Origin of the sequence: Delftia sp. Cs1-4 (assembly GCF_000214395.1) — a bacterium.
In the GTDB taxonomy this organism is placed as follows: Bacteria; Pseudomonadota; Gammaproteobacteria; order Burkholderiales; family Burkholderiaceae_C; genus Comamonas; species Comamonas acidovorans.
Window position 1 is genome coordinate 3,836,079 of the sequence record NC_015563.1, and the last position, 57,453, is coordinate 3,893,531.

Genomic DNA, 57,453 nt, shown 5'->3' on the forward strand with positions numbered 1-57,453 from the left:
TTTTGCTTGAAGGGCAGGTAGATGTCCTCCAGCTCCTGCTTGGTCGGCGCATTGGCAATGGCCAGGCGCAGCGCATCGGTCAGCTTGCCCTGCTCGTCGATGGCCTTGAGCACCGTGCCCCGGCGGTCTTCCAGCTCGCGCAGATAGCCCAGGCGTTCGTCGAGCTGGCGCAATTGCGCGTCGTCCAGGCCGCCGGTCACTTCCTTGCGGTAGCGGGCGACGAACGGAACCGTGGCTCCGCCATCAAGCAATTCGACCGCAGCACCCACTTGCTGCGGCTTGACATTCAGTTCTGCGGCGATTTGGCCAATGATTTTTTGCATTCGAGAGGCGCCCCGTGGCGTGGAATCCGGAAAGCGGCCAAGTGTGCCACACGCGATTCGGGCCGGGCCGCTCACGGCCCGCCCGCAAATGCAAGCATTTCTTGCAGTCCAATGAATTCAAGGGCTTGCAGCATGAAGCCGGAAGGGCACGGGAATGGCCGATAGGACAAGCCCGGCTTTCAGGGCCGCACATCCACGATCTGCATCATTCCCAGGTCCTCATGGTCCAGCGCATGGCAATGCCAGACGAACTTGCCGTGGAAATCCGCGAACCGCATGCGAAAGGTGATGCTGCCCTTGGTGACCCCCGCCGCCCCGCTGCTGCCCGTGCCCGGCGGCACGGGCAGGGTGTCGGCCCAGAACGGCGTCACCGGCGCGCCGTTGACCCTGACCACATAGCAGTCGTTGACGTGGATGTGAAAGGGATGCGGGTAGCCGTTGTAGTTGTAGACCGTCCACTCCTCCACCGCATTGAAGGGCACGGTCTGCACAGGCGTGAGGCTGGAATGGATGGGCGACATGCCCAGCGGCATGGCCTCGGTGCCCACCGCAAACACCGATCGGTTGCCGCCCACCTTCAGCACCCAGCTCTCGCCGGCCGGCATGGGCGCCAGGGCCGGGTCGCGCACGCCCTTGTCCGCGTCGTCGGCCAGCACGGCCAGGCGCAGGACGCGCTGCACGCCACCATGGCTGGCCAGTTCGGCATCGGTGATGGGCGTGTAGTCGCCGGGCCGGCGCAGCAGGGCCGGGTCGGGCACGCGGGCCTGCACGGGCTCGCCCTGCACCACCACCCGGGCCAGCACCTCCTCGAAGGGCTCGTTGCCGCTTGGCCGGTGAAAGGACGGGCACGCGGCCGCGCGCAGGAAATACTCGCCCGGCGCCATCGATGCCTGCACCACCATGGACAGGCGCCCGCCCGGGTAGATGTAGTTGCCGGGCCAGTCGCGCATGTCCAGCGGCTGCCCGGCCGTCTGCCGGCTCAGCGGCCGGTAGATGCCGCCGTAATGGTTGCCGTCGCGGCCATAGACATTCATCACATGCCCGTCGAGCACGGGATGCAGCGGGTAGAACGACGAAGGATTGACGATGTGCCAGTGCTGCACCTCGCCGGGCCGCATCACGATGGTGGGCTGGTAGGCGCCGTTGAGCAAAAAGGCGCCGGCCGGATTCTCCATCGAGTCTTCCAGCGTATCGGTGCGGCCCTTGGCGTTGACGGTGAGCTTGTGGGCGAACAGCACGCGCTCGCGCATGTTCACGCTGGCACGGAACGGGTCCTGCGCATCGGCCACGATGATGGCGCCGAACATGCCGCTGGAGACCTGGGCATTGGTGGCGCCGTGCAGATGCGGGTGGTACCAGTAGATGCCGCAACTGTGGTCGTCGGGCAGATGGATCTCGTGGTAGCGCGTGGCGCCGGGTGCGATGCCGGCATCCGGCCCGTCCACCACGTAGTCGCCAAACACGCCGGGCCGTATCTCGCGCGGGTCCACGTGCAGGCCGTGGAAATGCATGTTGGTGCTGTTCTGGTGGTTGAGCAGCGCCCAGTCCGAGCCCTGGGGCGAGGCCGGCAGCTGGTTGTGCACCCACATCTTCAGCGTGTCGCCGGGGCGCAGCCACAGCGTGGGCGCCGTGTATCGCCCATTGAAGCTGCGCAGCTCCAGACGCCGCCCGGGCTGCCGATCGGCCGGATAGCGGGCCCAGCGCGCGATGTCGCTGTCCGGCAGGTCCATGTCCATGGACGCATAGCCCACGTTCAGGTGCAGCTCCAGCACGCCGTTGACGGAGCGCAGCGCCTGCGGCTCGGGCAGATCGTCGCGCGGCCCGCCTCCACCGCCGCAGCCGGGCAGCACGGCGCCCGCCGTCAGCAAGGCGCCCCATTGCAGCAGTGCCCTGCGGTTCAGGCCCGGGGCAGGCATTGAATGCTCCTGGTGCAGATGCTTCACAGGGCCTCCTTTGCCGTGCCGGCGAATGCGTTGGTTTCGGTCAGGTCATTGAGGGCGTGCAAGGCCAGCGCATGGGGGCGGGACTGGGCCTGGGCCCCGTCCTCGCCCTGGCAGGCGCCATGGCGGTTGTCGCCCCAGGCCCAGCAGCGCCCGCCGTGCTCCAGCGCCAGCACATGCGTGCCGCCCACGCTGATCTGCTGCACCGCCGCCAGGCCGGGCACGGTGCGAAAGCCCCCGCGGGGTGCCGCATCGCCCTGGCCCAGCTGGCCCAGGCCATTCCAGCCCCAGGCCAGCACCTGCCCGCCCTGCGTGGTCGCCGCCGAAAAATGCAGGCCCGCCGCCAGACTGCTGAGGCGCCCAGGCACGGCAATGCGCACGGGGCCGGGACTGTAGGCCGCCTGCAGCCCCTGGTCCAGCTGGCCCTGGTGGTTGGAGCCCCAGCCCCACAGCCGCCCCTTCTCATCCAGCGCCAGGCTGTGCGTGGCCCCTGCCGCCACCGCCACCACGGCCGCAGCGCCCTGCGGCAGCACCACGCGCTGCGCACGGCTGCGCTGCACCAGATCGCCCTGCCCCAGTTGGCCGGCCGCATTGGCGCCCCAGGACCAGACCTGCCCCCTGGCATCCAGCGCCAGCGCATGGCCCATGCCCACGGACACGCTGCGCACGGAGGGCAGGCCCTGCACGCGCTGCGCACCGGGCATGGCATCCGACCATCCCCAGAGTGCGCCTTCGCGGTCCTGCACATAGGCCTGCTGCTCACCCGCCCAGATGCGCCGCACCCCGGCATCCTGCCGGCCCAAGGCCAAAGGCCTGGGCACGGCGCCCGCGGCATCGCGGACCTGGGGCGCAACGGCATAGGCCTGGCCATCCGCCCAGGCCAGCAGCGAATGGCCCGCATCCACCAGCCCCTCCCAACGCGTACCAAGGGGGCTCAGGCGCTGGGGCACGGGCTGGGAAAAGCTGCGGTGGCCGATGCGCGTGGCATCGGGCGCACAGACCTCGGCAGCATCCACGCCTTCGGGCAGGGTGCGCAACACCTCCAGATTGCCCCAGGCGAATACGCCCTCCGATGTGATGAGCACGGACCGCTGCGGGCCCGCCACTACCTGTTCTATGGTCAGCATCACCCTCTCCTTTGCGTGTTTTGCGTGTTTCGCGTGTCTTGGGGCACCCCGACACGGCGGTACAGCTGCCCGTGAGGTGTCAGTGCGGATTGTTCAAAGGAAGCGGGTGGGTGGCAATCACTGAAAACTGTGATTCCTCAAGAGCGCCTTAGGCTCCGTCAATCGATCCCGCCCCAGGCCTGCGACGCGGCATTGGCCTCCAGGCACATCGCCATCGCGGCCGGGGCCTGCGTGGCCTGAGTGCCTACGCGGGCTGCGCTGGCGCAGCGGCATCATGGACAATCCATGCTCCAGCCCATGCAAGACGATCTGTTTGGCGCGCTGCCCTCACCGCCGCCCTCCCCACCCTCTTCAGCCCCGGTCCCGCCTGCCGCCAGCGCGGCGCCTGGCGGCCGCAAGCCGGCATCCCGCAAGGCCGTCGGCGCCGTGCAGCTGGCGCCCCAGGCCCTGCAATGGCAGGCGCTGGCGGACCAGCTTCCGCAGGGCTTGCGCATGGGGGTCTCCACTTGGTCCTATCCGGGCTGGGAAGGTTTGATCTGGGATGGCGCCTATGACAAAAGCGTGCTCGCCAAGAAGGGGCTGGAGGCCTATGGCCGGCATCCGCTGATGCGAACGGTGTGCGTGGACCGCAGCTTCTGGAGGCCGTTGACGGCCAGCCAGTACTTGGCCTTCGCGGGCCAGGTGCCGGCCGATTTCCGCTTCGTGGTCAAGTGCCCTTCGGTGGTCACCGATGCGCAGGTCCGCGACGAGGATGGCAAGGGCATGTCGCTGAACCCCGTGTTCCTTCAACCCGATCTGGCCGTGACCAGCTTCGTCGAGCCCACGCTCGAAGGGCTGGGCGATCAGCTCGGCGTGCTGGTGTTCCAGCTCAGTCCCATGACCTGGGGCCTGCTGAGCCGTCCCACCGAACTGCTGGCGCGGCTGCAGGCCATGCTGGACGCGGTGCGAGCGGCGCTGGCCGCCCATCCGCTGGGCGCGCAGATCATCGTCGCGGTGGAAGTGCGCGACCCGGAGCTTTTGACGCCCGAGCTGGCGGACACGCTGCGCGCTGCGGGCGCCACCTTCTGCCTGGGGCTGCACGGCAAGATGCCGCCCATCGAAGAGCAATTGGTTTTTCTGCGGCGGCTGTGGCCCAGCCCCCTGGTCTGCCGCTGGAACCTGAACCGCGAGTTCGGGGCCTACGGCTACCCCGATGCGCAAACCAAGCACGATCCCTTTGACGAGATCCGCACGCCCGATGTGCACACGCGCGCCATCCTCGCCAAGACCATCGATGGCATCACCATCCGCGGGCTGCCCGCCTTTGTGACGGTGAGCAACGATGCCGAAGGCTGCGCGCCGCGCTCCATCGCGCTGCTGGCCGAGGCCGTGGTGCAAGCGCAGGCGGCCCGGATTCAGCGCTTGCCGTAGGCGCGCTCCACGCGGGCCACGCGCAACTCATAGTGCTCGTACCAGGCGTCCTTGCCCAGTTGCTGGGCGACCAGGTGCTCGGCATCCTGCTTCCAGCGCGCAATGGATTCGGCCGTGGACCAGTACGACACGGTGATGCCGAAACCGTCCTCGCCGCGCGTGCTTTCCGCACCCAGAAATCCGTGCTGCTGCGCGGCCAGGTCCACCATGCGCTGGGCCATGAGGCCGTAGCCATCATCGTCGTCCGGCGTCCTGCGCGACGAGAAGATGACGGCGTAGTAAGGCGGCTCGGGGGTGTTGGCAAAGGGGCTCATCGTGGTCGGGGCGGCATGTTCTGCGGGACCGCGCAATACACCGCCGACGCTCAGGAATTCGCCGGTGCCGAGGCGGACGACGCCTGCACCTGCTCGCCGCCCAGCACCTTCCACAGCGTGACGCGGTTGAGCTGCTCGGACAGGCGCAGGCCGATCAGGGTCTGCTGGGCCGTGTAGAGGCTGCGCTGCGCATCCAGCACGGTCAGGTAGTTGTCCACGCCGGCCTTGAAGCGGGCCTCCGACAGGTCGAAGGCCTTTTGCGTGGCGGCGACCATGCTGGTCTGGGCGGCCAGGCGCTCGTCCCACTGCGCGCGGTCGGCCAGCACGTCGGCGGTTTCGCGGAAGGCCGTCTGCACGGCCTTCTCGTACTGGGCGATGGCGATGCGCTGGTTGGCCTCGGCCACCTGCACGCTCGCACGGTTGCGGCCACCGTCGAAGATGGGCAGGCGCACCAGGGGGATGAAGCTCCAGGTGCTGCTGCTGCCGCCAAAGAGGCCATCGAGCTCGCGGCTGCCCGATCCCACGCTGGCCGTGAGGCTGATGGTGGGGAACATGGCAGCGCGTGCGGCGCCGATGTTGGCCTCCATGGCGCGCAGGTTGTTCTCGGCGGCCTGGATGTCGGGGCGCACCAGCAGCACGCTGGAGGGCAAGGGCGCCGGCACGGGCTGCAGCGCGGCCGCGGGCCGGGCATCGGCGCGCAGCGTGGCGGCGCCGGGCAGCAGGGCCTCGGGCAGCGGTCCGCCCACCAGCAATTGCAGGGCATTGCGGTCACGCTCCACCTGGGAGGTGAAGCTGGCCACGTCGCCGCGCGCCGTGTCCACCGTGGTCTGGTTCTGGGCCAGCACCAGGCCCGATGTGGAGCCAATCTCGTGCATGCGCCGTGTCAGCTCGTAGGCCTTCTCGCGGCTGGCCAGGGTCTCGCGCGCCAGTTGCAGGCGGGCCTGGTCGGCCGCCAGCGTGAGCCAGCCGTTGGCCACGTCGGCCACCAGGCCGATCTGCACATTGCGCCGGTTCTGCTCGCTTTGCAGGAACTGCTGCAGCGCCGCCTCGCTGAGGTTGCGCACGCGGCCCCACAGGTCGATCTCATAGCTGGCAAAGCCCAGCTGGGCCGTGTACTGGGTGCTGACCGAGGCCGCCTGGGTGGCGCTGGTCATGCCGGCGGCCGTGCGCGCACGGCTGGCCTGGGCCTGGGCGGTGACGCTGGGCAGCAGGTCGGCGCGCGTGATGCCGTACTGGGCGCGCGCGCGTTCGATGCTTTCCACGGCCACGCGCAGGTCGCGGTTGTTGGCCAGGGCCAGCGCAATGACCTCGCGCAGCTGCTGGGACTGCACCCAGCCCAGCGCGGCAGCGGCCTGCAGGCTGGCCTCGTCGGCCTGGGCCGGAGTTGCGGCCGTGCTGCCGACAGTGTCGGGCACGGGCATGTCGGGCGTGCGGTGCTGCGGCGCGAGGTTGCAGCCGGTCAGCAGCGCCGCCAGCGCCGCCGCTGCGGCCAGTGCGGAGACATTCGTTGGGCGCCTCATGCTGCGCTCTCCTTTGCGGTATGCGGTGAATCAGGTGATCCGGCAGTCGGCTGGGGCGCGTCGTCCTCGGTGCGCGAATGGCTCTTGAACCAGCTGCGGATCAGCAGGAAGAACACCGGCACCAGGAAGATGCCCAGCACCGTGGAGGCCAGCATGCCGCCGAGCACGGCCGTGCCGATGGCATTGCGCCCGCCCGCGCCGGCCCCCGTGCCGATGGCCAGCGGAATGACGCCGAAGCCGAAGGCCAGCGAGGTCATCAAGATGGGACGCAGGCGCAGGCGCACGGCCGAGACCACGGCGTCGAAGATGCTCTTGCCCTGCTCCTGCAGCTGCACCGCGAATTCCACGATCAGGATGGCGTTCTTGGACGCCAGGCCCACCGTGGTCAGCAGGCCCACCTGGAAGTACACGTCGTTGGTCAGCCCGCGCGTGTAGGTGGCGGCCAGCGCGCCCACCACGCCCAGCGGCACGGCCAGCATCACCGACAGCGGCACGGTCCAGCTTTCGTACAGCGCCGCCAGGCACAGGAACACGAAGAGGATGGAGATGGCGTACAGCAGCGGCGCCTGGGCGCCGGACTGGCGCTCCTGCAGCGAAGCGCCGGTCCACTCGTAGCCTATGCCGGCCGGCAGGGTGCGCAGGATGTCCTCCACGATCTGCATGGCCGTGCCCGAGCTGACGCCGGAGGCGGCGCGGCCTTCCATTTCGTAGGCCGGGTTGCCGTTGTAGCGCATGAGCTGGGGCGAGCCGTAGGCCCAGTAGCTGCTGGAGAACGAACTGAAAGGCACCATCTCGCCCTTGGCGTTGCGTACCGTCCATTTGGCGATGTCCTGGGGCAGCATGCGGTGCGGCGCATCGCCCTGGATGTAGACGCGCTTGACGCGCTCGTTGTTCAGGAAGTCGTTGACATAGGTGCCGCCCATGGCGCTGGACAGCACGCTGTTGATGTCGGTGTACGACAGGCCGAGCGCGGCGGCCTTGCGGTCGTCGATGTCCAGGCGCAGCTCGCTGGCGTCTTCCAGGTTGGTCATGCGCAGATTGGTGAGCTCGGGTCGCTTGCGGGCCTCGGTCAGGAATTTCTCCTTGGCCTCCAGCAGCGCCTGGTGGCCCAGGCCGTTCATGTCCTTGATCATGAAGTTGAAGCCCGAGCTGGAGCCCAGGCCGCGCACGGCCGGCGGCAGCACGACCAGCACGCGCGCATCGCGGATGGCGGACAGGTCCCTGGTCGCGCGGTGCGCGATCTCGGAGGCCGACTGGCCGGGCAGCGGCCGTTCCTCCCAGGTCTTCAGCCGCACGAAGGCGCGTGCCGAGGCCTGGTCGCCGTTCAGGCCCGAGACCTGGTAGAAGCTCACCACGTCGGGCTGCTTGGCAAAGTAGTCGCGCACCTCGTCGAGCACGCCCTGCAGCCGCGTATCGGCCGCGCCCGAAGGCAGGTTGATGTTGACGAAGACGAAGCCCTGGTCCTCGTCCGGCAGGAAGGAAGTGGGCAGGCGCGCCATCAGCAGCCAGACCACGCCGCAGACGGCCAGGAAGATCAGCATCATGCGCTTGGCGCGGCGCAGCGAGTAGGCCACCGTGCCCTGGTAGCGCGCGGCCGTGGCGTCGAAATGGTGGTTGAACCAGCGGAAGAACCGGTCATTCACCCCCAGGATGCCGCTGCGGATGGGGCGGTCATGCCCTGCCCCGCCCGCTGCGGGCGGCTTGAGCAGGGTGGCGCACAGCGCCGGCGTCAGCGTCAGCGCCACGAACACCGACAGCGCCATGGCCGCGACGATGGTGATGGAGAACTGCCGGTAGATCACGCCCGTGGAGCCGCCGAAGAAGGCCATGGGCACGAACACGGCCGACAGCGTCACGCCGATGCCCACCAGGGCCGGCGTGATCTCGCGCATGGACTGGCGCGTGGCCTGCTTGGGCGACATGCCCGTCTCGTGCATCACGCGCTCGACGTTCTCCACCACGACGATGGCATCGTCCACCAGAAGGCCGATGGCCAGCACCATGGCGAACATGGTCAGCGTATTGATCGAGTACCCGGCCAGCGACAGCACGCCGAAGGTGCCCAGCAGCACCACGGGCACGGCGATGGCGGGGATCATCGTGGCGCGGAAGTTCTGCAGGAAGATGAACATCACGATGACCACGAGGATCATGGCCTCGCCCAGCGCGCTGACCACTTCCTTGATGGAGGCGCGCACGAAGGGCGTGGAGTCCGAGCTGACGAAGTAGTCGATCTCGTTGGGGAAGAACGGCTTGAGCTCGGCCAGCTTGGCGGCGATGGTGTCGGCCACCTGCATGGCATTGGCGCCATCGGCCAGCACGATGCCCATGCCCGCGCCGGGCAGTCCGTTGAGCTTGGCCTTGATGGTCAGGTTGTCGGCGCCCAGCTCCACGCGGGCCACGTCCTTCATGAGCACCACCGAGCCGTCCAGCGAGGACTTGAGCACGATATCTTCGAACTGCTCCACCGTCTTGAGCTTGGTGCGCGCCGTGATGGTGGCGTTGAGCTGCTGGTCGGAGACGGCGGGCAGCGCGCCCAGCTGGCCGGCCGAGACCTGGGCGTTCTGCGAGTTCAGCGCATTGACCAGGTCCGACGGCATCAGCGCGTACTTCTCCATCTTGGCCGGGTCCATCCAGATGCGCATCGCATAGTTGGTGCCGAAGACGTTGACATCGCCCACGCCATCGAGGCGGCCGATCACATCGACCAGGTTGCTGGTCAGGTAGTCGCCGATGTCGACCGCGGTCATGGCCGGGTCCTTGGAGAAGAAGCTGTAGGTGACCAGGAAGTCCTGGCCGCCCTTGTTCACGAACACGCCCCGGCTCTTGACCGCGTCGGGCAGGCGGTTCACGGCGGACTGCAGCTTGTTTTGCACCTGCACCTGGGCCACGTCGATGTTGGTGCCCGGCGCAAAGGTCAGCGTGGTGCGCGCGCGGCCCGAGGCGTCGGACGTGGAGCTCATGTAGAGCATGTTGTCGATGCCCTTGAGCTGCTGCTCGATGATCTGGGTCACCGAGTTCTCGACCGTCTCGGCCGAGGCGCCCGTGTACTGCGCGCCGATGGTCACGCGCGGCGGCGCGATGTCGGGGTATTGCTCCAGCGGCAGCGTGAAGATGGACAGTGCGCCGCCCAGCATGATGACGATGGCGATGACCCACGCGAAGATGGGCCGGTTGATGAAGAACTGAGCCATGTGACGGGTTCCTGCGGCTTAGCCGGCGGCCGGAGCAGGAGCCGCTGCCGGTGCTGGTGCAGGAGCTGTAGCAGGCGCCTTGTCCGCAGCGCCAGGTGCTGCCGGCCCTTCGGCCGGCTTGCCCTTGCGGGCCTGAGCCTTGGCGCGCAGGTCCACCTCCACGGCGCGCACCTTGTCGCCGGGCTTGATGCGCTGGAAGCCATCGACCACGACGCGTTCGCCGGCCGACAGGCCGTCCTGCAGCAGCCACATGTTGCCCACGGCGCGGTCGATGTTCACGGGCCGGCGCTCGATCACGTCGTCGGCCTTGGCCACCAGCACGCTGGCCTTGCCGGTCAGGTCGCGCGTCACCGACTGCTGGGGCACCAGCAGCGCCTCGGGCGCCAGGCCCGTGGGCAGCAGAGCCTGCACATACATGCCGGGCATGAGAACGCCCTGCGGGTTGGGCACCACGGCGCGCAGCGTCACGCTGCCCGTGGTGGCATTGACGATCACGCCGGCAAACTGCAGCTTGCCCTGGTGGCTGTAGTCCGTGCCATCGTCCAGGCGGATGCGCACGGCCACCTTGTCGCCCTCCACCTTCTGGAAGCGGCCGGCATCCCAGTCGCGCTTGAGCTGCAGCAGCTCGCTGGTGGACTGGGTGAAGTCCACATACATGGGGTCCAGCTGCACGATGGAGGTCAGCGCCTCGGTCTGGTTGGCGGTGACCAGCGCGCCCGGAGTCACGGTGGACAGGCTGATGCGCCCGCTGATGGGCGCCTCGATGCGGCTGTACTTGAGGTTGATGCGCGCGGTCTCCAGATTGGCCTTGGCCACAGCCACGTCAGAGCGCGACTGAGCGGCAGCGGCCTGGCTTTCTTCAAACGCCTGCTGGCTGATGGCATCGATCTTGACCAGCTCGGCATTGCGCCGCGCTGTGGCCTCCAGCGTGCGGGCGCTGGCCTCGGACTTGGCCACGGCCGCCTGGGCGCTGGCCTCGGTGGCGCGCAGCGAGGCCGCGTCGATCTGGTAGAGCTGCTGGCCCTGGCGCACCAGGGCGCCCTCGGTGAACAAGCGCTTTTGCACGATGCCCGATACCTGGGGCCGCACCTCGGCGGTCAGCGAGGCGCGCGTGCGGCCCGGCAGCGTGGCGTCCAGCTGCTGGCTCTGCTTTTGCAGCGTGACCACGCCCACCTCGGTCGCGGCCTTGGCCGTGGCGGCAGGTGCGGCATCCTTCTTGGAGCAGGCCGCAAGGCTTGCGGCCAGCGCCAGTGCGCACAGCACGGCGGTGCCGATGCGCCGGCCGCCGGCCGGCGAGGCGGAAGCTTGTACGTGCCCTGCGCCGGGCTGGGAATCGGAAGGCGCCGCAAGGCGCGGGCTCGGCGAAAAGGGCACGTCAAAAATCATGGGAGCAGCGAAGTCGTTGGGGGCATCGCACGATTGTGCAGTGCCCATATTTCTTGTTTGTAAAGCGGATGGCATGCCACCGAAATCTCCTGGCAAGTCCATCCAGGATGATGCATGTGTCGGAGCACGCCGACACATGCAAGTTCAATGCCATTTACGGGCCTGTTCAGTGCTTAGGCACAGGTGCCGTGCGCACGCGCAGCAGGCTGAACACGCCCGCCATGGCCGCAAAGCAGCCCGCCACGGCCAGGGCCACGATTTCGGCATGGCCACCATGCCCGCCCGCGAAGGTGAAGATGGTGGCCAGCACCACGGCGCCCAGGGTCTGCCCCGTGAGCCGCGCCGAACTCAGCATGCCGCCGGCCGCGCCGCTGCGCGCCAGAGGCGCCGTGGTCACGATGGTGTGGTTGTTGGGCGACTGGTACAGCGCAAAGCCGCTGCCCGCCAGCAGCATGCGCCAGACCATGTCCAAGGTCGAAGGCGCATCGGGCATGGCCGCCAGCGCCCACAGCCCGCAGGCGAACATGGCCATGCCGATGCCGCCCAGCAGCCCGTCTGCATAGCGGCCGATGAGCCGGCCCGCGATGGGCGCCGTCAGCACCGTGGCCAGCGGCCAGGCCGTGATCAGCAGCCCGGCCTCGATGGGCGACATGCCGTGCGACTCCAGCAGCAGGAACGGCAGCGCCAGGTAGGCCAGCATCTGCGCGCAAAAGGCGCTGACCGATCCGCACATGGACAGCGCAAACACCGGAATGCGCAGCAGGTCCACCGGCAGCAGCGGCGCGGGCAGGCGCCACTGGCGGCGCACATACCAGGCGCCCACCAGCAGGCCCGCGCCCAGCAGCCACCAGCCCGAAGGCAGGGAAGAATCGGCACCGCCGGCGCGCACGCCCAGCTGCTCGCCGCCCAGGAAGATCAGGCTGAACATGAGGATGTTGAGCAGCACATCCAGCGGCGACAGCCGCGCCCCTGCATGGCCGGCCACGGCATTGGCAGGCAGCGCGCGGCGCCCCAGCCACAGCGTGAACAGGCCCAGCGGCAGATTGGCCGCAAACAGCCAGGGCCAGCTGGCCACCGACAGAATCGCCGCCGCCACCGAGGGCCCGGCCATGGATGCCGTCGCCACCACCAGCGAATTCACGGCCATGCCCCGCCCCAGCAGGGCACGCGGATAGATCAGCCGCACCAGGGCGGCGTTGACGCTCATCACACCCGCAGCGCCCAGGCCCTGCAGCGCACGCGCCGCCACCAGCGTGGGCAGCGACGTGGCCAGCATGGCCGCCAGCGAGGCCACGGAAAACACCAGCATGCCCACCAGATACACACGGCGGTAGCCCAGGCGTTCGCCCAGGGCCGCCAGCGGCAGCAGCAACACCAGGCTGGCAAGCTGGTAGGAATTGACCACCCACAGCGTATGGGCCGAGCTGGCCTGCAGCTCGCGCGCCATGGCCGGCAGTGCCAGATTGACCAGGGTGCTGTCCAGCACCGACAGCGTCAGCCCCAGGATGATGACCAGCATCGCCTGGCCGCGAGGGCCTGACGGAAGTCCATCGTGGACAGGCGCAGCCTCTGCCGCGGGTGCCAGGCTCATGAATGGTCCTTTGCGCCCACGCGATGGGCACGCGCACCGCCCAGCGTGATCCAGGCCAGGGCCACACCGATCAGCGCGCCCGTTGCCATGCCCACCACCATGGGCAGGGGCTTGCCCGTGGAAAACAGGCCCACGATCTGCATGGCCGCGGCGCCCGACAGCATCTGCAGCGTGCCCAGCAGCGCCGAGGCCGTGCCGGCAATGGCGCCGTGCTCCTCCAGCGCCAGCACCGAGGTCGTCGGAATCACCAGCCCCATCAGCGCGCTGGCCACGAAGTACAGGCCGATCAGCACGGCCAGCCGCTCACCGCCCAGCAGGTAGTACGACAGCAGCGACAGCATCACCAGGCCCGAGCCGGTGGCCGCCACCTTGACCACGCGCACCAGCCCGAAGCGCTGGCCCAGCCAGCCCGTGAACTGCGCCGCGCCGATGAAGGCGATGGCGTTCAGCCCGAAGGCCAGGCTGTACTGGGTGGAGCTCAGTCCGTAGTAATTGATCAGCACAAAGGGGGAGCCAGCCAGGTAGACGAAAAAGCCAGCCATGGCGCAGCCGCCGATGAAGACCAGGCCCAGGTAATGCCAGTCGCGCAGCAGCACGCCGTAGGCGCGCAGTGCGCCGGCCACGCTGCTGTCCAGCCGCGCGGCGGCCCCGCGCGTTTCCTTCAGGCCCATGAACACGGCCACCAGGCCGATCACGGCCGCCACGGCCACGGCCCAGAACACGCCGCGCCAGCTGCTGACGGCGATCACGCCGCTGCCGGCCAGCGGCGCCAGGATGGGAGAGACGCTGAACACCAGCATCAGCAGCGACATCATGCGGGCCGCCGCGTGGCCGGTGTGCAGGTCACGCACCACGGCGCGCGGCACGGCCATGCCGGCGGCCGCGCCCAGGCCCTGGATGAAGCGCAGCACCACCAGCGTCTCGATGCTGGTGGCCATGGCGCAGCCCACGCTGGCCAGCGCGAACACGGTCAGGCCGAAGTACAGCGGCGGCTTGCGCCCCACCATGTCCGAGACCGGCCCGTACAGCAGCTGGCCCACGCCCAGCGAGAGGAAGAAGGCCGTCAGGCTGGCCTGCACCGCGCCCACCTGGGCGCCCAGGCTGCTGCCGATCTGGGGCAGCGCGGGCAGGTACATGTCGATGGCAAACGGACCGATGGCCGAGAGCAGGCCCAGGATCAGCACCAGGCGCAGTGTGTGGGAATCAGGGGAAGCGGGAGAAGAGGAAGGCATAGACGCAGACATAGACGCGCCATTGTGGCGGCAAGCGCGCGGGGCTGCAGGAGGCTGCTCACATTTCCTGGGCATGCAGCCCCGCGCACCTGGCGGTGGCGGCTTGCCGTGGCACAAATTCAGAAGCCCGCAATCCTGTTACGCTCTGAAACGAGATTGCCACCCGAGAGGCCAACCCACCTTTTCATCGCTGCAACTGCCATCGCCATCGCCATCGCCATCGCCATCGCCACTGCAACACACCATGCGCCCATCCCTGCCTTCCCTTCCACCGGCCCTGAATGCATTGCCAGGGCCCCTGCTCGCCGCCCTGCTGCTGGGTGTCTGCACGCTGGGTTCTGCCCAGGCAGCGCAGCGAGAGACACAGCAGGAGGCACAGCGCGGCCCCAGGCCCGGCGCCGCTCCTGTGCTGGAAGTATCCGAAGACGGTCGCGACGTGATCGACCGGCGCGCCCGCCTGCTGTGGCCGCGCTGCGTGGAAGGCATGCAGTGGAATGGCAAGACCTGCACGGGCCTGCCGGAGCTGTTCACGCACAAGCAGGCGCAGGCCCTGGCCGCCGAACGGGCCAAGCAGGACGGCGTGCGCTGGCGCCTGCCGCGCGTCAACGAGATGCGCCGGCTGATCTCGCGCGATATACGGCCGCAAGGCCTGTCGCCCGAGCTGTTTCCGGGCGCGCCGCGCGGCTGGCACTGGACGGGCACGGCAGCGGTCAACGCGCGGCCCGTCAATCCCTACAACTACAGCAACATCTCGGGCAGCGCCGGTACGCAGCTGTCGGCCCAGCAGGCCTGGGCGATTGACCTCGACAGCCTGGAGACGCGGCCCGACATGGGGCGCGGCAACCAGCTCATGGTGCGGCTGGTGCGGCCCCTGCCCTCCGCGCCGCCCGATGAAAAGGCCGAGGCTCCCGCCAAGCCAGCCCCCCACAGGCCGGACCCGGACGAGGAGGACTGACGCTCAGGCCGCGCGCAGCGAGGCCTTCAAGCTGGCGCCCAGTTCGGGCTTGTGCGCGAACGGGTCGGTGGGATTGCGCCCCTGCACCACATCTTCCATGCGGGTCTGGACCGAGCCCAGGGCCTGCGGATGGCTGTAGATGTAGAACTGGTTGGCCGCAATGGCGTCGAAGACCTTCTGCGCCACATCGGGGGCCGTGACCTTGCCCGAGCCCACGGCCTTCTCGCTCATGGCCTGGCCGATCTTCTGGCTGGCCGTCAGCGGCTGGGCGGCCAGATGGCTGGGCCGGTTGCGCTCGCTGTGGCTGATGCCCGTGGGAACGAAGAAGGGGCACAGCACGCTGGCGCTGATCTGGTCGGAGACCAGGGCCAGGTCCTGGTAGAGCGTCTCGGTCAGGCTCACCACGGCATGCTTGCTGACGTTGTAGATGCCCATATTGGGCGGCGCCAGCAGGCCGGCCATGCTGGCCGTGTTGACGATGTGGCCCTCGAAGGACGGGTCGGCCTTGGCCGCCTCCAGCATCATGGGCGTGAACAGCCGCACGCCGTGGATCACGCCCCAGAGGTTGACGCCCAGCACCCACTGCCAATCTTCCAGCGTGTTCTCCCAGACCAGCCCGCCCGCGCCCACGCCTGCGTTGTTGAACACGAAGTGCGGCGCGCCGAACTGCTGGCGCACCTCATCGGCCAGGGCCTGCATCTGGGCTGCGTCGGACACATCCACGCGGCGTGCCAGCACGCGCACGCCCTGCCCTTCGAACTCGGCGGCGGCCCTGTCCAGCGCCTCCTGCTGCACATCGACCAGCACCAGGTTCATGCCCAGCTTCGCGCCAATGCGCGCGCACTCCAGGCCGAAGCCCGAGCCTGCGCCCGTCAGCACCGCCGTCTTGCCCTTGAAGTTCTTGATCATTCCCTTGTCTCCTGGTTTTTGTGGTGGTTCAGATCAATTTGACGAGTTGCTTTCCGAAGTTCTTGCCCTTGAGCAGACCCAGGAAAGCGGAAGGTGCGGAAGCAATGCCTTCGGCAATGCTCTCGCGCGGGCGCAGCTTGCCGGTGCCCACCAGGCGGCCCAGTTCCTGCAGCGCCTCGGGCCAGACTTCCATGTGCTCGCTGACGATGAAGCCTTCTATGCGGATGCGGTTGATCAGGATGAGCGCGGGATTGGTCATGGGCAGCGGCGTGCCGTCGTAGCCGGCGATCATTCCGCACAGCGCGATGCGCGCAAAGGCGTTGGTGCGCAGCAGCACGGCGTCGAGGATGTAGCCGCCCACGTTCTCGAAGTAGCCGTCGATGCCCTGCGGGCAGGCGTCCTTGAGCGCCTTGGCCATGGTCTTGGTGTCGGGGTGCTCGCGGTAGTCGATGCAGGCGTCGAAGCCCAGCTCCTCGGTGGCGTAGCGGCACTTCTCGGGGCCGCCCGCAATGCCCACCACGCGGCAGCCGCGTGCCTTGGCCAGGGCCGCGAAGGCGCTGCCCACGGCGCCCGTGGCGGCGCTGACCACCACGGTCTCACCGGCCTTGGGGGCGATGATCTTGACCAGGCCGTACCAGGCCGTCACGCCGGGCATGCCCACGGCGCCCAGGTAGTGCGACAGCGGCACATGGGTGGTGTCCACCTTGCGCAGCATGCCGGGCGCATCGCCATCGACCACGCTGTATTCCTGCCAGCCGCCCATGCCCACGACCTTGTCGCCAACGGCAAACTTGGGATGACGGCTTTCCACCACCTCGCCCACGGTGCCGCCGATCATCACCTCGCCCAGCGGCTGCGGCTGGGCGTAGCTCTTGCTGTCATTCATGCGGCCGCGCATGTAGGGGTCCAGGCTCAGGTAGTGGTGGCGCACCAGCACCTGGCCTTCGGCCAGCGCGGGGGTCTCGGTCTTGGCAAGGCGGAAATTGCTTTCCACGGCTTCGCCCTCGGGGCGGTTGTCGAGCAGGATCTGCTGGTTCACGGGCATGGGAAAACCTCCGGTGGCATCACAAACAATGGAACCAGTTCCCGGGGCTGCCGGGGCTGGCGTGTGGCATTGGGTATCTGGCAGATTCGCCGTGCGGATCAGTCCGTGGCGAGGGTTGTCTCGGCGGCGGCCGGCTTGGCCACGCGCGGCATGTACTTGAACGTTCCGGTCGCATGGCTGCACAGCCGGCCCGAGGCATCGAACACGCGCGCCTCGGTATAGGCCATGGAACGCGTGCGGTGCAGCACCACGCCCTTGGCCACCAGGGGGCCGCGCGCCGGCTGCATGAAACTGGTCTTCATCTCGATGGTCACGCAGCCCATGTCGCGCTGCAGGCTGCGCGCGGCAACGGCCATGGTCACGTCCAGCAGGGTCATGGTGGCGCCGCCGTGGGTCACGTCAAAGGTGTTCAGGTGCTCGGGACGCGCCTCGAAGCGCAGTTCGGACTCCCCGTCCTCCATGTGGTGCAGGGTGAAACCCAGGTGGTCGACGAAGGGGATGGGGTGGCCAAAATCCAGCACGAAATTCTCCAGTTCAGATCGCAATGCAGGCGAGCATAAGGGCGCCGGCAGGCGCCACCGCGCGCGGCGGCCCGATCTGCGGGAAAAACTGTCACCTCGGCAGCAGCGCCGCTGCGGCTCAACCGCCCACCAGGGCGCTGACGCCGCCGTCCACGGCCACCCACTGGCCCGTGATGTGCTTGCCCGCGTCGCTGGCGTACAGCAGGGTCAGGCCCTTGAGGTCCTCGTCGTCGCCCAGGCGGCGCAGCGGGGCGTGGGATTTCATTTCATCCTCGCCCAGGGTCTCGATCAGCACGCTGGCCATCTTGGTCTTGAAGAAGCCCGGGCAGATGGCGTTGACGTTGATGCCGTGCACGCCCCACTCGCCGGCCAGAGCGCGCGTGAAGTTGATGACCGCGCCCTTGGAGGTGTTGTAGGCAATGGTCTTCATGCCCAGCGGGTTGCCGCCCAGCCCTGCGATGGAGGCCAGGTTGATGATGCGCCCGGTCTTGCGCGGGATCATGCTGCGCCGCGCGATCTGCTGGCTCAGCAGGAAGTAGCCGCGCACGTTGAGGTTCATCACCTTGTCCCAGGCGGCCACCGGGTGCTCCTCGGCCGGCGCGCCCCAGCTGGCGCCTGCGTTGTTGATGAGGATGTCCACCTGGCCCAGGCGCTCCAGGGTCTCGGCGGCCAGGCGCTCGATGTCGGCCTCGTTGGCGCAGTCGGCGGCGATCCAGCGGGCGTCGATGCCTGCGGCCTGCAGCTCGGCAGCGGCTTCCTCCAGGTCGGCGGCCTTGCGCGAACTCAGCATGATCCTGGCGCCCGCCTCGCCCAGCGCATGGGCCATTTGCAGGCCCAGGCCGCGCGAGCCGCCGGTCACCAGGGCCGTCTTGCCGGTGAGGTCGAAAAGTTGCTGCACATTGCGAGTCATTCGTCTGTCTCCTGCGCCGGGTCTTGTGTTCCGGTCATGGTTGGAATGGAGGGCGGCCATCCCCAAGCGGAACAGCCTGCAGCGGCGATTGTGCAAGCCGCCTTGCCGTGCCGCATGTCACATGCGTGTCCGGCCCGTCAATCCCCGAACAACGAGCGCGTGCCACCCCAGGCCGCACCCTCGATCTCCAGCATGCGCAGCTTGGTCAGCGCGCCGCCGCCGCCCGAAAAACCGCCCGGCTGGGCGCCGGCAGCCAGCACGCGGTGGCAGGGAATCACGGGCGCAAAAGGGTTGAGGCCCAGCGCCTGCCCCACGGCGCGCGAAAGGCCCACCTCGCCCAACTCGCGCGCCATCTCGCCATAGGTGCGCGTATGGCCGGGTGCAATGGCGCGCGTCAGGTCATAGACGCGGCGGTGAAAGTCCGACACGCCGTGCCAGTCCAGCGCCAGCCCGGCCAGATCCGGCAGTGCCTCGCCTGCGGGCAGCATGCGCCGTGATCGCAGATCGGGCAGCACCGGGCCGTCACGCAACTGCTGTGCGCTGGGCGCGGAAGGCTCCACAGTCCATTCGCCATGGCCCGCCATGAGCACCTGCACGCCGGCGATGGCCTGTGCCACGCTGGCCGGCAGGTCCTCGGCCCGCGCCGCTGCAGCGTAGCTGCCCGGTCTGCGCAATTGCACGCCGCGCAGCATGCGCGTGCGCGTGGCGGCCGGGCCGTCCACCTCGGGCAACTGAAAGGCCACCAGGCCGCAGGCGCCCCAGGCCACGCCGCAGGGCCCCACGCGCGTGGCAAACAGCGCGTGGCCCGTGGCTTCGGGGTCCCAGGCCGGGCTGCCCGTGGTCGATTCGTTCTTCATGGCGATGGTTTTCTCCTTGCAGGCGATTGTGGCCGCATGGCTGCAGCCGCTGCCCGGCAGCGACCCCACAGGGATAACACTGTAAAAAAACACCGGAAAAATACTGGATGTGTAGCCAGTTAATACTGTATATTTCGCCAGTCATCATCCTCATCTCGTGAACCATGGACATGCAAGAAGCCGCCTTCACCGTCACCTTGTGTGACTACCCCAACCTGCCCGAGCAGGAACGCAACAAGGCCGAGGCACGCTATGCCCGCGTGCTCGAACGCCAGCTCGGCAGCGCCGAGCAGGTCAGTGAAACCCTGTACCTGGTAGAGGGCCTGGAAGACACGCCCCCTGAAGAAATCAGCGACGACGCCAAGCTCGCCTTCGCCCGCTGGATGAAGGCTGCGCGCGCCGCCACCGAGGCCGGCATGCAGGGCCTGGGCGACGGCGAATGCAGCTTCTTCGAGGTGCGGCGCGGCTGGCGGCATTGAGCCTGCCCACAGCACCGCTGAATGGGGCCTGAAACCAGGTTTGCCCGGGTTTGCCTGGGCTGGGCCCCAAACTGCATACACTGGCAGACCTTTTCGTCGACCCCTGCCTGGAACCATACGGTCCCATATGGTTCCACCCGGCACACCCGGCGCCCCTGCCAGATCCAGCCTCTCCCATGCAAGCCCTGCTCGACGCCATCGCCCGGATGGCCCTGCCCTCCGACGCCCAACGCATCTTCCACGGCCGTGGCGGCCTGTACCCGGGCTGCGAGCATCTGGTGCTCGACGCCTTCCCGCCCGTGCTGGTGCTCACCAGCTTCCAGCCGCTGGACGATGATGCCCTGGCCGCCATCGGCACAGCGCTGTCACTGCGCTGGAGCGAACTGGCACCGGACCAGCCCCTGAACTGGGTCTACCAGCTGCGCCAGCCCGCCGCGCCCGCCGAAACGCGGCTCATGGCCGGTGAGGTGCCTGACCCCCACATCGTCACCGAAGCCGGCACGCGCTACCGCGTGCAGGTGCTGCGCGGCCAGAACCACGGCCTGTTCCTGGACATGGCCGAAGGCCGGCGCTGGGTGCACGCGCATGTCGCCAACCATCCCGAGCACCGCCACGGCATCAAGGTGCTCAACCTGTTCGCCTATACCTGCGCCTTTTCGGTGGTGGCCCTGCAGGCCGGGGCGCGCCATGTGATGAACATGGACATGGCCCAGGGCGCGCTGGCCACGGGCCAGCAGAACCACCGGCTCAACGATCTGTCGGGCGCCAGCTTCCTGGCCCACGACATCTTCAGCAGCTGGGGCAAGATCACGCGCGGCGGGCCGTACCACCTGATCGTGGTGGACCCGCCCAGCTACCAGAAGGGCAGCTTCGTCGCCACCAAGGACTATGCCCGCCTGATGCGCCGCCTGCCCGACCTGCTGCGCCCAGGCGGCCATGTGCTGCTGTGCCTGAACGCGCCGGAGATGGGTACGCAGTTCCTGACATCGCAGATGCAGGAAGTGGCGCCCGAGCTGGAGTTCGTCGAGCGCCTGGCCAACCCGGCCACCTTCGCCGACATCGACGCCGAGCGCAGCCTCAAGGTGCTGGTCTACAGGGCGCCCGCAACAACCGCAGCGGCCGACACGGCTTCCTGACCCGCCCGGCCCTTGAGCGCGCGGCGCCCCGCATAGACGGCGGCCGGGCCCAGTTCGCGCTCGATGCGCAGCAGCCGGTTGTACTTTGCCGTGCGGTCGGCGCGCGACAGCGAGCCGGTCTTGATCATGGCGCACTGGGCCGCCACGGCCAGGTCGGCAATGCTGGTGTCCTCGGTCTCGCCCGAGCGGTGCGACATCACCACGCCGTAGCCCGCGCCATGCGCCAGGCGCAGCACGTCCCAGGTCTCGGTCAGCGTGCCGATCTGGTTGATCTTGACCAGGATGGCGTTGCCCACGCCCCGGGCAATGCCGCCCTCGAACAGGCCGGGGTTCGTGCAGAACACATCGTCGCCCACCAGCTGGCAGCGTCCGCCCAGGCGCCGGCCCAGGGCCTGCCAGCCCTCGATATCGTCCTCGGCCATGCCGTCCTCGATGGAGACGATGGGGTAGTGCTCCACCAGTTGCGCCAGGTAGTCCACCTGCTGCTGGCGGCTGCGCACCAGGCCCTCGCCCGCGTAGCGGTAGCCGTCCTCGCCATGGAATTCGCTGGCGGCCGGATCCAGCGCCAGGGCGATGTCCCTGCCGGGGCGCAGGCCGGCCCGCTCGATGGCGGCCATCAGGTGGTCCAGCGCCTCGGGCGCGCTGCGCAGGGCGGGCGCAAAGCCGCCCTCGTCGCCCACGTTGACGCTGTGGCCTGCGGCCTTGAGCGCATGGCGCAGCGTGTGAAAGACCTCGGCGCCCATGCGCAGCGCCTCTCCGAAGCTGTCCGCCCCCACCGGCAGCAGCATGAACTCCTGGAAGTCCAGCGGATTGTCGGCATGGGCGCCGCCGTTGATGACATTGATCATGGGCACGGGCAGCACGCGCGCCTGGGCGCCGCCCATGTGCCGCCACAGCGGCATGCGCTGGCTGGCCGCCGCCGCGCGCGCCACGGCCAGCGACACGCCCAGCAGCGCGTTGGCGCCCAGCCGGCTTTTGCCGGGCGTGCCGTCCAGCGCCATCATGGCCGTGTCGATGCGGCCCTGGGCGTCGGCCCGCATGCCGCGCAGCAAATCGCGCAGCTCGGTGTTGACGGCCTGCACCGCCCCCAGCACGCCCTTGCCCAGATGGCGCGAGGCATCGCCGTCGCGCCGCTCCAGCGCCTCGTGCCGCCCCGTGGAAGCGCCCGAGGGCACCAGGGCCAGGCCGCGCGCGCCGTCCTCCAGCTCGACCTCGACCTCCACGGTGGGGTGGCCCCGGCTGTCCAGCGCCTCATGGGCCGCGATATCGGTGATCTGCATGGAAACTCCTTTTCGTCAAGAAATTGAACTGCGCAAAGGAGCAGGCAAGCCTGCACAACTCCCATGAACAGGCCTCCATGCTAGAAATCACGGCAATGCGGGACAATGCAGTTTTTCTGCCCATGCGTCAGCTTTTCTGACGAATTGATTGCCATGAGACAACTGCCACCGCTGGCCGCCCTGCGCGCCTTCGAGGCCATTGCCCGCACCGGCTCGGTGACACGCGCGGCCGAGGAACTGTGCCGCAGCCACGGCGCCATCAGCCGCCACCTGCGCCTGCTGCAGGAGCACGCGGGCGCGGCGCTGTTCGAGAAAGAAGGCACGGGCCTGCGCCTGACCGAGGCGGGCGCCGCCTTCCATGCCTCGGTGCGCACGGCCTTCGACCAGCTGGAGGCCGCCTATGCCCAGCTGGCGCGCGACAGTCAGGCGCCGGGGCTGCATGTGGCCTGCAGCGCCACCTTTGCCATGCGCTGGCTGGTGCCGCAGCTGGCGGTGTTCTACCGCAGCCACCCGCATATCCGCATCCGCCTGTCCATGACCTCGGCGCGCGAGATGCGCCACGAGGGCGCCGACCTGATCATTGCCTGGGACCTGTCCACCTACGCCGAGGCCGACCGCCGCCGCGCCATCAAACTGGCGCCCGTGCACTTCGGCGCCGTGTGCACGCCGGCCTATGCCCGGCGCCGGCCCGCCAACCGCGCGCGCATTGCACATGAGTACACGGCCAGCGCCTGGAACCAGTGGGAAGCCCTCACGGGCCAGCCCGTGGCCCTGGGCGAGACGCTGGCGTTCCCGCACACACACCTGTGCATAGAGGCGGCACTGTCGGGCCTGGGCGTTGCCCTGGTGGAGCAGCGGCTGATCGCGCGCGAGCTCAAGGAGGGGCTGCTGGTGGCGCCCCATGGCTTCGTGCCCTTCGAGGGCGGCCTGCGCGCCGTGCCAGTTGCAGGGCGTGCGCTGCCGGCACAGGCGGGAGTCTTCATCGAATGGATGCGCGGCGCACTGGCCGCCGTGCCGGCATAGGCCAGACGGCCTAAGCCCTGCCCCATTCGCGCAGGCGCCGGTACAGCAGCCCGCGCGAGACACCCAGCATGCGGGCGGCCTGCGAGATATTGCCCTGGCAGCGGGCCAGGGCCTGCTCGATCAGCTCGCGGCTGGCCTCGCCCAGGGAAGACGGTGCCTCGGACGGCGCCTCGGCGGGCGGTGGCAGGGCCTCGATGGCCGGCAGCACCTCCTCGACCTGGGAAGATGCCTCATCCAGCCTCGCCTCCATCCACAGCGTCAGCCCCGTGGGCAGCATCTGCGGGCGGGCCTGGCCGTGGTGGGCCAGCTCCAGCAACTGGTTCAGGCCCAGGCCGAAGACCTCTTCGGCCGCAAGCCCTTCGGCGGGCCTGCGCGGGCAGTCGAACAACTGGGCACCCACGCCGTTGAACCAGCGCACCATGCCGTCGCCATCCACGGCGGCCAGCCCTTCCAGCGGCGTGCCGAACATGCTGCGGCTGGACTGGAAGCGCAGCAGCAGGTGCATGCGGGCGGCGCCCACCAGCAGCCGGTTCTCGATGCAGGTGGCGTACATGTGGGCCATGGCGCCCGCATCGAAGCGAAAGGGGCCCGCCTCGCTGCTCAGGTCCAGCATGGCCACGGTGCGCCCGCTGGCGTCGCGCACGGGCGCGGCCGCGCAGTGCAGCGAGGCCAGGCAGCGAAAGAAATGCTCGCCGCCACGCACATGGCAGACCTCGCCCGTGCGCACGGCCACGCCGGGTGCGCCCGTGCCCACGGCATCCTCGGCAATGTTCACGCCCACGCGTGCGGCCGTCAGCAGCAGCGGGCCGTCGCCCGGCGTGGGGCGCGAGGCGATCAGCACCACGCCCTCGCTGCAGGTCAGCATGGCGCGCGCCTGGCTGCCCGCGATCACGGTCTCGAGTTCGGCGATGGGGTCGCGCGCCGCCTCGATCAGCGCGCGGTTGTGGGTCAGCAAGGTGGCCGTGCGGATCTTGCTGACCGGGTCGAAGCTGATCTTCTCGTCGGGGCTGCGGCTGGCGCCCAGGCAGCGCGTCCAGGACTGCAGCACGGGCTCGGACACCAGGCCCGAGGGGCGCTCGCCACGCTCGAAATAGCGCTCGCGCGCCAGCGCCACCCGGTCCTGGCGCGTGGCGTAGAAGGGATTCGAGGGCAGTGGGGCGGAAGGCGGCTGTTGCATGACGGACATCAAAACTGCCGCGATTGTTGTTCCGCCACGGCACAGGACAGCACTAGGGAAATCACCCGTGTTGGAACGGATTGCCGGGCTCGGTAACCTCGGGCATCGCCACAGGCCCGCCCGCAATGACACGCTCTCCATACAGCACAAGACACACCCGGCCCGCCCTGTCCACCCTGGGCGCCGCACTGGCCTGTACGCTGCACGCCCTGCCCGCGCTACCCGCCCACGCGGCGGACGCAGCGCAGGACTCCAGCGAGGCCCTGCTCGCCCCCGTGGTCATCACGTCCAGCCAGCCCGGCGCCGGCCCCGACCTGTGGCGTGCCACCGCCGCCATCGACAGCGTGGAAGGCGCCGTGCTGCGAGACGGGCAGATGCAGATCAACCTGTCCGAGAGCCTGGCGCGCGTGCCGGGCCTGGTGGTGCTGAACCGCCAGAACTTCGCACAGGACCTGCAGATCTCGGTGCGCGGCTTCGGTGCGCGCTCCACCTTTGGCGTGCGCGGGCTGCGCCTGTACGTGGACGGCATTCCGGCCGGCGCGCCCGACGGCCAGGGCCAGGCCGCCAATTTCACGCTGGGCAACGCCGCACGCCTGGACGTGGTGCGCGGCCCGGCCGCCGTGCTCTACGGCAACAGCGCAGGCGGCGCACTGCTGCTGTACACCGAAGATGGCGAGGAACCCGGCCTGTGGCGCAGCGGCGTGGCCGTGGGGCCGGACGGGCTGTGGCGCCTGTCCACCCAGCTGCGCGGCACGATCGGTGGCGGAAAGCCGGACCAGGCGGATGGCGGCTCCGCCCCCTGGCGCTATGCCATCCACATCGAGCGCTTCGCCACCGACGGCATGCGCCCCCAGTCGGCCGCCGACCGCAGCACGGCCCACATGAAGCTGTCACGCAAGCAGGGCGACGACCAGTGGCTGCTGCAGTACCAGGAGCAGCGCGCCAGCGCCCAGGACCCGCTGGGCCTGACACGCGCCGAGTTCGAGGCCGACCCCGGCCAGACCACGGCCAGCGCGCTGCGCTTCAATACGCGCAAAAGCGTGCGCCAGCGCCAACTGGGCGCCGCCTGGCAGCACCAGTTCGGCGCTGGCCAGCGCCTGGAACTCATGGCCTATGCGGGTACGCGCTCCGTGCTGCAGTACCAGTCCATTCCCGTGGCCACGCAGGCGCCGCCCTCGCATTCAGGCGGCGTGATCGACCTGGACCGCGACTACGCGGGCATGAACCTGCGCTGGCGCAGCACCCATGAGGACGTGGCCGGCGGCCGGCTGGACTGGTCGGCGGGCCTGGCCTACGACTGGCAGGGCGAAACCCGGCGCGGCTACGAGAACTTCATCGGCAGCCAGCTCGGCGTGCAGGGCCGGCTGCGCCGCGACGAACGCAACCAGGCGCGCTCCGCCGACCCCTACCTGCAGGCCGAGTGGAGCACGCAGAACCTGGGCCTGAGCGCCGGCCTGCGCCAAGCGCGCGTGCGCTACCGCTCCGAGGACCACTACATAGTCGCCGGCAATGGCGACGACAGCGGCAGCATGGCCTGGCGCGGCTGGCTGCCCTCGCTGGGCCTGCGCGTGAACCTGCTGCCGGACCTGGTGGCCCACGCATCGGTGGGCCGGGGCATGGAAACGCCCACGCTCAACGAAGTGGCCTACCGGCCCGGTGGCCAAAATGGCATGAACAGCGGCCTGAACACCGGCCTGGCCGCCAGCGCCCACAACACCGTCGAGGTTGGCCTGCGCGGGCGCCACGGCAACGCGGGCTGGAACCTCACGCTGTTCGAGACCCATACCCAGCGCGAACTCACCGTGCTGTCCAACACGGGCGGGCGCGCCACCTACCAGAACGCAGGCCGCACGCTGCGCCGGGGGCTGGAATTCTCGGGCAATGCCCAGTGGGGGCCGCTCACGGCCAGCACCGCCCTGACCCTGCTGCAGGCCCGCTACCGCGACAGCTTCCTGACCTGCGAGGCCACGCCCTGCACCACGCCCACCGCCCCGGTGGATGCCGGCGCGCGCCTGGCCGGCACCGCGCCGCGCCGCCTGTGGAGCGAGCTGGCCTGGCAGCTGTCGCCGCAATGGACCTGGACCGTGGACATGCTGCACAGCGGCCCCGTGGCCGTGAACGACCGCAACACCGACCGCGCGGCCGGCTACACCGTCTGGGGCTCCAGCCTGCGCTGGTCACGGCAATGGCAGCAGTGGAGCGCCCAGACCTTTGTGCGGCTGGACAACCTGTTCGACCGGCGCTTTGCAGGGTCGGTCATCGTCAACGAGGGCAACCAGCGGTTCTTTGAGCCGGGTGCGGGACGCGGGCTGTCGGCCGGGGTGACGGTCAGCCGGACGTTCTAGGTTTTCATGTATGGGTCGTTGATGCGTTGATTTGCTGATTTATTGAGCTTTCGGGCGATTTTTTGATTCCGCTGCGCGGCGGCTTTCAGAGGCCGGCCGCGCCCGGTATTGGATGTCCCGGCCCTGCCCCTCTGACTGCGCCTGCGTTGAACGGGATGCGGGGTGGCAGCCCTGCCGAAGGACAGGGCTGCTTCGTCATCTGACTCGCCGTGATGTTTGAGTGAAGCGCGCAGCGCGTAACGAGTTTCACGGCGCACCCCGCATCCCGTTCAACGCAGGTTGCCCCGCAGCGCAGCGAAGGGGTCGCGGGCAGTGGGGTCGCCTTTTCTTGGCCTACGTTCTTTTGGCGAAGCAAAAGAAGGTAGGTCGGCTGCCGGGCCGAGACCCGGCCTCGAAAAACAACCACCCGGCAGGGTCAAAAAACCAGCCCACGAAAAACCGACACAAACCTGTTCCATCGCGGTACAGATCCGCCCCCGGGTAAATCCGAATGTTGTGGCGCCGGGGCGCTTTTTTTATCGTCTCCCACATGGTGCCCTTGCCCCCAGCGCCATGCACGCAAAAACAAACCACACAGGAGACGAGACAACATGAAGACCCACGTGCTTTCCTCCACGCTGCTGGCCGCCAGCCTGATGCTGGCCCTGCCCGGCGCCGCGCTGGCGCAGGCAGGCCTGCCAAGCAAAGGCTCGCCCGAGCACATACGAGCCGTCACCTCGCGCATCGACTCGCAGAGCATCCGCGACAACGCACGCAGCTCCAAGGACTGGCCCAGCTACGGCATGGACTACAGCGAGACGCGCTTTTCCAAACTCAGGCAGCTGGACACGGCCAATGTGAAGCGGCTGGGCCTGGTCTGGTCGTATGACCTGGAATCCACGCGCGGCGTGGAGTCCACGCCCGTGGTGGTCGATGGAATCATGTACGTCACCGCCAGCTGGAGCGTGGTGCATGCGGTGGACGTGCGCACCGGCAAGCGCCTGTGGAGCTACGACCCCGGCGTGGACCGTGCCAACGGCTTCAAGGGCTGCTGCGACGTGGTCAACCGGGGCGTGGCGGTCTACAAGGGCAAGGTGTATGTGGGCGCCTTCGATGGCCGCCTGGTGGCGCTGGACGCGGCCACGGGCCAGAAGGTCTGGGAGCAGGACACCATCATCGACCGCGCCTTCTCGTACACCATCACGGGCGCGCCGCGCGTCATCAAGGGCAAGGTGCTGATCGGCAACGGCGGCGCCGAGTACGGCGTGCGCGGCTATGTCACAGCCTATGACGCCGAGACCGGCGCGCAGCAATGGCGCTGGTTCACCGTGCCAGGCGATCCGTCCAAGCCGTTCGAGAACGAGGCCATGGCCCGCGCCGCCAAGACCTGGGACCCGGCCGGCAAGTGGTGGGAGGCCGGTGGCGGCGGCACGGCCTGGGACACCATGGCCTATGACCCCGAGCTCAACCTCATGTACATCGGCACGGGCAACGGCTCGCCCTGGGCGCAAGCCAAGCGCAGCCCGGCCGGTGGCGACAACCTGTACCTGGCCAGCATCGTGGCGCTGAACCCCGATACGGGCGAATACGTCTGGCACTACCAGGAAACGCCGGGCGACAGCTGGGACTTCACCTCCACCCAGCCGATGGTGCTGGCCGACATCAAGGTGGGCGGCAAGCCGCGCAAGGTCATCCTGCATGCGCCCAAGAACGGCTTCTTCTTCGTCATCGACCGCACCAACGGCCAGTTCATCTCGGCCAAGAACTTCGTCGACGTGAACTGGGCCAGCGGCTACGACGCCAAGGGCCGGCCCATCGAGACGCCGATTGCGCGCAGCGGCGACCGCGCGCGCGACGTGATCCCCAGCCCCTTCGGCGCGCACAACTGGCATTCCATGTCCTACAGCCCCGACACGGGCCTGGCCTACCTGCCGGCCCAGCATGTGCCGCTGACGCTACAGGACAACAAGAACTGGAAGTTCAACGGCGGCTCCCTGCCCGAGCCGCACAGCAATATCGGCTGGAACACGGCCACGCTGATCAACATGGAGCCGCCCAAGAGCACGCCCTTCGGCCGCCTGATCGCCTGGGACCCGGTGGCACAGAAGGAGCGCTGGCGCGTGGAGCATGCCTCGCCCTGGAACGGCGGCACGCTGGCCACGGCGGGCAACCTGGTGTTCCAGGGCACGGCCGACGGCCGCTTCGTGGCCTATGACGCGCGCAACGGCAAGAAGCTCTGGGAAAAGCCCACGGGCACGGGCGTGGTGGCCGCCCCCATCACCTATGAGGTCGATGGCCGGCAGTACGTCTCCATCGCCGTGGGCTGGGGCGGCGTCTACGGCCTGGCCGCGCGCCACACCGAGCGCAAGGGCCCGGGCACGGTCTACACCTTCGCGCTGGACGGCAAGGCCGAGGCGCCTGCCTTCGTCGCCTACCAGCAGGGCAAGCTGCTGCAGGGCGTGCCCTACGACAAGAGCCTGGTGGCCGAAGGCACGGCCCTGTATGTCAGCAACTGCGCCTTCTGCCACGGCGTGCCCGGCGTGGATCGCGGCGGCAACCTGCCCAACCTGGGCTACCTGGACCCGGCCTATATCGAGCACCTGGACAAGTTCATCTTCAAGGGTCCGGCCATGTCGCGCGGCATGCCCGACTTCACGGGCAAGCTGAGCATGGAAGACGTGGAAAAGATCAAGGCCTTCATCCAGGGCACAGCCGACGCGGTGCGGCCCAAGTAAGCGGCTCCCGCCCCGCTTCCTCTCTCTCCCCCACAACCCCCACAGGCACCTCCCCGGCCCTGCTGTCCTGCAGCAGGCCTGGGCAGGGCTTTGCCTGAAAACTCCGGACCGGACTCTTCGCCATGCCATCCAAGCCCTTCACCCGCGCATCCCTGGCCCTGGCAGCCATGGCCGCATGCGCCACCTTCAATGCCCACGCCGTCGATATCGATGCAGGCGACTACACCGCCCTGCCTCCGGGCACCACGCTGGGCATGGTCTATTACCAGCACGCCACGCGCGACAGCCTCTATGCCAATGGCGACCAGGCGCCCATACGGCCAAAGCTGACCTCGGACATCGGCATTGCGCGCGGCGTGCACTTCATGAAGCTGGGCGACTATGTGATCGACCCGCAGTTCCTGCTGCCCTTCGGGCGCCTGTCGGCCTCGCGCGATATCGCGGCCATGGGCAGCAATACCGGCGTGGGCGACCTGATGCTGGCCGCCACCCTGTGGCTGACAAAGCCCGGCGACAAGGAGCACTTCGGCATCACCCCCTTTGTCTGGCTGCCCACGGGCCAGTACAACCGCAACGACCCGCTGAGTCTGGGCGAGAACCGCTGGAAGGCCGCCCTGCAGGCCGGCTGGATCAAGCCGCTGGGCAAGAGCGTGACCATGGACCTGGCGGCCGATGTCACCGTCTTCGGCAAGAACGACGACTTCGGCGCCCACAGCGCCACGCTCAAGCAAAAGGCGCAGTTCCAGTTCCAGGGCCTGCTGCGCTACCACCTGTCGGATACCTCGGACCTGCGCCTGGGCCTGTCGCACCTGACGGGCGGCGAGACCCAGGTCAACGGCGTGTCGCAAGGCGACCGCCAGTCCACCACCAAGGTCTCTTTCGGCGGCGCGGTGTTTGTCGCGCCCAAGACGCAGCTGCTGGCCACCGTGGGCCGCGACCTGCATGTGCGCCAGGGCTTCAAGGAGAACGCCCGCATCAACCTGCGCCTGCTGCAGGTTTTCTGAATCCCACACCCCCTGTCCCCTGTCCACCACCAAGGAGCACACCATGAACCTCAGTGACATCCAGCACCAGATCACCGAACGCGCCAGCGCCTTCCTCAACCGGGGCACGCATGACCTCTTCATCGACGGCCAATGGGTGGCGGCGCAGACCGGCCAGCGCCTGTCCACCGTCAACCCGGCCACCGAGGCCGTGATCGCCGAAGTCGCCAGCGCCGGCCCGGCCGACGTGGACCTGGCCGTGCGCGCCGCCCACCGCGCGCTGCACCTGGGCCCCTGGGGCCGCATGCGCCCCGTGGAGCGCGAGCGCCTGATGCTGAGCCTGGCCGACCTCATGGAGACCCATGCCCAGGCCCTGGCCGAGGTCGAATCGCTGGACAACGGCAAGTCCGCCGCCATTGCGCGCGCCGTGGACATCGCCATGGCCATCGACTCCATCCGCTACATGGCCGGCTGGGCCACCAAGATCGAGGGCATGACGCACGAGCACTCCGTGCCCTTCGCGCCCGAGGCCCAGATGTTCACCTACACCCGGCGCGAGCCCGTGGGCGTGGTAGCCGCCGTCGTGCCCTGGAACTTCCCCCTGCTCATGGCCACCTGGAAGCTGGCGCCCGCGCTGGCTGCCGGCTGCACCCTGGTGCTCAAGCCCGCCGAGCAGACGCCGCTGACCGCGCTGATGCTGGCCGAGCTGATCCAGGAAGCGGGCTTTCCGCCCGGCGTGTTCAACGTGGTCACGGGCGACGGCCCCGGCACGGGTGCGCCCCTGGTCTCGCACCCGCTGGTCAACAAGGTCAGCTTCACGGGCTCGACCGAGGTGGGCAAGCTCATCGGCCATGCCTGCATGGACAACATGACGCGCATCACGCTGGAGCTGGGCGGCAAGTCCCCCGTCATCGTGCTGGACGACTGCGACCCGGCCACGGCGGCGGCGGGTGCGGCCAATGCCATCTTCTTCAACCACGGCCAGGTCTGCTGCGCGGGCTCGCGCCTGTACGTGCACAAGAGCATGTTCGACCGCGTGGTGGCCGACGTGGCCGACCAGGCCGCCCAGCTCACCCTGGGCCATGGCCTGGACCCCAGCGCGCAGATGGGCCCGCTGGTCTCGCAGGAGCAGATGGAGCGCGTCTGCAGCTACATCGACATAGGCCGCAGCCAGGGTGCCGAAGTGGTGACGGGCGGCGCCCGCGCAGGCCAGAGCGGCTACTTCGTGCAGCCCACGGTGATGACCGGCGTGCAGCACGACCACCGCGTGGCCCGCGAGGAAATCTTCGGCCCCGTGCTCGTGGCCATGCCCTATGACGACCTCGACGAAGTCGCCGCCTGGGCCAACGACACGCCCTACGGCCTGGGCGCCAGCATCTGGTCCAACAACCTGTCCAAGGTCCACCGGCTGATCCCCAAGATCCAGTCCGGCACGGTCTGGGTCAACTGCCACAGCACCCTGGACCCGGGCATGCCCTTCGGCGGCTACAAGCAGTCCGGCATGGGCCGCGACATGGGCCGCACCGCGCTGGATGCCTATCTGGAGACCAAGTCGGTGTTCATCAATCTGTGAGGGCTGCTGCCGGCCTGCAGCTTTTGTGCAGGCCGGCAGCGGGTGCTTGTCGGAAAGCACGGATTCAGATCATTCCGATATCTTTTCACTGCGCACCCCTGCACACTTCCCCGCTTTCCACGCCATGCCGCCTGCAGTGCGGCACAGAAAGAGAGGGAGACCATGGATCGTCGATGGATCGCAGGGCTGTCATGGCTCTTCATCGCCTGGTCCTGCCAGGCGCAGGACGGGGGCAAGGCCGACAGGCCCACGCCCGAGCAGGCCCGCCAGGAGGCGGCGCGCTGGAGCCGCACCGCCGTGGCCGACATCCAGCGAATGCACCAGATGATCCGGGAGGCACATCCCGCCGTCCTCGACCCTGGCGCAAGTGCTTTCCACCAGTGGTTCAGCGAGGGATACGACCAGGCCATGGCGCTGGCTGGGCGCGCAGCCACGGAGCAGCAGGCCTTTGCCGCGCTGCGCTTCTACACCACCGGATACCGGGACGGCCATCTGGCCATATGGCGCAACCACCATGCCGCCACGCCTGTGCGCACGACCTGGGCAGGCTGGGCCGTGCAGCGCCAGACAGGCCGCTACCGCGTCTCGGGCCGCGCTGCGCAATGGCCGATCGATACGCCGCAGGTGGGGGAGCAGGTACTGTCGTGCGACGGCAGCCCCATCGACGATCTGCTCACTGACAAAGTGGCGCCCTTCGTGAACCGGCTCGTGCACCTGGAGGGAACGAAGTCCGATCTGGCATGGCACCTGACCCGCGAATCGCCCAGCGCCCCGCTGTGGGAGCCGCTCAGGGTGCGTCAATGCACGACCCGCTCCGCTGCAGGCGAAATCCGGAGTTTCAACCTGGAATGGCAGCCGCTGGACGACAAGGACGCCCGTGCCCTGGCGCGGCCCCGGGCACCGCGCCAGGGCATCAAGGAAGTGCGACCGGGAGTGCAGTGGGTCCAAGCGTCCAACTTCATGCCATCGTCCGAGAAGGCCATGGCCGCCTTCGAGAAAATGCTGGAGGGCATCCGGCAGGCAGGAGATGCGCAGGCCGTGGTGCTCGATGTGCGCGGCAATGGCGGGGGCAACTCCCTGCTCGGCTACCGCATCCTGATGGCCCTGCTGACAGATGCCATCACGGCAGGCGCCACGCAGCACTCCCAAGCCAGGGCTTACTGGCGTGTTTCCGCCATGGCCCTGGAGGCGTTCGAAGAGCGCAGGACACAGCTCCTGCGCACGGAAGGCGCCGGCAGCCTGGTCTACCAGTTCACACAGCAGATGGCCTCGCTGATGGGGGATGCCGCATCGCACGGGGAAGATTTTGTCGAGCAGCCGCAGGTCGATGAAACGCACAAGGAGTTGCAGCAAGACACCGCCGCTGCACGCGCAAACCCCTTCAAGGGCAAGCTGGTGCTGGTCACGGATGCCCAATGCCAGAGCGCCTGCCTGGATTTCGTGAGTGCGGCGCTGCAGATTCCGGGCATCGTGCACGTGGGCAGCATGACCGGCACGGACACGCAGTACACCGACGTGGCCGACAAGGCACTTTCGCCCACAGTGACGTTCCGCGTCCCCCTCAAGGTCTGGAAGAACCACGGACGCCAGGACAAGGAGGGCAAGCCTTACCTGCCGCAGTTCGTCTTCGACGGCGACCTTGCCGACACCGCCGCCGTGCAGGCCTGGGTGCTGGACAGCATCCTGCCCACGGCAGGAAACATCCAGCTGGATTGAACAGCGGCAGGCTTTGAGGAGATCGGATGATGCGAAGCAGGTCCCATGACGACGCCATGGCCGAGCTGTACCGCAGCGATCCGGTCATGGCCATCGAGACCATCAACGCCATCCTGGCCGATGGCGACCCGGCAGAGCTGCGGATCGTGATGCGCCAGTTGGCCCTGGCGTACCCTCCCGCACAGCTTCCCCCTACTCCGAATACCCCTTGGGCCATCCCCCCGGCCGGTCGCAGCATTCCTCCCAGCCCAGCTTGCGCGAGGTGTGGCCTATGCCGGGGTTGAAGGTGTTGGTGGGGTCCAGTTCGCGGTAAAAGCCTGCCAGCGCGGGCTTGGCCACGTAGAGGTGGCCCACGTTGTGTTCGGCCGGGTACTCGGCGCGGCGCGCGTCCAGCAGTTCCCACATGCGGTGCTCCATGGCCAGCGGGTCCACGCCCTTCTTGACGATGTAGTCCTGGTGGAAGACATGGCAGAAGAAGTGGCCGTAGTAGAGCTTGTGGACCATCTCGCGCTCGACCTCGGCGGGCAGTTGCTCCACCCATTCGCGGTCGTTGCGGCGCAGGGCGACGTCCAGGGCCACGATGTCCTCGACCTGGGCGCGGTGCACCTCGCGGTAGCGGATGGCCGCGCCTGCGATGGCGAAGCGGTGCAGGAAGGCCTTGCGCCCCTCGTCGGCATCGCACTCGAACCAGCCGCCCGTGGTGCTGCCGCTGAAGTGCCGCGTGAGGAATTCACGCGTGGCCTCGGCCGTGTCGTTGGACACGCGCACCAGCAGGTGGTGCTCGTAGCGGTCGCGCCACTGGCGCATGCGCGCGGGCAGGTGGCTGGGCAGCAGGTTGGTCAGCGCCTGGATCACGCGGTCGGTGACGCCGCGCAGGCCGAAGCGCTCGAAGAAGCCGTCCACGCGGCTCTTGAGGGCGAAGGCGGCCGGCACCCTGGCCGTGCCGAAGCGGTCGATCAGCAGGAAGGTGTCCTTGCCGTATTTCTCGCCGATGTCGTAGGCCGTGCGGTGGATGTACTCACCCGCGATCGGCAGGCGCGGCAGCGCGGTCAGCAGCTCGCGGCGCACGGCCGTGAGGTCGTCGGGCGCATTGCTGCCTATGTAGAACACGGTGCTGGGCTCCTTGGGGAAGGTGTCCAGCCGCACGGCGAACAGGCACAGCTTGCCGGCCGAGCCCGAGGCCTCGAACAGGCGCGAGGGGTCGGCGTTGAAGCGCGCGGGCGTGTCCTCGTCCACGGCGCGCACGGCCTCGGCATAGCGCGGGTCGGAGGCGGCGCGCTGCGCATCGTGTGCGATGTCGGATTCGGTGTAGTCGCCGTTTTGCAGCCGCGTGAGGATTTCCTCGGGCGTGCGGCCCAGGGCGATGCCCAGGTGGTTGACGAGCTCCAGCGAGCCGTCGTCGCAGACGCGCGCGTACAGCGCCAGCTCAGTGTAGGCCGGGCCGCGCCGCACCAGGGCGCCGCCCGAGTTGTTGCAGATGCCGCCCAGCACCGAGGCGCCGATGCACGACGAGCCGATCACCGAATGCGGCTCGCGCCCCAGCGGTGCCAGCGCCTGCTCCAGCCGGTCCAGCGTGGCGCCGGGCAGGCAGACCACCTGGGCGCCGCCGCCAATGACCTGCACGCCGGTGATGCGCAAGGTGTTGATGAGCACGATCTCGCGGTCGTAGTCCGCGCCGTCGGGCGTGGAGCCGCCCGTCAGGCCCGTGTTGGCGGCCTGCATGATGACGATGCGCCCGGCCGCCACGGCGGCCTGCACCACCTTCCACTGCTCCAGCAGGGTCGCGGGCCGCACCACGGCCAGCACCGGGCCCTCGCCCGTGCGGTGGCCCTTGCGAAAGCGGCGCGTGGCCTGGTCGTCGGTGAGCACATGGGCGGCGCCCACGGCTTCGCGCAACTGCAGCAGCAGGGCCTCGCGGGAGACGACCGGAGTCTGCAGCGCGCTCATGGCTGGCGCACCAGCAGGTCGCCGGTGATGTCGGATACCTTGCTCACGCTGGTCAGCGTCATGGCCACGCGCATTTCCTTCTCCAATAGTTCCAGCAGGTGCTTGACGCCCGCCTCGCCGGAGGTGGCCAGGGCGTAGATGAAGGCGCGGCCGATCATGGCGCAGTCGGCGCCCAGGGCGATGGCGCGCACCACGTCCAGGCCGTTGCGGATGCCCGAGTCGGCCAGGATCTTGATCTGGCCCTTGACCGCATCGGCAATGGCCGGCAGCGCGCGGGCCGAGGACAGCACGCCGTCGAGCTGGCGGCCGCCATGGTTGGAGACGATGATGCCGTCGGCGCCAAAGCGCACCGCGTCCTTGGCGTCCTCGGGGTCCAGGATGCCCTTGATGACCATGGGCCCCTTCCAGAAGGCGCGTATCCATTCGAGATCCTTCCAGGAGATGGAGGGATCGAAGTTGGCGCCCAGCCAGCCGATGTAGTCGGCCAGGCCCGTGGGGCTGCCCCGGTAGGCCGAGATGTTGCCCAGGTCATGCGGGCGGCCCAGCAGGCCCACGTCCATGGACCAAGCCGGGTGCGTGACCGACTGCCAGTAGCGGCGCATGGCGGCATTCGGGCCGCTCATGCCCGAATGCGCATCGCGGTAGCGCGCGCCGGGCACGGGCATGTCCACGGTGAAGACCAGGGTGGAGCAGCCGGCCGCCTGGGCGCGCTCCAGCGCGTTCTGCATGAAGCCCCGGTCCTTGAGCACGTAGAGCTGGAACCACATGGGGCGCTTGATCTTGGGCGCCACCTCTTCGATGGGGCAGACCGATACCGTGGACATGGTGAAAGGAATGCCATGGGCGTCGGCCGCGCGTGCGGCCTGCACCTCGCCACGGCGGCGGTACATGCCCGTCAGGCCCACGGGCGACAGCGCCACGGGGATGGACAGCTTCTCGCCGAACAGCTCGATGCTGGTGTCCAGCCGGCTCATGTCCTTGAGCACGCGCTGGCGCAGCGCCACGGCGGCCAGGTCTTCCACATTGCGGCGCAGCGTCTGCTCGGCATAGGCGCCACCGTCGATGTAGTGGAACAGGAAAGGCGGCAGGCGCTTTTGCGCCGCTGCGCGGTAGTCGGAGGTGGAGGAGATGATCATGATGGGTGTCTCATGTCTTTCGTATCAGGTCTGAAGTGGGCAGCAGCGCGGGCGCGGCGTCCAGAGGCAGCCGCATGGAGCGCTCGCGCCGCGCGCGGTCCTCGTCCAGGCGCTGGATGGTGGTGCGCACATGCTCCAGGTGCTCACCGATGCATTCGCGGGCGCGCTGCGGGTCGCCGTCCAGGATGGCCTGCATGAGGCTCTGGTGTTGCACGGTCAGCTCCTGCAGGGTCTGGGGCGCGCTGAGGCGGAACATGTCATGGCGGTTGCGCTCTACCGTGGACAGCACCACGGTGAACAGGCTGTGCATGACCTGGACCAGCACCAGGTTGTGCGAGGCCTCGGCAATGGCCAGGTGGAACTGCGCGTCGGCACGCGCCGCCAGCTCGGCGTGGCCGCTTTGCTGGTGCTGGATCATCACCTCGAAGCAGCGCTGGATATGGTCCTTGTCGCGCTCCGTGGCGCGCTGGGCGGCCAGCCAGGCCGTGCTGGTCTCCAGCGCATGGCGGGTTTCCAGCACGTCGTAGCGGTAGTGGGAGTCGGACTCCATCAGGCCGGCCAGCGGCCGCATGGCGTCCTTGAGCCAGTCCGCAGGCTCGGCAGCCGGCGCCGGCTCCTGCAGGTAAGTGCCATCGCCGCGCCGCGCCACCAGCACGCCCTGGCTGGTGAGTTTCTGTATGGCCTCGCGCACCGAGGTGCGCGAGACACCCAGCTCGGCCGCCAGTTGCCGTTCCGCGGGCAGCCGCTGTCCGGGCTGCACTCCGCTGGCCTGCACCAGGGCAAGCAATTTCTCGACAACTTGATCGGCAACGCGCATGGGGATTCTCAGAATTGGTTTTCAGTGATTCACGGCGCTATGCGCCAGCCTCATCGCATGAAACCCGCACTGCCCAAGCCAGGGACACCGAGCAAGGGCCGCCCCGCCGCGAGGGTGTCGTCCCCCTCCCCCGCGAAGCGGGTAGAGAGGGGGAAGGCGCGCAGCGACTCAGGGGGTGTTTCATGTCAATACCCAGGAATCATCCACGTAAACACATAGGCTTGCAGCGTCGTGATCACCCCGATGATCACGGCGAACATCAGGCTGTGCTTGACCGTGAAGCGGAACAGGTCCGACTCGCGGCCTGCCAGGCCCACGGCCGCGCAGGCAATGGCGATGGACTGGGGCGAGATCATCTTGCCCGTCACGCCGCCCGTGGTGTTGGCCGCCACCGTGAGCACCTGTGGCAGGCCCAGCTGCTGCGCCGTCGTGGCCTGCAGCGCGGCGAACAGCGCGTTGGCCGAGGTGTCCGAGCCCGTGAGGAACACGCCGATCCAGCCCAGGAAGGGCGAGAAGAACGTGAACGCCTGGCCCGTGTGCGCCAGCGCCAGGGCCAGCGTGGCCGACAGGCCCGAGTAGTTGGCCACGAAGGCGAAGGCCAGCACCATGCCGATGGAGTAGATCGGCACGGCCAGTTCCCTGAAGGTCTCGCCCAGCGTGGCCACGGCCTTGGCGGGCGACAGGCGCGTGAAGGTGATGGTGATCAGCGCCGCGATCAGGATGGCCGTGCCGGTGGCCAGCAGCCAGTTGAAGGTGTAGACCGCGCCGTAGGGCGCAGCGGCGGCCACGACGGGGGGCGTCTTCTCCACCAGGTTGTGCAGGAAGGGCACGGGGATGTTGATGACGGTGGAGGCCAGCGGGCCGCCTGCGGCGAACAGCGCCTTGAAGGGCTTGATGCTCCAGACCGTCACCATGGCCGTGAGGATGATGAAGGGCGACCAGGCCTTGATGACGGCGCCTGCTGTCAGCGGCGCACCGGAGGTGATGGCCGGTGCTGCAACTGCCGCAGCCTTGCCGCCCTCGCCTTCCGTGTCGAAACGGAAGATGCGCTTGGGTTGCCAGACCTTGAGGAACAGCGTCAGCGCCACCAGCGAGACGATGGCCGAGGTGATGTCCGGCAGCTCGGGGCCGATGAAGTTGGCCGTGAGGAACTGCACCACGGCGAAGGAGCCGCCGCCCACCAGCACCGCAGGCCAGGTTTCCTTGACGCCGCGCCAGCCGTCCATGATGGCCATCAGCCAGAACAGCACGAGCACCGTCATGAAGGGCAGCTGGCGCCCGGCCATCTGGCCGATGGCGAATGCATCCACACCCGAAACCTGCCCGGCCACGATGATGGGAATGCCCATGGCGCCGAAGGCCACGGGCGCCGTGTTGGCGATCAGGCACAGGCCCGCTGCATACAGCGGCTTGAAGCCCAGGCCCACCAGCAGCGCGGCCGTGATGGCCACGGGCGCGCCGAAACCGGCAGCACCTTCCAGGAAGGCGCCGAAGCAAAAGCCCACCAGGATGAGCTGCAGCCGCTGGTCGGGCGTGACCGACAGGATGGACGAGCGGATCACGTCGAACTGCCCCGTCTTGACCGAAATCTTGTAGAGGAACACGGCCGCCACGATGATCCAGGCAATGGGCCACAGGCCGTAGAAGAAGCCGTACACGGCCGAGGCCAGTGCCGCGCTCACGGGCATCTTGTAGAACAGCAGCGCCACGCCCAGCGCCAGCGCCACGGTGACGGTGCCGGCCTGGTAGCCCTTGAGACGGAACCTGGTCAGCGCCAGGAAGAAAAAGATGATGGGAATCAGCGCGATCAGCGCCGAGATCCAGATGTTCCCGGCGGGATCGTAGTTCTGCTGCCAGATGGTTTGCATGACCGTGTCTCTAGATGATGGGGAGGGCGCGGTAAGCGCCCCTTGTCGGCCACTCCCTCTCGTTGCAGCGTTGGCATGCGGTGCGATCCGCACAAGATGTCTGCTGGCTGGCTGCAACGGTGACCGGGAGTGTTCCCCGCGCTGGCGCCTTGTGGGCCATTGGCAAATTGGTCCAACCAATCAAGCCAAAATTCAGACCATTGCGCGAAGTGGTGCGATTCTCAGAGCTTTCAAGTGGGCAGATGAACAGGGTAAACACCTAAAAGAGTGCAGATAATGCACCACGATGTTTATTGGTAAGACCAATTTACGGATTTGTTTTGGTGCAGCACGCAGCAAGGCGCACCGCCAGGGCAGGCCCTGGCGGTGCGCGAAGCGGATGGAAATCTGAAGAAAAGCAGCGATGAGGCGAGCGCGGGCGCGGACGATCAGCGCCGCGCGGGCTCGGCGCTCATGCGCGGCTGGCTGCAGGCCACGGTCCACAGCGCCTCGGCCGCATCGGCCATGTCGGCGCGCTGGCGGTACAGGCGGATCTCCACGGGCACGGACCAGGCATGGCCGCCCGCCAACACCAGCGCGCCGCTGCGCAGCTCGTCCACGATGAGGCTGCGCGGCAGCCAGGCCACGCCGCGCCCCTCCAGCGCCATGGCCTTGAGCAGGGCCGCATGGTGGGCGGTGAACACGGTCTGCGCGCCCTGGGGCAGCTCGGGCCGGCCATCGCCCTCGCCCGCCGTGCCGGCGCCGCCTGCGCCAAACAGCCCGCGCAGGCGCGAACGCATGATGCGCCCCAGCCCCGAGGCCTCGCTGTAGGCCAGCACGGCCAGCGGCAGGGGCTGGCCGCCGCCCGTTGCGGACCCGGCGTCTATGGCATGCAGCGCGCGGCCCGGCGCGTCCGGCCAGGGCGCGGACACGGGCAGCAGCATGTCTTCGGACAGCTGCAGCATGGGGTAGCCGGCCTCGTCCAGCCGGCCCGGCACCTCGGCATGGCCGTGGCACAGCACGAACTGCACGCGCCGCTGCAGCGCCTGGTCCTCGCAGGCATGAAAGCTGTCCGAGATGGTCTGTATCGGCCCCAGCCGCAACTGTGACTCCAGCGTGCCCAGCCAGCGCGGGAAAAAGGTCAGCGACAGCACATGGGTGGCCGCAAAGCGCAGGCTAGCGGCGGCCTGGTCGTGCGCGGCGCGGGCCTTGATGCGCGCCGCCTCCAGCTTGGCCAGCACGTCCTCCAGCAAGGGCTGGAAGCGCTGGCCTGCGGCGGTGAGCGCGGCCGGATGCGCGCTGCGGTCGAACAGCTCGGCGCCCACCCATTCCTCCAGCGCGCGGATGTGCCGGCTGAAGGCGGGCTGGGCGATGGAGCGGGCCTCTGCCGCGCGCGAGAAGTTGCCGCTTTCGGCCAGGGCCAGAAAGTCTTCCAGCCACTCCATGTCAAGGGGGCGATTGCCAGGTCCCATGGTCTCCAGTCGTTGTGGTTCTCGGATGGATAGATGTATGCGATTCGAGTATTGGACCGTGCGGGCGCGGCGGGAAATGATCCATCCGTCGTTCACACCCATCCCAAAACGGAGACAAGCCTCATGCCTTCCATCTCGAATTATCGCGGCATCATTCCCGCCATTTCCTGCCCCTTCACGCCCGACCACCGCATCGACGAGCCCGCGCTGCGCAGGCTGGCATCGTGGCTGGCAGGCCATGAGGGCGTGGTCGCCGTGATGACCAACGGCCATACGGGCGAGGTGTTCGCGCTGACGCCGGCCGAGCGCGCCGAGGTCACGCGCATCGTGGCCGACGAGCTGCGGGGCCGGCTGCCCGTGATCTCCTCCATCGTCTGCGAAGGCCTGGCCGATGCGGCCGAGCATGCGCGTGCCGCCCAGGCCGCAGGCGCGGTGGCGCTGGATGTGATGCCGCCCCACCACTGGCTGCGCTTCGGCTTCACGCCCGGCCATGCGCTGCAGTACTTCGAGGCCATCCACCGCGCCGCGCCGGACCTGGACCTGGTCTGCCACGTCTACCCGGCCTGGACGCGCGCCTCCTACTCCTCGCAGCTGCTGGCCGAGCTGGCGCGCCTGCCCTACGTGCAGGCCTTCAAGGTGGGCCAGCGCGACATGAACAAGTACGCCCGCGACATCCAGGCCATCCGCGAGGCCAATCCCGCCAAGGCCATCCTGACCTGCCATGACGAGTACCTGCTGGCCTCCATGGTCCAGGGCGTGGACGGCGCCCTGGTCGGCTTCGCCACCTTCATCCCCCAGCTCATCATCGACCTGTGGAATGCCGTCAAGGCCGGCGACCTGAAGAAGGCCATAGCGGTGCAGGCCGTGATCACGCCGCTCAAGGACGCCGTCTACGGCGGCGGCGAGCCCACGGGCGAGGCCCACGCCCGCATGAAAGGCGGCATGTACCTGGCCGGCGTGATCGACGACGCCACCGTGCGCCCGCCCACCGAGGCGCCCAACGCCCAGGAGCTGCAGGCCCTGCGCGCTGCCGTGGCGCAGGCCGGGCTGCTCAAGCGCTGAACGCAGGCCGCAGGCCACACACAGACACAGGCTCTTGCCGCGCAACCAGCCTGGCCCGGCCCGGCCCGAGCTGCGCGGCCCCTTCGGACAACAACAAAAGAACGACAGGAGACAAGACACCATGCAACGCCATCATTTCCTCCGCGCGGCCCTGGGCGCTGCCGCAGGCGCCGCCCTGCTGGCGCTGGCCGGCCCGGCCGGTGCCCAGGCCTGGCCTGCCAAGCCCGTGCGCGTGGTCATTCCCTTCCCGCCCGGCGGCACGCTGGACGCCGTGGGCCGGCAACTGGCGCAGAAGCTGGGCGAGCAGACTGGCCAGCAATTCATCATCGACAACCGGCCCGGCGGCAACGGCGTGATCGGCGGCGACATCGTGGCCAAGGCCCCGGCGGACGGCTACACGCTGCTGTTCAACGCCTCCACCTTCACCACGGCGCCCATGACCATGAAGACCGTGCCCTACCAGGTCAACCGGGACTTCGCACCCGTGGCCCTGGTGGCCAAGGCGCCGCTGTCGGTGGCCATCAACAAGAACCTGCCCATCACCGACATCAAGTCGCTGATGGCCTATGCCAAGTCCCATCCGGGCAAGATGACCTTTGCCGTGGGCTCCATCGGCTCGGCAGGCCACCTGTCCACCGAACTGCTCAAGCGCGCGGGCCAGCTGGACTACCTCATCGTCCCCTACAAAGGCACGGCCCCCGCCTTCCAGGACCTGATCGGCGGCCAGATCGACGGCTTCATCGACCCCATCCTGGGCTCCCTGCAGTACCACAAGGGCGGCATGCTGCGCGTGGTGGCGGTCACCTCGGCCCAACGCGCGCCCAGCCTGCCCGATGTGCCCACGGTGGGCGAGACCATTGCCGGCTACGAGTTCTACAGCTGGTACGGCCTGTGGGCGCCGGCCAAGGTGCCGGCCGACATCATCAAAAGGCTCAACACCGAGGTCAACAAGGCGCTGGCGGGCGATCTCAAGGACAAGCTGCGCGAGCAGGGTCTGCTGCTGTCGCCGGGCAGCGTGGAGGACTTCGCCAGGTTCCAGGCCAACGACATGGAGCGCGCCCAGAAGATCGTGACCGAGGGGAACATCCGTGTCGAATGAACTGCGCCACGCCGTGGTCACCGGCAGCAGCAGCGGCATAGGCCGCGCCATTGCCCAGTCGCGGCTGGATGCAGGCTGGCGCGTGACCGGCCTGGACCTGGCGCCCGCCAGCCTGGCGCATGAAGCCTTCCACCCGCTGCGCGTGGACCTGTGCGACGGCCTTGCCATTGCGCAGGCGGCCCAGGCCAACCGGGACCGGCCCGCCCCCGATGCCCTGGTCCATGCCGCAGGCGTGCTGCGCGTGGGGCCGCTGGGCCTGCTGGACCACGCGGGCGGCGAGCTCATGTGGCGCCTGCATGTGGATGCCGCCACACGGCTGGCCGACGCCATCGTGCCCGGCATGGCAGCGCGCGGCGGCGGGCGCGTGGTCTTCATCGGCAGCCGCGTGGCCCAGGGCATGCCCGGGCGCGGGCAGTACGCGGCCACCAAGGCCGCGCTGGTTGCGCTGGCACGCAGCTGGGCCGCCGAAGTCGCTGGCCAGGGCGTGACGGTGAACGTGGTCTCCCCGGCTGCCACGGCCACCGCCATGCTGGGCGACCCCGCCCGTGCCGGCAGCGCGCCGCGCCTACCGCCGCTGGGCCGGCTGATAGAGCCGGCCGAGATCGCCGCCCTGGTCGGCTACCTGCTGTCGCCGCAAGCCGCCGCCATCACGGGGCAGGACATCGCCATCTGCGGCGGCTCGTCGCTGCCGCGCTGAGCCCACCCCGACACCCATCCTTCATCCGCAAGCACCATGAAAATCGTCAACATCCTCGAATCCACCCGTCCCATCAAATCGGACATCCGCAACGCCTACATCGATTTCTCGAAGATGACGCTCAGCCTGGTGGCCGTGGTCACGGACGTGATCCGCGACGGCCGCCCCGTCATCGGCTACGGCTTCAACTCCAACGGCCGCTACGGCCAGGGCGCGCTGATGCGCGAGCGCTTCATCCCGCGCGTGCTGGAAGCAGAGCCTGGCAGCCTGCTGGACGACAGCGGCGACAACCTGGACCCGCACAGGATCTGGGCGCGCATGATGATCAATGAAAAACCCGGAGGCCACGGCGAGCGATCGGTGGCCGTGGGCACCATCGACATGGCCGTCTGGGACGCCACGGCAAAAATAGCGGGCAAGCCCCTGTACCAGCTGCTGGCCGAGCGCTACGGCAGCGGCACGCCCAACCCGCGCGTCTTCGTCTATGCCGCTGGCGGCTACTACTACCCCGGCAAGGGCCTGGACGGCCTGCGCCGCGAGATGGAAAGCTACCTGGAGCGCGGCTACTCGGTGGTGAAGATGAAGATCGGCGGCGCCTCGCTGGCCGAGGACTGCGAGCGCATCGAGTCCGTGCTCAAAATTCTGGGCCCGGGCCAGCAGCTGGCAGTGGATGCCAACGGCCGCTTCGACCTGGCCACCGCGCTCGACTATGGCCGCGCCCTTGGCCAGTACCCGCTGTTCTGGTACGAGGAAGCCGGCGACCCGCTGGACTACGAACTGCAGGCCCGCCTGGGCGAGGTCTACCAGGGCCCCATGGCCACGGGCGAGAACCTGTTTTCCATGCAGGACGCGCGCAACCTGATCCGCCACGGCGGCATGCACCCGGACCGCGACTGGCTGCAGTTCGACTGCGCGCTCAGCTACGGCCTGGTCGAGTACCTGCGCACGCTGGACATGCTCAAGGCCCATGGCTGGTCGTCCAGCCGCTGCATTCCGCACGGCGGCCACCAGATGTCGCTGGCCATTGCCGCCGGCCTGGGCCTGGGCGGCAACGAAAGCTACCCCGACCTGTTCCAGCCCTATGGCGGCTTCCCCGACGGCGTACAGGTGGACAACGGCCACGTCACCCTGCCGCCGCTGCCGGGCATAGGCTTCGAGGGCAAGGCCGACCTGATCGCCGAGATGCGCGCGCTGGCGGTTTGATCAGCTGTTGAAAAAAGCGGGAGAAGGCTGTTGCTTTCTCCCCTGGGCCGCTCCACGGGGCCAGCCTGTAACCAGCACCCTCTGCTAACGTACTGGCATGACACCCGCACTGAGTCTCCGAACGCGCTGGATGGCTGCCACGCTGTTGCTCCTCGCCTTCTTCCTGGCGTTCTATCGGACGGCATGGGTTGCCGAAGACGCCTTCATCACGTTTCGCGTCATCGACAACTGGATTGCCGGCCATGGCCTGAGGTGGAACATCGATGAAAGAGTTCAGGTCTTCACCCATCCCTTGTGGATGTTTCTCCTGAGCCCCCTGGTATGGCTCAGCAGTGATCCATATTGGTCTTCGATCGGGCTGAGTGCCGCGCTCATGCTGGTCTTCTGTCTCTTGTGCCTCAAGGCCATGGGCGGTCCCCATCTGCGCAGCCTGCTCGCGCTTTCGACCTTGCTGTGGTGCCAGGCATTTGTCGACTACTCGTCCTCAGGGCTGGAAAATCCGCTGACACATGTTCTGCTGGTTCTTTTCTTCATCGCCTGGAAAACCGAACATCCGCACCGCGTGCTGCGCCTGAGCGCGCTGTCGGCACTGCTTTTTCTGAACCGTCCCGATGCCGTCGTTCTTGTGGCGCCTGCGCTTGTCGCCAGCCTGGCCGCCAGCCGCGACAAGCCTGCTGTTCTGGTAAGGCAGTTTTTGCCTGGCCTGTTACCGGCCGTTTTGTGGACGTTGTTCTCCCTCTTCTATTTCGGTTCACCAGTACCCAACACCGCCATCGCCAAGGTGTTGAATGGTCTGACGGCAGCCCAGTCAGCACAGCAGGCCTGGAATCTAGTAGTCCATGCGTATGAATACGACCTCCCTACCTTGGTCACCATTCTGGCTGGGCTGGGTTTTGGCCTCACGCGTGCCGCCCTGCGCCCCATCGCAGCAGGCATTGCGCTCTGGTTTGGCTATCTCGTTTATGTGGGCGGCGACTACATGGCCGGACGCTTCTTGGCAGGACCATTGGTTTTCTCGATTCTTGTGCTCGGCACGGTGGAGCTGTCTTCTCTCTACACCGTCACATGGGCCCTGTTGCTGGTGGCGTCCACGGGCGCCCTGCATGCCACCGTCCTCTCGCCGATCAGCTATCAGCAACGGTTCGTCATGCCCTCTGGAATTGCCAATGAGCGAGGGTTCTACTACCAGGAGCTTGGTATGCGCCGCGTCTTGGAGCATCACTCTTGGAAGCTTCATCCATGGTTTGTCGAAGGTGACAAGCTGCGCAAACAGCCCCCCGCCGTCTACGCAAAATGCAACATAGGAATGACAGCCTTCGCTGCGGGGTCCCAGGCGACCTGGATTGACCCTCTAGCACTGGCAGAACCCTTTCTTGCCCGTCTTCCCGCTCGATCAAACAGCCGGGTTGGACACTACGAACGAGCGTTTCCCGAGGGATTTCTGACGGCGCGCGCCACCGGCAACAACACCTTGGCAGAGCCTGCCCTGCAGCGGCTCTGGACCGATATCAGACTTGCCACGAGCGCCAACCTGTTTTCGCTGGAGCGTCTTGCTTCGATCAAGCGGCTCAATCTCGATAAAAAACTCTATGTGCCGGAGCATTTCGACAGGGACGCCGTTGGCATTCCAGGCCACCCTGTCACCAGCCGGTCGCAAACGTCCTGCATGGGGTATCCAGGAGAAGTCCAGTTCACTCTGCGCCTACAGTAGACGGAACTGCGGAGCCGCTGAAGCTTGCTGCGGTCCCATATCTGACGCTCCCCAACGGAAAAGCCCGCTCCCTACAATGCAGCCTCAGCGGTCGGTGTACCGCCCTTGTACCTTCGGCGCCCGGGTCAACCCCGGGCGCCTTATTAAACCGCCGTGTATCCGGACGGCGGTGGCTGATTGAACGGAGCCCATCCATGAACCACATTCCTGCGCGCCGCTCGGCGCTGCGCCAGGCGGCTGCCTGCGTGCTGGCCGCCTCCACCCTGTCCAGCCTGCCCGCGCTGGCCGCCGAACCCGCCGTGCTGCGCGTCTCGGCCATCCCGGATGAAGCTCCCACCGAGCTGCAGCGCAAGTTCGAGCCGCTGGGCAAGTACCTCTCGGCACAGACCGGCATGAAGGTGGTGTTCACGCCCGTGACCGACTACGCCGCCGTGGTCGAGTCGCTGGCCACGCGCAAGCTGGACCTGGCCTGGCTGGGCGGCTTTACCTTCGTGCAGGCCAAGATCCGCACCAACGGCACGGCCATCCCCATCGTGCAGCGCGAGGAAGACGCCAAGTTCACCTCCAAGTTCATCACGGCCAACCCCGCCATCAAGACCCTGGCCGACCTCAAGGGCAAGAGCTTCGCCTTTGGCGCGCCCTCGTCCACCTCGGGCAGCCTGATGCCGCGCTTTTTCCTGCAGCAGGACGGCATCAACCCCGAGAAGGACTTCAAGACCGTGGCCTTCTCCGGCGCGCATGACGCCACCGTGGCCTTCGTGGCCGCAGGCAAGGCCGAGGCCGGCGTGCTCAACGCATCGGTCTGGGACAAGCTGGTGGAGACCAAGAAGGTCGATACCAGCAAGGTGCGCGTGTTCGCCACCACGCCGCCCTACTTCGACTACAACTGGACCGTGCGCGGCGACCTGGACCCGGCCCTGGTCAAGAAGCTGACCGACGCCTTCCTGGCGCTGGACCCGGCCAAGCCCGAGCACAAGGCCATCCTGGAGCTGCAGCGCGCCGCGCGCTTCGTGCCCACCCAGGCCTCGAACTACGAAGGCATCGAGGCCGCCGCCAAGTCGGCCGGCCTGCTCAAGTAAGCCGCGGCAGGCGCAATCCATGAGCTTTGAACTGCAAGGCGTGGGCCTGACCCACGCCGGCGGCGGCATTGCGCTGCGCGGCGTGACGCTGGCCGCACGCCAGGGCGAGGCCATTGCGCTGATCGGCCCCTCGGGCGCGGGCAAGACCACGCTGCTGTCCGTCATCGGCACGGCGCTGGCGCCCAGCCAGGGCCGGCGCAGCGTGCTGGGCGACGAGGTGCCTGCGTCCAGCGCGGGGGCTCCGCGGCTGCTGCGCGCGCGCATCGGCACGGTGCACCAGGCTCCGCCCATACCGCCGCGCCAGCGCGTGGTCACGGCCGTGCTGGCCGGGCGGCTGGGCCGGTGGCCGGCCTGGAAGGCGCTGGCCTCGCTGCTGTACCCACAGGACACCGCCGGCGCGCGCGAGGCCCTGGCCCGCGTGCAGCTGGCGGACAAGCTGTTCGCGCGCTGTGACCAGCTCTCTGGCGGGCAGCTGCAGCGCGTGGGCATTGCCCGCGTGCTCTACCAGCAGGCCGAGCTGATCCTGGCCGACGAGCCCGTGGCCGCGCTGGACCCGGCCCTGGCCCTGTCCACCGTGCAACTGCTGGTGCACGAAGCGGCCGCGCGCGGCGCCACCCTGGTGGCCAGCCTGCATGCCGTGGACCTGGCGCTGGCCTGCTTTGCGCGCATCGTGGGTATCCGCGATGGCGCCATCGCCTTCGACCTGCCGGCGGCTGAAGTCACGCAGGAACACCTGCGTGCGCTGTATGGGTCCGAGCATCCTGGCGATGATCCCTCCCGCCCTGCGTGGACACCCGCGCCCGCCGCCTTTGCCGCACCGCTGTCCGCATCCGCATGCCGTTGAGTTCCGATCTGCACGCGCTGCGTGACCCCGCCGCGCCCCGCCGCCTCGGCGCCCTGGTGCTGGCCGCCGTCGTGCTGTGGCCGCTGTTCCAGGGCGCGGGCTTCAGCCTGGACGCGCTGTTCGATCCCGGCAACCTGCAGGTCATCGGCCGCTTTCTGGCCACGTTTCTTCCGCCCGAGACCGGGCGCGACTTCCTCGGCTACCTGGGCCGCGCCACGCTGGAGACCCTGGCCATTGCCACGGCCGGCATGGCCCTGGCCTTTGTGCTGGCCGTGCCGCTGGCCTACCTGGTCACGGGCGCCGCGCGCGAGCGGCGGGCGCTCAACCCCGTCACGCGCGGCCTGCTCACCATCCTGCGCGGCGTGCCCGAGCTGGTCTGGGCTCTGGTCTTCGTACGCGTCTTCGGCCTGGGGCCGGCCGCCGGCGTGCTGGCCCTGGGCCTGACCTATGGCGGCATGCTGGCCAAGGTCTATGCGGAAATCCTGGAATCGGCCGACCCCGCTCCCGCACGCGCCCTGGCGCAGGCCGGCGCGCGCCGGCCGCTGGCCATGCTCTACGGCCTGCTGCCCCAGGCAGCGCGCGAACTGACCTCGTACACCGTCTACCGCTGGGAGTGCGCCATACGCGCCTCGGTGGTCATGGGCTTTGTGGGCGCGGGCGGCCTAGGCCAGCTCATGGACCAGGCCATGAAGATGCTCAACGGCGGCGAGGCCTCCACCATCTTGCTGACCTTCATGCTGCTGGTCTGGGGTGCCGACCTGCTCTCGCGCGGCCTGCGCCGCGCGCTGGACACGCCACCCGCCGCGCGTGCCAGCGCCTGGGGCTGGCGTAGCGCCCTCACCTGCGCCGCCCTGGCGCTGGGCGTGGCCGCCAGCTTTGCCATGCTGGAGATGGACCTGCCCTCGCTGTTCACCGGCGCGGCGGGCCGGTCCATGCTGGAATTCGTCATCAGCTTCTTCCCGCCCGACACCAGCGCCGAATGGCTGCGCAAGGTGGCCGTGGGCGTGTGGGAGACGCTGGCCATCTCCGTGGTCGGCACCCTGCTGGCGGCCGTGCTGGGCCTGCTGCTGGCGCTGCCGCGCTGGCGCGCTCCCTGGAGCCTGGTGCTCAACGTGCTCCGCTCCGTGCCCGAGCTGGTCTGGGCCACCATCACCGCCCTGGCCGTTGGCCTGGGCCCGTTCGCAGGCGCGCTGGCGCTGGCGTTGCACACGGCCGGCGTGCTGGGGCGCCTGTATGCCGAGGCCCTGCAGAACCAGCCCGCCGCCCCCACCCAAGCGCTGCGCCTGTCCGGCAGCGGCCGCGCCACGGCCTTCCTCTACGCGACGCTGCCCGGCGCCGCGCCGCAGTTGCTGGCCTACACGCTGTACCGCTGGGAGATGAACATCCGCATGGCCGCCATCCTGGGCTTCGTGGGCGCGGGCGGGCTGGGGCAGCTGCTGTACTTCGAACTGTCGCTGTTCCACTACGCCCAGGCCAGCACCGTCATCATCGCCATGCTGGCGCTGTCCGTGGCCGTGGACTGGGCCAGCGCGGCGCTGCGCAGGCGCATGGGTTAGGCCGAGGCACCCTCGCCTTCCATCTCGACCAGGTAGTCGATCAGCGCCCGCAGCTTCAGCGGCACATGGCGCGTGGGCGCATAGACCGCATGCACCACGCGCGGCGCGTACTTGCCGCACAGCGCCCAGCCCGGCAGCACGGGCGCCAGCTGCCCGGCCTGCAGCGCCGCCTGCGCCGCAAAGTCGGCCACCACGCCGATGCCCGGCCCCTGCTGCAGCGCGTGGATGATGCCCAGGCTGCTGGCAATGGTGATGGGCGTATTCACCAGCAGCCGCGTGGCGGGCGCGGCCGCAGGGTGGAGCGGACGCAATTCCACCTCGTTCTGGAACTGCCCGTAGCCCAGGCTGATGAAGGGATGCGCCAGCAGTTGCCCGGGCTCCGTGATCTGCGCATGCCGCGCCAGATAGCCGGGCGTGGCCACCAGCACATAGCGGATGGTCTTGAGCGGCCGCGCCACCAGCCCCGGCGCGATCTGGCCCAGCACGCTGATGCGCAGGCCCAGGTCCAGCCCCTCGGCCACCAGGTCCACCATGCGGTCCGTCATGTCCACCTGCACTTGCACCTCGGGCCAGCGCGCGCAAAAGCCCGGCAGCAGTGGCGACAGCCAGATATCGCCCAGCACGGCCGGCGCGCTGATCTTCAGCAGCCCGCGCGGCTGCTGGCGCAGCTGGCCGGCCAGCGCCTGCACGGCCTGGGCATCCTCCACCAGCCGCAGGCAGGCCTGGTGGATCTCCGCCCCCGCCTCGGTCAGCGAAAGCGAGCGCGTGGTGCGCTGCAGCAGCCGCAGCCCGAAGTGCGCCTCCAGCCGCCCCACGCTGCGGCTCACGGCCGAGGTCGTCAGCCCCAGCTGCCGGGCCGCGCCCGCAAAGCTCTGGTGCTCCACCACGCGGGCGAAGACCAGCATTTCATCCAGGGGCATGGCGGTATCGGGCAAGGCGCTACTCCGGTCTTTGTTGCATGGCAGGCAATATTAATTTGAATGACTGGTGGATTGTTGATTGATTGCAGGGTCCGCAAGATACGGCCATGCGCTCCATACCGAAGCGCGCCCAGGAATCCACACCATGTCCCACAGCCCCAGCCTCACCTCTGCAACCTCACCCACACGGCCTCGAACCAGCCAGGGCGGCACCTGGCGCATGCTGCTGGCCATGGCGCTTTCGGGCACCATCGGCCTGCTCGTCGTGGAAAGCGCGCTGCCGCCGCTGCTGGTCGTATTCGCCCGCTGCGTGCTGGGCGCACTGGGCCTGGGCCTGTGGCTGGCCTGGCGGCGTGAATGGGTCAGACCCCAAGGCCGGGAATGGCTGTGGCTGGCCGGGGGCGGCATCGCCCTGGTATTGAACTGGGTCGCCCTCTTCAGCGCCTACCACTACAGCTCCATCGCCGTGGCCACCGTGGTCTATCACGTGCAGCCCTTCATGCTGCTGGCTCTTTCGGCGCTGCAGGGCGAGCCCGTCGAACGCCGCAAGCTGCCCTGGCTGCTGCTGGCCCTGCTGGGCGTGGCGCTGAGCAGCGGCCTGGTCGGGCTGGACGGCATGGATGCATCGCATGCTGGAACAGGCGCGTGGGTCGGCGTCGCCCTGGCCCTGCTGGCCGCAGCTCTCTACGCAGGCACCACGGTCGCCACGCGCCGCCTGGGCCACATGCCCTCGGCCCAGATCGCCATGCTGCAGATGCTGGCGGGCGGACTGGTGCTGAGCCTGTGGGCCCTGCCCCTGCTCACCCATATCGCCGCAGCCAGCCCTCAATTGCTGTCAGCGCGCGCCGCCTCCATGGTGCTGACCCTGGGACTGGTCCATACGGCCTTCATGTACACGGTGATGTATGCCGCATTCCAGCGGCTGCCGGCGCCCGCCATTGCGGCACTGTCTTTCGTCTACCCCGCCATGGCCTTGCTGGTGGATCTGGTCTGGTTTGGCGCTGTTCCGTCAGCCGCACAGTGGGCGGGAATGGGCTTCATCCTCGTTGCAGTCGTGGGCCATCGCGCAGGCATTGCATTGCGCCGCCATTGAGCCCCTGTGAATTCCGGAGATTTCTGGAATTCATACATCCTTCATGAACCCCACCCAATTGTTTCAAGATATTTCCAATAAAGAGGTGCACAGTACATTTCGAATTATTTTTCCCCTTTCCGCCCGTATGCTCTCCCGGCTTTCCGCCATTCGCATTCATTCAGCCGGAATACAGAGGGAGAAATAATTGGCCACTATCGAAAAAGGATTGATGGTAGACAAAAGCGTCGAAGTCAAGACCTATCCGTCCATAGAGCACGGCGCCTTGCTGTCCGTCACATCCATCGTGCTACACCGCACTGACTCGTCCACGGCCGCCAGCGTGCTCAATGCCTACAAGAGCGGCCAAAAGACGGGGGCGCACTTTCTGATCGAGAAGGACGGGAAGATCTACCAAACCGCCAGTCTGGAAAAGATCTGCTGGCATGTGGGAATTCTTCAGCCGCGCTGCGTCAACGAGAGCACCTGCGATCCCACGGAACTCAAGAACATCAATGCCCTGCTGCACCAAAAGGGCCTGAGCTTCAGCAAGCGGGCCAAGAATGTGTCATCGCACGAGAACACAAAGGCCTATCCGTTGCGTTATCCGGCCAACAGCGACTCCGTGGGCATCGAGGTGGTGGGCCGTTTCCTGCCATCGACCAAGGATTACGAGGCGCCCACCCAATCGCAGCTGTTCCAGACCAAATGGCTGACCCAGCAATTGGTGGACCACTACAAGCTCAAGCTTCTGTCCGATGTCTACTCCCACGGCGCCATTGCCCGCAAGGAGGCGACGGAAGGCGCCCAATTGTTGCGCTACATCTTCACGGGGGCCTGAGCCATGCCATCCAGCACGCTTTTCAACAATCCCTCTCGCAGCCTGCGCATTGCCGCCTGGGCTGCCGTGATGCTGTGCCTGCATGCGCCGCTGCAGGCCTCATCTACTTCCACATCCACGCCCAAACACCCGGCCAAGGCGGCACCCATTTCCGTCATCGGCCCCGTCACCCGTTCCGTAGGCACGGGCGAGACCATGGGATGCGAGAAAGTCAGCCTGGACGCCGCCGACGTGGCCCGCTATTTCGCGACGGCAAAGCAAGTCTCGGCTGGCAGCTTCCATGAGGAATCCATCATCCTGCCTTGCAGTTTCAGCGGACGGCTGCTGCGCTCGGGCAAGGTCTATGAATGGAACATCAACGCCGCCGGTGCCGGCTACCTGCGCAGTGAAGATGGCGATCACGACCTGCGCTACCTGTGCCGCAAGGCCTGCGAGAAGGCATTGCCGCAGTTGACGGGGCTTTGACCTGTTGTTCAGACATTTTCTACAAAGGCGTCTAATCACTCCGATTGAGTGATGCCCCATCCTCCTGTCAAACACAGCGGATACGATGGCGCCTCCCACAATATTCCCAACAGACCATGGACCGACTGATTTCCCAAGGAATGCATTCCTTCAGCCAGGGCGACCACGCGCGCATGCATGCGCTATGGTCCGGCACCACGGTTTTCAGCCATCTGGACAACGAAGCGATTGCCAGCCTCTTGACCAGCATTCAGGCCACTGCCGAATCAGGCCAGGGTAGCGAATGGTCATGGCTGATGCTGTGCCTGGTGTATCTCGATTCCAGCGACCAATTCACCGAGGACCGCAGTGCGGCATTGCGCCAGGTCGGCGAATGGGCGCAGCGCGCACTGGCAATGTCACCAGGCAATGCCTATGGACACCGCTATTTGGGCAGTGCCCACTATTGGCTGGACGAACCCGAGCCCGCGCTGGCCGCCTACCGCAAGTCTCATGCCTTGCAGCCCCAGGTGGACTTGCAAGCCCGCATTTTCGAGATGGAGCATGCCGTGCCCTGGCGCAGCATCTTTTCCTATCCCGAGTTGGCTGATAGCCCGGCGGCACCCGACTACTACACGGCCGGCGTGACCGTGGGCAAGTGGAAGCGCCCCGACACGGATGCAGCGGCCCTGCAGGAAATCGAACGCCTGCAGACCACACTCTACGAACGCTGTCTGGAGCGCTTCGCCAGCGCCGGCACGCCGGCAAACGGCCAGGAGGCCGCGCCCGCCGCGCTGGACATCCACACCTATGCCATGTGCTGCAACAACCTGGGCGTGCTGTACAACGCGCAGGAACAGTACGAACAGGCGGCCGCCGTCCTCGAAGCCGGGCTGCAGCAGACCTGTTTCCAGGCCCTGCTGGAAAACCTGCGCCATGCCTATCGGCAACTGGGGAACCGCAAGCAAGCCACCGACCTGTCCCTGCTGCTGATGGAGGACTACGCGCTTGATACCGGCCTGTATCTGGACTGCGCGCAGACCGCATGCGCCTATCTCAACGAGACCAGCCACCACCAGGACGTCCTCGACATCGTGGCCGAAGCCGAGCGCCGCTATGCGCAGCTTTCGCAGCAGCAACAGCAAGCGCAATGGGAAGTTCGCAGCATGAGCTTCGTTCATGCGCACAAGGTCACCGCACTCAGGGCCCTGGGCCAGCTCAAGGCCTCGCACCTTCAGCCTGAACTGGTCGAGATCGCGCTGCGCCACGATCCGGACGATGCCCAGCTGCTCGGCATACGCGCCCACATGCAGGGAGCCCGGCAGCAGGTGGGTGGAAAAGGCGGATTCTGGTCGCGCCTGTTCGGCTGAACAACACCGGGCGACCGGGCCACCAAGAAATGTAGGGTACCCAAGATGCTGGCAACCCTCAAAAGACTCCCAGCGCCAGCCCGGCCCCCATCGCCTCCCCCAACGCCCGGCACTGCTCCAGCTCAGCTGCGGCAATACGCTTGGGCGCCAGGATGGCTTCGGTGGTCTGGGCGTGGGTGCAGATGATCAGGGGCTCGGCCACGGGCTTGAGGCGCCAGCCGGTGGCGATGCGGGCGATCTGGCGGGCGGCGTTCTGGCCGTCGCTGCCCGCGCAGATGAGGCTGGCATAGGGCCGGCCATTGAGGTGGTCCAGCGCCGCATAGTAGCTGCGGTCGAAGAAGTCCTTGAGCTGCCCGCTGATGGCGGCCAGGTTTTCCGGGGTGGCGAAGAGGTAGCCGTCGGCGGACAGCACATCGTCGGGGCCGGCCTCGGAGGCGTGCAGCAGGCGCACCTGCACGCCCTGGCCTTCGGCCGCTGCGCCGTCGCGCGCGGCCTCGGCCATCTGGCGGGTGCCGCCGGTCATGGAGTGGTAGACGATCAGCAGGGTCTTGCTTGCGTTCATGCCGCGAGCATAGACCGATGGTGGGAGAACCGGGCCCCTCCCGCCACGGTGCGGCTCAGGTCACCCCTCTGCCGGCCCCATCCGTCAGCGATGCCACGGAAGGCCTGATCCATTGCGGATCATCGAGCTGCCTTTGAATGCAGTCGCGCAACCATTGATGCGCGGGATCCGCCTGATGGCGCGGATGCCAGGCCATGCGCATGGGCTGCACCTGCACGTCGATGGGCAAGGCAAACACCACCAGCCCCAGCGATGCAGCCATGCCATGCGCCGTGCGTGTCGGCACGCAGGCCACCAGGTCGGTGCGGGAAGCCGCAATCAGGGCCGAGAACGAACTGGGCACCAGCAGCGCCAGCTGCCGCTGCAGGCCCAGCGCCTCCAGGGCAGCGTCCACGGGCGAGCTTTCACCCGGGCGCTGGGTGATGCCGACGTGGCGCGCGGCGGCGAACTGCGCGGCGCTCGGCCGTTGCGACTTTCTGGTGGACTTCAACAGGGGATGGCCGGCGCGCACGACGCCCACCAAGGTCTGCTCCGATATCACCAGGCTCTCGGTTTCCGGGTCCATGCTGCGAAAGCTGCCCACATCCAGGTCGATGCGGCCTTCGCGCAGGGCCCCGGGGTCGGCATGGGTTTCGGGCAGGAACTGCAGGCTGGCCAGCGGCATTTCCGCCTCCAGCGCACGCGAGAGGCTGGCACCGAAGACGACGGCAATGCCTTCGGGCGCCCGCACCACGAAGCGGCGGCGCAGGCCCGCCAGTCCTCCCGCATCGACAGGGTCCTGCAGCGCCCGCGCCTGGGCCAGCAGCGCGCGCACCGGCTCCGCCAGGGCCAGGGCGCGCGGCGTGGGCACGAGGCTGCGGCCCGCACGCACCAGGATGGGATCGCCAAACGCCTCCCTGATGCGTGCCAGCGTATGGCTCATGGCGGGAGTGCTCAGGTGCATGCGCCCGGCCGCCTGCGTCACGCTGCCCGTGCTGAGCAAGGCATCCAGTGCAATCAGCAGGTTGAGGTCGTATGTGTTCGCCATGCGAAATCATACGTTCAATACATTGCACTGTACAAAACCCACACCGCTCCCGACACTGGCGGCCGTTGCCTCAACCCAAGCCCTCGCCGCTGCACGCCCATGACGCCCACGCCCACAACCTCGCTGACTTCCCCGCCCGGTCGGCGGAACCTGCCCCGGCTTTGCTTCGCAATGCTCGTGCTGACGCTCGTCCTCGCGGCCCTGGACCAGACCATTCTTTCGACCGCCCTGCCCGTGATGGCCCGCGAACTGCCGGGCCATTGGCCGCTGGCCTGGGTGTTCTCGGCCTATCTGCTGGCGGCCACCGTGGTGATTGCGCTGTACGGCCGGCTGGCCGATGTGCTGGGCAGAAAGCCCATGCTGCTGCTGGCCATCGGCCTGTTCCTGGCCGGCTCCCTGGCCTGTGGCGCAAGCCATGACCTGCAGCAGCTGGTGTTGGCGCGTGCCCTGCAGGGCGCGGGCGGCGGCGGACTCATGACGCTGACGATGCTGACCCTTGCCGACCTGTTTGCGCCTGAGCAACGGGCCCGCTACCAGGGCCTGCTGGGCGCCGCCTATGGCGTATCGACCATGGTCGGCCCGCTGCTGGGCGGGGCGCTGGTGGAGCATCTGTCCTGGCACTGGGCGTTCTGGCTGAACGTGCCGCTCGCAGGGCTGGCCTGGGGAGTGCTGGCATGGGCGCTGCCCGCCAGGGCGGCTGCGCCGGAGGCTGCCACCGAGCCCCTGCCCCGCCAGCGCATCGACTGGCTGGGTGCCGTGTTGCTGGCCGCAGCCCTGGTCAGCCTGCTGCTGGCCACCCAGCACAGCCATCTGAATCTGCCCGAGCAGCTGTCGCTGTGGGTGCTGCTGGCCCTGGGCGCCAAGTTCGCCCTGGCATTCTTCGTGCGCCAGCGCCGCGCCACCCATCCGCTGCTGCCCCTGTCGCTGTTTGCCCACCCGGCCTACGCGGCAGTCAGTTTCCTGGCTCTGTCCACGGGCGTTGCGCTGTATGCGGCCGTTGTCTTCCTTCCGCAGTATCTGCAGATTGGCCTGCACCTGTCGCCTACCGGTTCCGCCTGGCACCTTGCGCCGCTGATGGGCGGCATCA

47 protein-coding genes (2 of these 47 running past the window's edge) are annotated in these 57,453 nt (G+C 68.1%); 23 read left to right on the forward strand and 24 right to left on the reverse strand.

Annotated features, from left to right (window positions below):
* The 3 genes from DELCS14_RS16795 to DELCS14_RS16805 form a co-directional block, all read right to left on the reverse strand.
* A protein-coding gene (locus tag DELCS14_RS16795; RefSeq protein WP_013802713.1) for a Tex family protein crosses the window boundary here: on the reverse strand, positions 1-323 show its 5' portion. 2,038 nt of this gene lie to the left of the window's left edge; the window shows 323 of its 2,361 coding nt (coding positions 1-323); it begins with the start codon at positions 321-323; its stop codon lies beyond the left edge, outside the window.
* Between the two features lie 179 nt (positions 324-502).
* On the reverse strand, positions 503-2,239 hold the full coding sequence (locus tag DELCS14_RS16800; protein ID WP_013802714.1) for a multicopper oxidase domain-containing protein: 1,737 nt from the start codon (positions 2,237-2,239) through the stop codon (positions 503-505).
* Positions 2,240-2,262: 23 nt separating this feature from the next.
* Complete coding sequence (locus tag DELCS14_RS16805; protein WP_013802715.1) at positions 2,263-3,390, reverse strand: chromosome condensation regulator; 1,128 nt, start codon at positions 3,388-3,390, stop codon at positions 2,263-2,265.
* 297 nt (positions 3,391-3,687) lie between these two features.
* Between DELCS14_RS16805 and DELCS14_RS16810 the strand changes: the two genes are divergently transcribed.
* On the forward strand, positions 3,688-4,800 hold the full coding sequence (locus tag DELCS14_RS16810; protein ID WP_043796797.1) for a DUF72 domain-containing protein: 1,113 nt from the start codon (positions 3,688-3,690) through the stop codon (positions 4,798-4,800).
* Here DELCS14_RS16810 and DELCS14_RS16815 read toward each other — a convergent pair.
* From DELCS14_RS16815 to DELCS14_RS16840, 6 genes are all read right to left on the reverse strand, one after another.
* On the reverse strand, positions 4,785-5,114 hold the full coding sequence (locus tag DELCS14_RS16815) for an antibiotic biosynthesis monooxygenase (protein ID WP_013802717.1): 330 nt from the start codon (positions 5,112-5,114) through the stop codon (positions 4,785-4,787). The genes DELCS14_RS16810 and DELCS14_RS16815 overlap by 16 nt on opposite strands.
* Before the next feature lie 50 nt (positions 5,115-5,164).
* The gene (locus DELCS14_RS16820) at positions 5,165-6,634 is read right to left on the reverse strand and encodes an efflux transporter outer membrane subunit (protein ID WP_013802718.1); all 1,470 of its coding nucleotides are present in this window, start codon (positions 6,632-6,634) and stop codon (positions 5,165-5,167) included.
* A complete protein-coding gene (locus DELCS14_RS16825) occupies positions 6,631-9,828 on the reverse strand; it encodes an efflux RND transporter permease subunit (RefSeq protein ID WP_013802719.1) in 3,198 nt (1,065 codons plus the stop codon). The genes DELCS14_RS16820 and DELCS14_RS16825 overlap by 4 nt, the downstream gene beginning before the upstream one ends.
* 18 nt (positions 9,829-9,846) lie before the next feature.
* A complete protein-coding gene (locus DELCS14_RS16830; protein WP_013802720.1) occupies positions 9,847-11,214 on the reverse strand; it encodes an efflux RND transporter periplasmic adaptor subunit in 1,368 nt (455 codons plus the stop codon).
* 166 nt (positions 11,215-11,380) lie between these two features.
* Positions 11,381-12,805 carry an MFS transporter gene (locus tag DELCS14_RS16835; protein WP_013802721.1) on the reverse strand — a complete coding sequence of 475 codons (1,425 nt, stop codon included), beginning with the start codon at positions 12,803-12,805 and terminating at the stop codon, positions 11,381-11,383.
* Positions 12,802-14,037 carry a multidrug effflux MFS transporter gene (locus DELCS14_RS16840; RefSeq protein ID WP_013802722.1) on the reverse strand — a complete coding sequence of 412 codons (1,236 nt, stop codon included), beginning with the start codon at positions 14,035-14,037 and terminating at the stop codon, positions 12,802-12,804. Before DELCS14_RS16840 ends, DELCS14_RS16835 begins: the two co-directional genes overlap by 4 nt.
* Before the next feature lie 244 nt (positions 14,038-14,281).
* Between DELCS14_RS16840 and DELCS14_RS16845 the strand changes: the two genes are divergently transcribed.
* Positions 14,282-14,992: a DUF1566 domain-containing protein gene (locus DELCS14_RS16845; protein ID WP_013802723.1), complete on the forward strand. Its 711-nt coding sequence runs from the start codon at positions 14,282-14,284 to the stop codon at positions 14,990-14,992.
* Positions 14,993-14,995: 3 nt separating this feature from the next.
* Here DELCS14_RS16845 and DELCS14_RS16850 read toward each other — a convergent pair whose 3' ends face one another.
* The 5 genes from DELCS14_RS16850 to DELCS14_RS16870 form a co-directional block, all read right to left on the reverse strand.
* Positions 14,996-15,901 carry an SDR family oxidoreductase gene (locus tag DELCS14_RS16850; protein ID WP_013802724.1) on the reverse strand — a complete coding sequence of 302 codons (906 nt, stop codon included), beginning with the start codon at positions 15,899-15,901 and terminating at the stop codon, positions 14,996-14,998.
* 28 nt (positions 15,902-15,929) lie between these two features.
* Complete coding sequence (locus tag DELCS14_RS16855) at positions 15,930-16,946, reverse strand: NADP-dependent oxidoreductase (protein WP_013802725.1); 1,017 nt, start codon at positions 16,944-16,946, stop codon at positions 15,930-15,932.
* Between the two features lie 98 nt (positions 16,947-17,044).
* A complete protein-coding gene (locus DELCS14_RS16860; protein WP_013802726.1) occupies positions 17,045-17,467 on the reverse strand; it encodes a PaaI family thioesterase in 423 nt (140 codons plus the stop codon).
* A 118-nt stretch (positions 17,468-17,585) separates the two neighbouring features.
* The gene (locus tag DELCS14_RS16865; protein WP_012205198.1) at positions 17,586-18,377 is read right to left on the reverse strand and encodes an SDR family oxidoreductase; all 792 of its coding nucleotides are present in this window, start codon (positions 18,375-18,377) and stop codon (positions 17,586-17,588) included.
* Between the two features lie 137 nt (positions 18,378-18,514).
* Positions 18,515-19,234, reverse strand: a complete 720-nt coding sequence (locus DELCS14_RS16870; protein WP_043796238.1) for an MGMT family protein — start codon at positions 19,232-19,234, stop codon at positions 18,515-18,517.
* A gap of 164 nt (positions 19,235-19,398) precedes the next feature.
* Between DELCS14_RS16870 and DELCS14_RS16875 the strand changes: the two genes are divergently transcribed.
* Together DELCS14_RS16875 and DELCS14_RS16880 are read left to right on the forward strand one after the other, a co-directional pair.
* Positions 19,399-19,713, forward strand: coding sequence for a hypothetical protein (locus DELCS14_RS16875; RefSeq protein ID WP_013802728.1), 315 nt, complete (start codon positions 19,399-19,401; stop codon positions 19,711-19,713).
* Between the two features lie 176 nt (positions 19,714-19,889).
* Positions 19,890-20,849 (forward strand): class I SAM-dependent methyltransferase, encoded by a 960-nt coding sequence (locus DELCS14_RS16880; RefSeq protein WP_013802729.1) that lies wholly within the window; start codon positions 19,890-19,892, stop codon positions 20,847-20,849.
* Here DELCS14_RS16880 and eno read toward each other — a convergent pair.
* Positions 20,804-22,129 (reverse strand): phosphopyruvate hydratase, encoded by a 1,326-nt coding sequence (eno, locus tag DELCS14_RS16885; RefSeq protein WP_013802730.1) that lies wholly within the window; start codon positions 22,127-22,129, stop codon positions 20,804-20,806. The genes DELCS14_RS16880 and eno overlap by 46 nt on opposite strands.
* Positions 22,130-22,234: 105 nt before the next feature.
* Between eno and DELCS14_RS16890 the strand changes: the two genes are divergently transcribed.
* Complete coding sequence (locus DELCS14_RS16890; protein WP_013802731.1) at positions 22,235-23,152, forward strand: LysR substrate-binding domain-containing protein; 918 nt, start codon at positions 22,235-22,237, stop codon at positions 23,150-23,152.
* Between the two features lie 10 nt (positions 23,153-23,162).
* On the opposite strand, the gene DELCS14_RS16895 is transcribed toward DELCS14_RS16890, so the two are convergent.
* On the reverse strand, positions 23,163-24,329 hold the full coding sequence (locus tag DELCS14_RS16895) for a helix-turn-helix domain-containing protein (RefSeq protein WP_228676775.1): 1,167 nt from the start codon (positions 24,327-24,329) through the stop codon (positions 23,163-23,165).
* 125 nt (positions 24,330-24,454) lie between these two features.
* On the opposite strand from DELCS14_RS16895, the gene DELCS14_RS16900 reads away from it, so the two are divergent.
* From DELCS14_RS16900 to DELCS14_RS16920, 5 genes are all read left to right on the forward strand, one after another.
* Complete coding sequence (locus tag DELCS14_RS16900; protein WP_013802733.1) at positions 24,455-26,674, forward strand: TonB-dependent receptor; 2,220 nt, start codon at positions 24,455-24,457, stop codon at positions 26,672-26,674.
* Between the two features lie 590 nt (positions 26,675-27,264).
* A complete protein-coding gene (locus DELCS14_RS16905; RefSeq protein WP_013802734.1) occupies positions 27,265-29,388 on the forward strand; it encodes a PQQ-dependent dehydrogenase, methanol/ethanol family in 2,124 nt (707 codons plus the stop codon).
* Between the two features lie 122 nt (positions 29,389-29,510).
* Positions 29,511-30,392 (forward strand): transporter, encoded by an 882-nt coding sequence (locus DELCS14_RS16910; protein ID WP_013802735.1) that lies wholly within the window; start codon positions 29,511-29,513, stop codon positions 30,390-30,392.
* Positions 30,393-30,435: 43 nt separating this feature from the next.
* Positions 30,436-31,944 carry an aldehyde dehydrogenase family protein gene (locus tag DELCS14_RS16915; RefSeq protein ID WP_013802736.1) on the forward strand — a complete coding sequence of 503 codons (1,509 nt, stop codon included), beginning with the start codon at positions 30,436-30,438 and terminating at the stop codon, positions 31,942-31,944.
* Positions 31,945-32,106: 162 nt separating this feature from the next.
* The gene (locus DELCS14_RS16920; protein WP_013802737.1) at positions 32,107-33,660 is read left to right on the forward strand and encodes a S41 family peptidase; all 1,554 of its coding nucleotides are present in this window, start codon (positions 32,107-32,109) and stop codon (positions 33,658-33,660) included.
* Positions 33,661-33,852: 192 nt separating this feature from the next.
* Here DELCS14_RS16920 and dld read toward each other — a convergent pair whose 3' ends face one another.
* From dld to DELCS14_RS16945, 5 genes are all read right to left on the reverse strand, one after another.
* Entirely contained in the window at positions 33,853-35,607 is a 1,755-nt protein-coding gene (gene dld / locus DELCS14_RS16925) for a D-lactate dehydrogenase (RefSeq protein WP_013802739.1), read from the reverse strand.
* Complete coding sequence (gene lldD / locus DELCS14_RS16930; protein ID WP_012205184.1) at positions 35,604-36,743, reverse strand: FMN-dependent L-lactate dehydrogenase LldD; 1,140 nt, start codon at positions 36,741-36,743, stop codon at positions 35,604-35,606. The genes dld and lldD overlap by 4 nt, the downstream gene beginning before the upstream one ends.
* A gap of 10 nt (positions 36,744-36,753) precedes the next feature.
* Positions 36,754-37,560 carry a transcriptional regulator LldR gene (gene lldR, locus DELCS14_RS16935; RefSeq protein WP_012205183.1) on the reverse strand — a complete coding sequence of 269 codons (807 nt, stop codon included), beginning with the start codon at positions 37,558-37,560 and terminating at the stop codon, positions 36,754-36,756.
* 185 nt (positions 37,561-37,745) lie between these two features.
* A complete protein-coding gene (gene lldP / locus DELCS14_RS16940) occupies positions 37,746-39,428 on the reverse strand; it encodes an L-lactate permease (RefSeq protein WP_012205182.1) in 1,683 nt (560 codons plus the stop codon).
* A gap of 428 nt (positions 39,429-39,856) precedes the next feature.
* On the reverse strand, positions 39,857-40,879 hold the full coding sequence (locus DELCS14_RS16945) for a LysR family transcriptional regulator (RefSeq protein ID WP_013802740.1): 1,023 nt from the start codon (positions 40,877-40,879) through the stop codon (positions 39,857-39,859).
* 123 nt (positions 40,880-41,002) lie between these two features.
* Between DELCS14_RS16945 and DELCS14_RS16950 the strand changes: the two genes are divergently transcribed.
* From DELCS14_RS16950 to DELCS14_RS16985, 8 genes are all read left to right on the forward strand, one after another.
* A complete protein-coding gene (locus DELCS14_RS16950) occupies positions 41,003-41,941 on the forward strand; it encodes a dihydrodipicolinate synthase family protein (RefSeq protein WP_013802741.1) in 939 nt (312 codons plus the stop codon).
* 121 nt (positions 41,942-42,062) lie between these two features.
* On the forward strand, positions 42,063-43,040 hold the full coding sequence (locus tag DELCS14_RS16955) for a tripartite tricarboxylate transporter substrate binding protein (RefSeq protein ID WP_013802742.1): 978 nt from the start codon (positions 42,063-42,065) through the stop codon (positions 43,038-43,040).
* Positions 43,030-43,737 (forward strand): SDR family oxidoreductase, encoded by a 708-nt coding sequence (locus tag DELCS14_RS16960; RefSeq protein ID WP_013802743.1) that lies wholly within the window; start codon positions 43,030-43,032, stop codon positions 43,735-43,737. Before DELCS14_RS16955 ends, DELCS14_RS16960 begins: the two co-directional genes overlap by 11 nt.
* 36 nt (positions 43,738-43,773) lie before the next feature.
* On the forward strand, positions 43,774-44,940 hold the full coding sequence (locus tag DELCS14_RS16965; RefSeq protein WP_013802744.1) for a mandelate racemase/muconate lactonizing enzyme family protein: 1,167 nt from the start codon (positions 43,774-43,776) through the stop codon (positions 44,938-44,940).
* 130 nt (positions 44,941-45,070) lie between these two features.
* Positions 45,071-46,651: a hypothetical protein gene (locus tag DELCS14_RS16970; RefSeq protein WP_043796247.1), complete on the forward strand. Its 1,581-nt coding sequence runs from the start codon at positions 45,071-45,073 to the stop codon at positions 46,649-46,651.
* A gap of 194 nt (positions 46,652-46,845) precedes the next feature.
* A complete protein-coding gene (locus DELCS14_RS16975; RefSeq protein WP_012205176.1) occupies positions 46,846-47,730 on the forward strand; it encodes a putative selenate ABC transporter substrate-binding protein in 885 nt (294 codons plus the stop codon).
* Positions 47,731-47,749: 19 nt separating this feature from the next.
* On the forward strand, positions 47,750-48,574 hold the full coding sequence (locus DELCS14_RS16980) for a phosphonate ABC transporter ATP-binding protein (protein WP_013802746.1): 825 nt from the start codon (positions 47,750-47,752) through the stop codon (positions 48,572-48,574).
* Positions 48,565-50,130: a phosphate/phosphonate ABC transporter permease gene (locus DELCS14_RS16985; protein ID WP_013802747.1), complete on the forward strand. Its 1,566-nt coding sequence runs from the start codon at positions 48,565-48,567 to the stop codon at positions 50,128-50,130. The genes DELCS14_RS16980 and DELCS14_RS16985 overlap by 10 nt, the downstream gene beginning before the upstream one ends.
* Here the strand turns inward: DELCS14_RS16985 and DELCS14_RS16990 are convergent.
* A complete protein-coding gene (locus tag DELCS14_RS16990) occupies positions 50,127-51,050 on the reverse strand; it encodes a LysR family transcriptional regulator (RefSeq protein ID WP_013802748.1) in 924 nt (307 codons plus the stop codon). The two genes, DELCS14_RS16985 and DELCS14_RS16990, sit on opposite strands and share 4 nt — an antisense overlap.
* 145 nt (positions 51,051-51,195) lie before the next feature.
* Here DELCS14_RS16990 and DELCS14_RS16995 point away from each other — a divergent pair, with 145 nt between their 5' ends.
* The 4 genes from DELCS14_RS16995 to DELCS14_RS17010 all read left to right on the forward strand — a co-directional run bounded on the left by DELCS14_RS16995 (position 51,196) and on the right by DELCS14_RS17010 (position 54,777).
* Positions 51,196-52,143: a DMT family transporter gene (locus DELCS14_RS16995; RefSeq protein ID WP_013802749.1), complete on the forward strand. Its 948-nt coding sequence runs from the start codon at positions 51,196-51,198 to the stop codon at positions 52,141-52,143.
* 211 nt (positions 52,144-52,354) lie between these two features.
* Entirely contained in the window at positions 52,355-52,963 is a 609-nt protein-coding gene (locus DELCS14_RS17000; RefSeq protein ID WP_013802750.1) for a peptidoglycan recognition family protein, read from the forward strand.
* A gap of 3 nt (positions 52,964-52,966) precedes the next feature.
* The gene (locus DELCS14_RS17005) at positions 52,967-53,428 is read left to right on the forward strand and encodes a hypothetical protein (RefSeq protein ID WP_013802751.1); all 462 of its coding nucleotides are present in this window, start codon (positions 52,967-52,969) and stop codon (positions 53,426-53,428) included.
* Positions 53,429-53,568: 140 nt separating this feature from the next.
* Positions 53,569-54,777 (forward strand): hypothetical protein, encoded by a 1,209-nt coding sequence (locus DELCS14_RS17010; RefSeq protein WP_228676776.1) that lies wholly within the window; start codon positions 53,569-53,571, stop codon positions 54,775-54,777.
* Between the two features lie 58 nt (positions 54,778-54,835).
* On the opposite strand, the gene DELCS14_RS17015 is transcribed toward DELCS14_RS17010, so the two are convergent.
* Both DELCS14_RS17015 and DELCS14_RS17020 read right to left on the reverse strand, forming a co-directional pair.
* A complete protein-coding gene (locus tag DELCS14_RS17015) occupies positions 54,836-55,339 on the reverse strand; it encodes an NAD(P)H-dependent oxidoreductase (RefSeq protein ID WP_013802753.1) in 504 nt (167 codons plus the stop codon).
* A gap of 55 nt (positions 55,340-55,394) precedes the next feature.
* On the reverse strand, positions 55,395-56,366 hold the full coding sequence (locus DELCS14_RS17020; protein ID WP_013802754.1) for a LysR family transcriptional regulator: 972 nt from the start codon (positions 56,364-56,366) through the stop codon (positions 55,395-55,397).
* A gap of 171 nt (positions 56,367-56,537) precedes the next feature.
* On the opposite strand from DELCS14_RS17020, the gene DELCS14_RS17025 reads away from it, so the two are divergent.
* A protein-coding gene (locus tag DELCS14_RS17025; RefSeq protein ID WP_267232435.1) for an MFS transporter crosses the window boundary here: on the forward strand, positions 56,538-57,453 show its 5' portion. 554 nt of this gene lie beyond the right edge of the window; the window shows 916 of its 1,470 coding nt (coding positions 1-916); its start codon is at positions 56,538-56,540; its stop codon lies beyond the right edge, outside the window.

Bases quoted from the DNA above. Each gene is read 5' to 3' on its own strand.
- DELCS14_RS16800 (WP_013802714.1), bottom strand. From the start codon at position 2,239: ATGCCTGCCCCGGGCCTGAACCGCAGGGCACTGCTGCAATGGGGCGCC.
- DELCS14_RS16805 (WP_013802715.1), bottom strand. From the start codon at position 3,390: ATGCTGACCATAGAACAGGTAGTGGCGGGCCCGCAGCGGTCCGTGCTC.
- DELCS14_RS16810 (WP_043796797.1), top strand. From the start codon at position 3,688: ATGCAAGACGATCTGTTTGGCGCGCTGCCCTCACCGCCGCCCTCCCCA.
- DELCS14_RS16815 (WP_013802717.1), bottom strand. From the start codon at position 5,114: ATGAGCCCCTTTGCCAACACCCCCGAGCCGCCTTACTACGCCGTCATC.
- DELCS14_RS16820 (WP_013802718.1), bottom strand. From the start codon at position 6,634: ATGAGGCGCCCAACGAATGTCTCCGCACTGGCCGCAGCGGCGGCGCTG.
- DELCS14_RS16825 (WP_013802719.1), bottom strand. From the start codon at position 9,828: ATGGCTCAGTTCTTCATCAACCGGCCCATCTTCGCGTGGGTCATCGCC.
- DELCS14_RS16830 (WP_013802720.1), bottom strand. From the start codon at position 11,214: ATGATTTTTGACGTGCCCTTTTCGCCGAGCCCGCGCCTTGCGGCGCCT.
- DELCS14_RS16835 (WP_013802721.1), bottom strand. From the start codon at position 12,805: ATGAGCCTGGCACCCGCGGCAGAGGCTGCGCCTGTCCACGATGGACTT.
- DELCS14_RS16840 (WP_013802722.1), bottom strand. From the start codon at position 14,037: ATGCCTTCCTCTTCTCCCGCTTCCCCTGATTCCCACACACTGCGCCTG.
- DELCS14_RS16845 (WP_013802723.1), top strand. From the start codon at position 14,282: ATGCGCCCATCCCTGCCTTCCCTTCCACCGGCCCTGAATGCATTGCCA.
- DELCS14_RS16850 (WP_013802724.1), bottom strand. From the start codon at position 15,901: ATGATCAAGAACTTCAAGGGCAAGACGGCGGTGCTGACGGGCGCAGGC.
- DELCS14_RS16855 (WP_013802725.1), bottom strand. From the start codon at position 16,946: ATGCCCGTGAACCAGCAGATCCTGCTCGACAACCGCCCCGAGGGCGAA.
- DELCS14_RS16865 (WP_012205198.1), bottom strand. From the start codon at position 18,377: ATGACTCGCAATGTGCAGCAACTTTTCGACCTCACCGGCAAGACGGCC.
- DELCS14_RS16870 (WP_043796238.1), bottom strand. From the start codon at position 19,234: ATGAAGAACGAATCGACCACGGGCAGCCCGGCCTGGGACCCCGAAGCC.
- DELCS14_RS16875 (WP_013802728.1), top strand. From the start codon at position 19,399: ATGGACATGCAAGAAGCCGCCTTCACCGTCACCTTGTGTGACTACCCC.
- DELCS14_RS16880 (WP_013802729.1), top strand. From the start codon at position 19,890: ATGCAAGCCCTGCTCGACGCCATCGCCCGGATGGCCCTGCCCTCCGAC.
- eno (WP_013802730.1), bottom strand. From the start codon at position 22,129: ATGCAGATCACCGATATCGCGGCCCATGAGGCGCTGGACAGCCGGGGC.
- DELCS14_RS16890 (WP_013802731.1), top strand. From the start codon at position 22,235: ATGCAGTTTTTCTGCCCATGCGTCAGCTTTTCTGACGAATTGATTGCC.
- DELCS14_RS16895 (WP_228676775.1), bottom strand. From the start codon at position 24,329: ATGCAACAGCCGCCTTCCGCCCCACTGCCCTCGAATCCCTTCTACGCC.
- DELCS14_RS16900 (WP_013802733.1), top strand. From the start codon at position 24,455: ATGACACGCTCTCCATACAGCACAAGACACACCCGGCCCGCCCTGTCC.
- DELCS14_RS16905 (WP_013802734.1), top strand. From the start codon at position 27,265: ATGAAGACCCACGTGCTTTCCTCCACGCTGCTGGCCGCCAGCCTGATG.
- DELCS14_RS16910 (WP_013802735.1), top strand. From the start codon at position 29,511: ATGCCATCCAAGCCCTTCACCCGCGCATCCCTGGCCCTGGCAGCCATG.
- DELCS14_RS16915 (WP_013802736.1), top strand. From the start codon at position 30,436: ATGAACCTCAGTGACATCCAGCACCAGATCACCGAACGCGCCAGCGCC.
- DELCS14_RS16920 (WP_013802737.1), top strand. From the start codon at position 32,107: ATGGATCGTCGATGGATCGCAGGGCTGTCATGGCTCTTCATCGCCTGG.
- dld (WP_013802739.1), bottom strand. From the start codon at position 35,607: ATGAGCGCGCTGCAGACTCCGGTCGTCTCCCGCGAGGCCCTGCTGCTG.
- lldD (WP_012205184.1), bottom strand. From the start codon at position 36,743: ATGATCATCTCCTCCACCTCCGACTACCGCGCAGCGGCGCAAAAGCGC.
- lldR (WP_012205183.1), bottom strand. From the start codon at position 37,560: ATGCGCGTTGCCGATCAAGTTGTCGAGAAATTGCTTGCCCTGGTGCAG.
- lldP (WP_012205182.1), bottom strand. From the start codon at position 39,428: ATGCAAACCATCTGGCAGCAGAACTACGATCCCGCCGGGAACATCTGG.
- DELCS14_RS16945 (WP_013802740.1), bottom strand. From the start codon at position 40,879: ATGGGACCTGGCAATCGCCCCCTTGACATGGAGTGGCTGGAAGACTTT.
- DELCS14_RS16950 (WP_013802741.1), top strand. From the start codon at position 41,003: ATGCCTTCCATCTCGAATTATCGCGGCATCATTCCCGCCATTTCCTGC.
- DELCS14_RS16955 (WP_013802742.1), top strand. From the start codon at position 42,063: ATGCAACGCCATCATTTCCTCCGCGCGGCCCTGGGCGCTGCCGCAGGC.
- DELCS14_RS16965 (WP_013802744.1), top strand. From the start codon at position 43,774: ATGAAAATCGTCAACATCCTCGAATCCACCCGTCCCATCAAATCGGAC.
- DELCS14_RS16970 (WP_043796247.1), top strand. From the start codon at position 45,071: ATGGCTGCCACGCTGTTGCTCCTCGCCTTCTTCCTGGCGTTCTATCGG.
- DELCS14_RS16975 (WP_012205176.1), top strand. From the start codon at position 46,846: ATGAACCACATTCCTGCGCGCCGCTCGGCGCTGCGCCAGGCGGCTGCC.
- DELCS14_RS16980 (WP_013802746.1), top strand. From the start codon at position 47,750: ATGAGCTTTGAACTGCAAGGCGTGGGCCTGACCCACGCCGGCGGCGGC.
- DELCS14_RS16985 (WP_013802747.1), top strand. From the start codon at position 48,565: ATGCCGTTGAGTTCCGATCTGCACGCGCTGCGTGACCCCGCCGCGCCC.
- DELCS14_RS16990 (WP_013802748.1), bottom strand. From the start codon at position 51,050: ATGCCCCTGGATGAAATGCTGGTCTTCGCCCGCGTGGTGGAGCACCAG.
- DELCS14_RS16995 (WP_013802749.1), top strand. From the start codon at position 51,196: ATGTCCCACAGCCCCAGCCTCACCTCTGCAACCTCACCCACACGGCCT.
- DELCS14_RS17000 (WP_013802750.1), top strand. From the start codon at position 52,355: ATGGTAGACAAAAGCGTCGAAGTCAAGACCTATCCGTCCATAGAGCAC.
- DELCS14_RS17005 (WP_013802751.1), top strand. From the start codon at position 52,967: ATGCCATCCAGCACGCTTTTCAACAATCCCTCTCGCAGCCTGCGCATT.
- DELCS14_RS17010 (WP_228676776.1), top strand. From the start codon at position 53,569: ATGCATTCCTTCAGCCAGGGCGACCACGCGCGCATGCATGCGCTATGG.
- DELCS14_RS17015 (WP_013802753.1), bottom strand. From the start codon at position 55,339: ATGAACGCAAGCAAGACCCTGCTGATCGTCTACCACTCCATGACCGGC.
- DELCS14_RS17020 (WP_013802754.1), bottom strand. From the start codon at position 56,366: ATGGCGAACACATACGACCTCAACCTGCTGATTGCACTGGATGCCTTG.